The sequence below is a fragment of the Variovorax atrisoli 110B genome (genome assembly GCF_000382045.1).
Lineage (GTDB): Bacteria > Pseudomonadota > Gammaproteobacteria > Burkholderiales > Burkholderiaceae_C > Variovorax > Variovorax atrisoli.
Map to the genome: position 1 here is coordinate 170,046 of NZ_KB907459.1, position 55,920 is coordinate 225,965.

General features: G+C 68.5%; 54 protein-coding genes (2 of these 54 running past the window's edge). 45 read left to right on the forward strand and 9 right to left on the reverse strand.

What is annotated here, in order from left to right; genetic code table 11:
* A protein-coding gene (locus tag G369_RS0125375; RefSeq protein WP_051127640.1) for a glycosyltransferase family 2 protein crosses the window boundary here: on the forward strand, positions 1-1,206 show its 3' portion. Its footprint begins 657 nt before the window's first position; 1,206 of the gene's 1,863 nt are visible here — the last part of the coding sequence; its start codon lies off the left edge, out of view; the stop codon is at positions 1,204-1,206.
* 10 nt (positions 1,207-1,216) lie between these two features.
* The gene (locus G369_RS0125380; protein WP_019656861.1) at positions 1,217-2,200 is read left to right on the forward strand and encodes a glycosyltransferase family 2 protein; all 984 of its coding nucleotides are present in this window, start codon (positions 1,217-1,219) and stop codon (positions 2,198-2,200) included.
* Positions 2,201-2,220: 20 nt separating this feature from the next.
* Here the strand turns inward: G369_RS0125380 and G369_RS0125385 are convergent, their stop codons facing one another.
* The gene (locus G369_RS0125385) at positions 2,221-2,970 is read right to left on the reverse strand and encodes a glycosyltransferase family 2 protein (protein WP_019656862.1); all 750 of its coding nucleotides are present in this window, start codon (positions 2,968-2,970) and stop codon (positions 2,221-2,223) included.
* Between the two features lie 45 nt (positions 2,971-3,015).
* Here G369_RS0125385 and G369_RS0125390 point away from each other — a divergent pair, with 45 nt between their 5' ends.
* The 4 genes from G369_RS0125390 (at position 3,016) to G369_RS0125405 (ending at position 6,998) form a co-directional block, all read left to right on the forward strand.
* The gene (locus G369_RS0125390; RefSeq protein WP_019656863.1) at positions 3,016-4,113 is read left to right on the forward strand and encodes an MraY family glycosyltransferase; all 1,098 of its coding nucleotides are present in this window, start codon (positions 3,016-3,018) and stop codon (positions 4,111-4,113) included.
* Between the two features lie 184 nt (positions 4,114-4,297).
* Entirely contained in the window at positions 4,298-5,191 is an 894-nt protein-coding gene (gene argB, locus G369_RS0125395; protein ID WP_019656864.1) for an acetylglutamate kinase, read from the forward strand.
* A gap of 68 nt (positions 5,192-5,259) precedes the next feature.
* Positions 5,260-5,913 carry a nucleoid occlusion factor SlmA gene (gene slmA / locus G369_RS0125400; protein WP_019656865.1) on the forward strand — a complete coding sequence of 218 codons (654 nt, stop codon included), beginning with the start codon at positions 5,260-5,262 and terminating at the stop codon, positions 5,911-5,913.
* Between the two features lie 185 nt (positions 5,914-6,098).
* On the forward strand, positions 6,099-6,998 hold the full coding sequence (locus G369_RS0125405; RefSeq protein ID WP_019656866.1) for a DMT family transporter: 900 nt from the start codon (positions 6,099-6,101) through the stop codon (positions 6,996-6,998).
* Positions 6,999-7,007: 9 nt separating this feature from the next.
* On the opposite strand, the gene G369_RS0125410 is transcribed toward G369_RS0125405, so the two are convergent.
* From G369_RS0125410 to G369_RS0125425, 4 genes are read right to left on the reverse strand one after another with little or no spacing between them, the layout of a single operon-like run.
* Positions 7,008-8,066, reverse strand: a complete 1,059-nt coding sequence (locus G369_RS0125410) for a malate/lactate/ureidoglycolate dehydrogenase (protein ID WP_019656867.1) — start codon at positions 8,064-8,066, stop codon at positions 7,008-7,010.
* Positions 8,067-8,069: 3 nt separating this feature from the next.
* Positions 8,070-9,002, reverse strand: coding sequence for an SMP-30/gluconolactonase/LRE family protein (locus G369_RS0125415; protein ID WP_019656868.1), 933 nt, complete (start codon positions 9,000-9,002; stop codon positions 8,070-8,072).
* Between the two features lie 32 nt (positions 9,003-9,034).
* Positions 9,035-10,561 (reverse strand): UxaA family hydrolase, encoded by a 1,527-nt coding sequence (locus tag G369_RS0125420; RefSeq protein ID WP_019656869.1) that lies wholly within the window; start codon positions 10,559-10,561, stop codon positions 9,035-9,037.
* A gap of 19 nt (positions 10,562-10,580) precedes the next feature.
* On the reverse strand, positions 10,581-11,297 hold the full coding sequence (locus tag G369_RS0125425; RefSeq protein WP_019656870.1) for a FadR/GntR family transcriptional regulator: 717 nt from the start codon (positions 11,295-11,297) through the stop codon (positions 10,581-10,583).
* A gap of 119 nt (positions 11,298-11,416) precedes the next feature.
* Between G369_RS0125425 and G369_RS0125430 the strand changes: the two genes are divergently transcribed.
* The 17 genes from G369_RS0125430 (at position 11,417) to G369_RS0125510 (ending at position 28,883) form a co-directional block, all read left to right on the forward strand.
* Positions 11,417-12,151: an SDR family oxidoreductase gene (locus G369_RS0125430; RefSeq protein WP_019656871.1), complete on the forward strand. Its 735-nt coding sequence runs from the start codon at positions 11,417-11,419 to the stop codon at positions 12,149-12,151.
* Positions 12,148-12,912 (forward strand): SDR family NAD(P)-dependent oxidoreductase, encoded by a 765-nt coding sequence (locus G369_RS0125435; protein ID WP_019656872.1) that lies wholly within the window; start codon positions 12,148-12,150, stop codon positions 12,910-12,912. Before G369_RS0125430 ends, G369_RS0125435 begins: the two co-directional genes overlap by 4 nt.
* 57 nt (positions 12,913-12,969) lie before the next feature.
* A complete protein-coding gene (locus tag G369_RS0125440; RefSeq protein ID WP_019656873.1) occupies positions 12,970-13,818 on the forward strand; it encodes a fumarylacetoacetate hydrolase family protein in 849 nt (282 codons plus the stop codon).
* Between the two features lie 109 nt (positions 13,819-13,927).
* Entirely contained in the window at positions 13,928-14,707 is a 780-nt protein-coding gene (locus G369_RS0125445) for a GntR family transcriptional regulator (RefSeq protein WP_026346618.1), read from the forward strand.
* A gap of 19 nt (positions 14,708-14,726) precedes the next feature.
* Positions 14,727-15,929 carry an ABC transporter substrate-binding protein gene (locus G369_RS0125450; protein WP_019656875.1) on the forward strand — a complete coding sequence of 401 codons (1,203 nt, stop codon included), beginning with the start codon at positions 14,727-14,729 and terminating at the stop codon, positions 15,927-15,929.
* Between the two features lie 127 nt (positions 15,930-16,056).
* The gene (locus G369_RS0125455) at positions 16,057-16,929 is read left to right on the forward strand and encodes a branched-chain amino acid ABC transporter permease (protein WP_019656876.1); all 873 of its coding nucleotides are present in this window, start codon (positions 16,057-16,059) and stop codon (positions 16,927-16,929) included.
* A gap of 8 nt (positions 16,930-16,937) precedes the next feature.
* Positions 16,938-17,918, forward strand: a complete 981-nt coding sequence (locus G369_RS0125460; RefSeq protein WP_020723258.1) for a branched-chain amino acid ABC transporter permease — start codon at positions 16,938-16,940, stop codon at positions 17,916-17,918.
* Positions 17,911-18,672, forward strand: a complete 762-nt coding sequence (locus G369_RS0125465; RefSeq protein WP_019656878.1) for an ABC transporter ATP-binding protein — start codon at positions 17,911-17,913, stop codon at positions 18,670-18,672. Before G369_RS0125460 ends, G369_RS0125465 begins: the two co-directional genes overlap by 8 nt.
* On the forward strand, positions 18,669-19,379 hold the full coding sequence (locus G369_RS0125470) for an ABC transporter ATP-binding protein (protein ID WP_019656879.1): 711 nt from the start codon (positions 18,669-18,671) through the stop codon (positions 19,377-19,379). Before G369_RS0125465 ends, G369_RS0125470 begins: the two co-directional genes overlap by 4 nt.
* A 39-nt stretch (positions 19,380-19,418) precedes the next feature.
* Positions 19,419-20,375: a tripartite tricarboxylate transporter substrate binding protein gene (locus tag G369_RS0125475; protein ID WP_026346619.1), complete on the forward strand. Its 957-nt coding sequence runs from the start codon at positions 19,419-19,421 to the stop codon at positions 20,373-20,375.
* A complete protein-coding gene (locus G369_RS0125480; protein WP_019656881.1) occupies positions 20,372-21,688 on the forward strand; it encodes a 3-isopropylmalate dehydratase large subunit in 1,317 nt (438 codons plus the stop codon). Before G369_RS0125475 ends, G369_RS0125480 begins: the two co-directional genes overlap by 4 nt.
* A 55-nt stretch (positions 21,689-21,743) precedes the next feature.
* Positions 21,744-22,265, forward strand: a complete 522-nt coding sequence (locus tag G369_RS0125485; protein ID WP_019656882.1) for a LeuD/DmdB family oxidoreductase small subunit — start codon at positions 21,744-21,746, stop codon at positions 22,263-22,265.
* Positions 22,258-23,955, forward strand: a complete 1,698-nt coding sequence (locus G369_RS0125490) for a hydantoinase B/oxoprolinase family protein (protein ID WP_019656883.1) — start codon at positions 22,258-22,260, stop codon at positions 23,953-23,955. The genes G369_RS0125485 and G369_RS0125490 overlap by 8 nt, the downstream gene beginning before the upstream one ends.
* Complete coding sequence (locus tag G369_RS0125495; RefSeq protein ID WP_019656884.1) at positions 23,952-26,006, forward strand: hydantoinase/oxoprolinase family protein; 2,055 nt, start codon at positions 23,952-23,954, stop codon at positions 26,004-26,006. The genes G369_RS0125490 and G369_RS0125495 overlap by 4 nt, the downstream gene beginning before the upstream one ends.
* On the forward strand, positions 26,003-26,617 hold the full coding sequence (locus G369_RS0125500; protein ID WP_019656885.1) for a cysteine hydrolase family protein: 615 nt from the start codon (positions 26,003-26,005) through the stop codon (positions 26,615-26,617). Before G369_RS0125495 ends, G369_RS0125500 begins: the two co-directional genes overlap by 4 nt.
* Positions 26,614-28,023 (forward strand): FAD-dependent oxidoreductase, encoded by a 1,410-nt coding sequence (locus G369_RS0125505; RefSeq protein ID WP_019656886.1) that lies wholly within the window; start codon positions 26,614-26,616, stop codon positions 28,021-28,023. The genes G369_RS0125500 and G369_RS0125505 overlap by 4 nt, the downstream gene beginning before the upstream one ends.
* Positions 28,020-28,883, forward strand: a complete 864-nt coding sequence (locus G369_RS0125510; RefSeq protein ID WP_019656887.1) for an isocitrate lyase/PEP mutase family protein — start codon at positions 28,020-28,022, stop codon at positions 28,881-28,883. Before G369_RS0125505 ends, G369_RS0125510 begins: the two co-directional genes overlap by 4 nt.
* 12 nt (positions 28,884-28,895) lie before the next feature.
* Here G369_RS0125510 and G369_RS0125515 read toward each other — a convergent pair whose 3' ends face one another.
* Positions 28,896-29,783 (reverse strand): LysR family transcriptional regulator, encoded by an 888-nt coding sequence (locus tag G369_RS0125515; protein WP_019656888.1) that lies wholly within the window; start codon positions 29,781-29,783, stop codon positions 28,896-28,898.
* A gap of 111 nt (positions 29,784-29,894) precedes the next feature.
* Between G369_RS0125515 and G369_RS0125520 the strand changes: the two genes are divergently transcribed.
* The 13 genes from G369_RS0125520 to G369_RS0125580 all read left to right on the forward strand — a co-directional run bounded on the left by G369_RS0125520 (position 29,895) and on the right by G369_RS0125580 (position 43,687).
* A complete protein-coding gene (locus G369_RS0125520; RefSeq protein WP_019656889.1) occupies positions 29,895-30,653 on the forward strand; it encodes an SDR family oxidoreductase in 759 nt (252 codons plus the stop codon).
* A gap of 172 nt (positions 30,654-30,825) precedes the next feature.
* Entirely contained in the window at positions 30,826-31,515 is a 690-nt protein-coding gene (locus G369_RS0125525; RefSeq protein WP_019656890.1) for a TetR/AcrR family transcriptional regulator, read from the forward strand.
* Between the two features lie 70 nt (positions 31,516-31,585).
* Positions 31,586-33,382: an acyl-CoA dehydrogenase C-terminal domain-containing protein gene (locus tag G369_RS0125530; RefSeq protein ID WP_019656891.1), complete on the forward strand. Its 1,797-nt coding sequence runs from the start codon at positions 31,586-31,588 to the stop codon at positions 33,380-33,382.
* A gap of 51 nt (positions 33,383-33,433) precedes the next feature.
* Positions 33,434-33,877 carry a DUF2147 domain-containing protein gene (locus tag G369_RS0125535; protein ID WP_019656892.1) on the forward strand — a complete coding sequence of 148 codons (444 nt, stop codon included), beginning with the start codon at positions 33,434-33,436 and terminating at the stop codon, positions 33,875-33,877.
* Positions 33,878-34,000: 123 nt separating this feature from the next.
* Complete coding sequence (locus G369_RS0125540; RefSeq protein ID WP_019656893.1) at positions 34,001-36,400, forward strand: 3-hydroxyacyl-CoA dehydrogenase/enoyl-CoA hydratase family protein; 2,400 nt, start codon at positions 34,001-34,003, stop codon at positions 36,398-36,400.
* A gap of 65 nt (positions 36,401-36,465) precedes the next feature.
* Positions 36,466-36,882 (forward strand): endonuclease domain-containing protein, encoded by a 417-nt coding sequence (locus G369_RS36305; protein ID WP_038115792.1) that lies wholly within the window; start codon positions 36,466-36,468, stop codon positions 36,880-36,882.
* Entirely contained in the window at positions 36,879-38,075 is a 1,197-nt protein-coding gene (locus G369_RS0125550) for an acetyl-CoA C-acyltransferase (protein ID WP_019656894.1), read from the forward strand. Before G369_RS36305 ends, G369_RS0125550 begins: the two co-directional genes overlap by 4 nt.
* A gap of 54 nt (positions 38,076-38,129) precedes the next feature.
* Positions 38,130-39,029 carry an alpha/beta hydrolase family protein gene (locus G369_RS0125555; RefSeq protein ID WP_019656895.1) on the forward strand — a complete coding sequence of 300 codons (900 nt, stop codon included), beginning with the start codon at positions 38,130-38,132 and terminating at the stop codon, positions 39,027-39,029.
* A gap of 28 nt (positions 39,030-39,057) precedes the next feature.
* Positions 39,058-39,894, forward strand: a complete 837-nt coding sequence (locus tag G369_RS0125560; RefSeq protein WP_019656896.1) for an acyl-CoA thioesterase — start codon at positions 39,058-39,060, stop codon at positions 39,892-39,894.
* Between the two features lie 4 nt (positions 39,895-39,898).
* Complete coding sequence (locus G369_RS0125565; protein WP_019656897.1) at positions 39,899-40,648, forward strand: SDR family oxidoreductase; 750 nt, start codon at positions 39,899-39,901, stop codon at positions 40,646-40,648.
* A 161-nt stretch (positions 40,649-40,809) separates the two neighbouring features.
* On the forward strand, positions 40,810-41,406 hold the full coding sequence (locus G369_RS0125570; RefSeq protein ID WP_019656898.1) for a 2-hydroxychromene-2-carboxylate isomerase: 597 nt from the start codon (positions 40,810-40,812) through the stop codon (positions 41,404-41,406).
* Between the two features lie 35 nt (positions 41,407-41,441).
* Entirely contained in the window at positions 41,442-42,206 is a 765-nt protein-coding gene (locus G369_RS0125575; protein WP_019656899.1) for an enoyl-CoA hydratase, read from the forward strand.
* A 374-nt stretch (positions 42,207-42,580) separates the two neighbouring features.
* Positions 42,581-43,687 (forward strand): ABC transporter substrate-binding protein, encoded by a 1,107-nt coding sequence (locus G369_RS0125580; RefSeq protein WP_026346620.1) that lies wholly within the window; start codon positions 42,581-42,583, stop codon positions 43,685-43,687.
* Positions 43,688-43,800: 113 nt separating this feature from the next.
* Here G369_RS0125580 and G369_RS0125585 read toward each other — a convergent pair whose 3' ends face one another.
* Entirely contained in the window at positions 43,801-44,226 is a 426-nt protein-coding gene (locus G369_RS0125585; RefSeq protein ID WP_019656901.1) for an acyl-CoA thioesterase, read from the reverse strand.
* A 41-nt stretch (positions 44,227-44,267) separates the two neighbouring features.
* Here G369_RS0125585 and G369_RS0125590 point away from each other — a divergent pair, with 41 nt between their 5' ends.
* Both G369_RS0125590 and G369_RS0125595 read left to right on the forward strand, forming a co-directional pair.
* Entirely contained in the window at positions 44,268-46,103 is a 1,836-nt protein-coding gene (locus tag G369_RS0125590; RefSeq protein WP_019656902.1) for an ABCB family ABC transporter ATP-binding protein/permease, read from the forward strand.
* 144 nt (positions 46,104-46,247) lie between these two features.
* The gene (locus tag G369_RS0125595) at positions 46,248-47,186 is read left to right on the forward strand and encodes a 2-hydroxyacid dehydrogenase (protein ID WP_019656903.1); all 939 of its coding nucleotides are present in this window, start codon (positions 46,248-46,250) and stop codon (positions 47,184-47,186) included.
* Positions 47,187-47,418: 232 nt separating this feature from the next.
* Here the strand turns inward: G369_RS0125595 and G369_RS0125600 are convergent, their stop codons facing one another.
* A complete protein-coding gene (locus tag G369_RS0125600) occupies positions 47,419-48,861 on the reverse strand; it encodes an amidase (RefSeq protein ID WP_019656904.1) in 1,443 nt (480 codons plus the stop codon).
* A gap of 61 nt (positions 48,862-48,922) precedes the next feature.
* Between G369_RS0125600 and G369_RS0125605 the strand changes: the two genes are divergently transcribed.
* The 7 genes from G369_RS0125605 (at position 48,923) to G369_RS0125635 (ending at position 55,661) form a co-directional block, all read left to right on the forward strand.
* Positions 48,923-49,906 (forward strand): LysR substrate-binding domain-containing protein, encoded by a 984-nt coding sequence (locus G369_RS0125605; RefSeq protein WP_019656905.1) that lies wholly within the window; start codon positions 48,923-48,925, stop codon positions 49,904-49,906.
* Positions 49,907-50,092: 186 nt separating this feature from the next.
* Complete coding sequence (locus G369_RS0125610; RefSeq protein ID WP_019656906.1) at positions 50,093-51,565, forward strand: aspartate ammonia-lyase; 1,473 nt, start codon at positions 50,093-50,095, stop codon at positions 51,563-51,565.
* Positions 51,566-51,717: 152 nt separating this feature from the next.
* On the forward strand, positions 51,718-52,614 hold the full coding sequence (locus tag G369_RS0125615; protein ID WP_020723262.1) for a transporter substrate-binding domain-containing protein: 897 nt from the start codon (positions 51,718-51,720) through the stop codon (positions 52,612-52,614).
* A gap of 98 nt (positions 52,615-52,712) precedes the next feature.
* A complete protein-coding gene (locus G369_RS0125620) occupies positions 52,713-53,471 on the forward strand; it encodes an amino acid ABC transporter permease (protein ID WP_019656908.1) in 759 nt (252 codons plus the stop codon).
* Position 53,472: 1 nt separating this feature from the next.
* Positions 53,473-54,141: an amino acid ABC transporter permease gene (locus G369_RS0125625; RefSeq protein WP_026346622.1), complete on the forward strand. Its 669-nt coding sequence runs from the start codon at positions 53,473-53,475 to the stop codon at positions 54,139-54,141.
* A gap of 148 nt (positions 54,142-54,289) precedes the next feature.
* Positions 54,290-55,027, forward strand: a complete 738-nt coding sequence (locus G369_RS0125630; protein WP_019656910.1) for an amino acid ABC transporter ATP-binding protein — start codon at positions 54,290-54,292, stop codon at positions 55,025-55,027.
* Positions 55,028-55,214: 187 nt separating this feature from the next.
* On the forward strand, positions 55,215-55,661 hold the full coding sequence (locus G369_RS0125635; RefSeq protein ID WP_019656911.1) for an SRPBCC family protein: 447 nt from the start codon (positions 55,215-55,217) through the stop codon (positions 55,659-55,661).
* A 33-nt stretch (positions 55,662-55,694) separates the two neighbouring features.
* Here the strand turns inward: G369_RS0125635 and G369_RS0125640 are convergent, their stop codons facing one another.
* Positions 55,695-55,920: the 3' portion of a hypothetical protein gene (locus G369_RS0125640; protein WP_157773779.1), read on the reverse strand. It continues 125 nt past the right edge of the window; 226 of the gene's 351 nt are visible here — the last part of the coding sequence; the start codon falls outside the window, past its right edge; its stop codon occupies positions 55,695-55,697.

The window sequence follows — 55,920 nt, forward strand, 5'->3', positions numbered from 1 at the left end:
TGGAACGTCGATCTCTTCCGTTCGCAGAACATGTTCAGCCACCTGGGCGTGCTCTCGACCGAGCTCATGCGCTCGGTCGGTGGCTTCCGCGTGGGCATGGAAGGCTCGCAGGACTGGGACCTGGTGCTGCGCTGCATGGAGCGCGTCGAGCCCGGCCAGATCCGCCACATTCCGCGCGTGCTGTATCACTGGCGCGTGCACGTCGAAAGCACGGCCAAGTCGATGAATGCCAAGCCCTACGCTGCCATCGCGGGCGAGCGGGCGCTGAACGAGCACTTCGAGCGCACCGGCGTGCGGGCCACGGCCGAGCACCTCGATTTCGGCTATCGCGTGCATTACGCCTTGCCCGATGTCTTACCGTTGGTTTCGGTGATCATCCCCACGCGAAACGCGCTGCAGCTCACGCGGCAGTGCGTGCAGTCGATCCTCGAGAAGACCAGCTATTCGAACTACGAGATCATCATCGTCGACAACGGCTCCGATGATCCTGACACCTTGGCCTGGTTCAAGCGCATCGCCGCCGAGAATCCCAAGGTCCGCGTGCTTCGCGATGACCGCGACTTCAACTACGCGGCGCTGAACAACGGCGCCGTGGCGGTGGCCGAGGGCGAACTCGTGGCGCTGGTCAACAACGACATCGAAGTCATCACGCCTGATTGGCTCAGCGAGATGGTCAGTCTCGCGCTGCAGCCGGGCGTCGGGGCGGTGGGGGCGCGGTTGTGGTTCCCGAACAGGACGCTGCAGCACGCGGGCGTGATCCTCGGCTTAGGCGGCATTGCCGCCCATTCGCATCGCCGCATGCCGATGGGCCGCGAAGGCTATGCCGGGCGAGCGGCGCTGATCCAGTCGCTCTCTGCCGTCACCGCAGCCTGCCTCGTGATTCGCAAGAGCCACTACCTGGAGGTCGGCGGGCTCGACGAGGTCCACCTGAAGGAGTCCTTCAACGACATCGACTTCTGCCTGCGGTTGCGCGAGATTGGCCTGCGCAACGTGTGGACGCCCTATGCAGAGCTGTTCCACCACGAATCCGCGACCCGCGCCAAGGATGTCTCGCCGCAGAAGCAGGCCCAGTTCCAGGAAGAGGCGGCCTACATGCACAAGCGATGGGGCGACTTGATCCAGAACGACCCTGCCTACAGCCCCAACCTCATGCTGGCCCGGGAGGACTTCAGCTACGCCTGGCCCCCCCGCCTGGCGCCGGTCTGATCGAGGTCCGATGCCCTTCCAGGTCTCCGTCGCCCTCTGCACCCGCAACGGCGCGCGCTATCTCCCCGAGCAGCTGCGCAGCATCTGCGCGCAGGAGCCGCTGCCGCAAGAGATCGTCGTGTCCGACGATGGCTCCACCGACGACACGCTCGCCGTCGTGCGTGAGACCCTCGCTCAGTGCGGCGTGGCCGACCGGATCGCGCTGCGCGTGTTCGGCAACTCGCCGCCGCTGGGCGTCACCCGCAATTTCGAGCAGGCGGTGCGCGCCTGCAGCCACGACCTCATTGCGCTGTGCGATCAGGACGACGTCTGGCACCCCGGGAGGCTGGCGCGCATGGTGGCGCAGTTCGAGGCGCGGCCCGATCTGCTGCTGCTGCATACCGACGCGCGCCTGGTCGACGGCGATCTGAAGCCGCTGGGTTCCACGCTCTTCCACGCGCTCGAGGTGCAGCCGGCCGAGCTGGAGGCCATCGCGCGCGGCGAGGCCTTCGGCGTGCTGCTGCGGCGCAATCTCGTGACCGGCGCGACGACGATGTTCCGCAGGACTCTGCTCGATGCGGCCCTGCCGTTCTCCCCCGAGTGGGTGCATGACGAATGGCTGGCCGCGGTGGCCGCGGCCACGGGCCGCATGGACGTGCTGCCCGAGCCGACCATCGACTATCGCCAGCACGGCAACAACCAGATCGGCGCGCGTCGGCTGACGCTGTCCGAGAAGGTGGCGAAGGCTTTCGTGGAACGGGGCGACAAGCATGTAGCTCGGCTGCGCCGCGCCGAGGCGCTTCTGCAGCGGCTGCAGCAGCTCGGCGACCGCGTGCGGCCGGGCTGCCTGGATGCGCAGCGCGCCAAGGTCGCGCACCAGCGGTTCAGGGCCGGATTGCCGGCGGCGCGTCCGCTGCGCCTGCTGCCGATCCTTCTGGAGGCCGCGCGCGGCCGCTATGCGCGATTCGGCCGCGGCAAGCAGGCCATCGTGCAGGACGTTCTCGAGCGCGGCTGATCCGCTCCACCGGGGGCCGGCTAGCGGCCCTGCAGTCGCAGGTATCGCCAGAAGGAGGCCGAAAGCCACACCTTCAGCAGGCTGGTCACGTGCCAGTACAGGTACTTCCTGCTGCGGTGGCTCTCGCGCTGCGCGTCGTGACGGGCGAGCAGGTTCTCGCCCACCTGCAGCTTCCAGCCCGCGAGCCGGGTGCGGGCGCAGATGTCGAAGTCTTCCCCATACATGAAGAACTTCTCGTCGAAGCCGCCCACCTGCCGGTAGGCCTCGCTGCGAAACAGCATGAACAGGCCCGGAATCCACGCCGGCACCGTCGGGCGCACGTAGCCGGGCTTCTTTCTTCCGAGGATCTCGAGCGGCGTGAGCAGCGCCCGGTGCGGCTCGGGCTCGGTCTTGCCGGGCTCCAGGATGCGCGGCGTGAGCAGGCCGGCGTCGGGCGCGGCCTGTGCGAGCAGCGGCGACAGCACGTCGCTGTCGAAGCGGATATCCGGGTTCAGCACCAGGAACCACTCGGTGCCGCAGCGCTCGAAGGCCTGGTTGTGATTGGCGCCGAAGCCCTTGGCGCTCGCGTTCTCGATCCGCTCCACCTCGAAGCCCCAGCTGCGGCCGGCGAGCAAGTCGGCCTCGGGGATGTTCAGCGTGAGCAGGACCTTGTCGATGACGGCGCGGCTGTACCTGTCCAACTGCTCCAGCAGCGGCAGCACCAGCGCGAGCTGGCCGTGGCTCACGATCGAAATGGTGATGGGATGGCGGGAGGAGGGGGGCGTGGGCATGGTCTAATTTCGCCCGGGAATTCTAGGGTTCCCCAAACCCCACACATGATTGCTCTGATCGTCATCAGTTTCTTCGTCGCCGCCTTCTCGGTCCAGGTGTTCATGCGACGTGCACGGCGGCATGCCCGCCTCTACGGCGCCGACATGCCCCAGCGCTTCCACAAGGGCCACGTGCCTCGCCTGGGTGGTGCGGGCATCCTGCTGGGCATGGGGGCGGCCTGGCTGGCCGCAGGCATCACCGGCACCGATCCGTTCAATGTCTCCTGGCCGGTCACGACCTCGATGCTCACGCTGGTGTGCATCCTGCCGGCAGTGCTGGGCGGCATCGTTGAAGACGTCACTCAGCGCGTGAAGGTGCGTTACCGGCTGGGGCTGACCATCGGCTCGGCGCTGCTGGTCTGCTGGCTGCTGGGGCTGGGCGTGGCGCGCACCGGCTTCGAGATGGTCGACGGCTGGCTGGCGATGGTGCCTTACGCCACCGTGCTCTTCGCGGCCCTGGCCATCGGCGGGCTGCCTCATGCCTTCAACATCATCGACGGCTACAACGGGCTCGCGGGCACGGTCGCGGTGCTGGTCTGCCTGGCGATCTCGCACGTGGCGCTGCAGGTGGGCGACCGGCAGCTGGCCGCCATGGTGATCTGCCTGGTCGGCGCCACCTTCGGCTTCCTGGTGTGGAACTACCCGCGCGGCAAGATCTTCGCCGGCGACGGCGGCGCCTACGTCTGGGGCATGGTGATCGCCGTGGCCTGCGTGACGCTGGTGCAGCGCCACCGCGTGGTGTCGCCGTGGTTCCCGATGCTGCTGCTGATCTACCCGGTGTGGGAGACGCTGTTCTCCATCTACCGCAAGCTGGCGCGCGGGCAGTCGCCCGGCACGGCCGACGCGCTGCACTTCCACCAGCTGATCTTCCGCCGCATCGTGCGCGTGGCCTTCGCGGACGACGAGGCCCGGCAGCTGCTGGCGCGCAACAACCGCACCTCGCCCTACCTGTGGATGTTCGCAGCCCTGTCGGTGGTGCCGGCGGTGCTGTTCTGGAACAACACCATCGTGCTGATGTTCTTCTGCCTGCTGTTCGTGACCACCTACGTGGGGGCGTACCTGATGATCGTGCGCTTCAAGGTCCCGCGCTGGCTGCGGCCGTGAACAGGCACGCCCCCAGGCTTCGCGCACTTCGTGTCGCCGCGCCAACCCCTCGCCCGGGGGCAACACCGGTGGCCCGGCAAGGCCGGCTCCCCGGTGTTGCCCGCGCAGTCAGTCGGCTGTCACCGGGATTGCGCGAGAATTTGAGCCTCACCTGATCGTCCACCGCTTTGGAGCCTGACCGCCCATGACCGACCCCGTCCTCAACATCCCCCCGCGCGACAAGGCCGAGATCCTGGCCCAGGCGCTGCCGTACATCCGCAAGTTCCACGGCAAGACCATCGTCATCAAGTACGGCGGCAACGCCATGACCGACCCGGCGCTGCAGGCCGACTTCGCCGAAGACGTGGTGCTGCTGAAGCTGGTGGGCATGAACCCGGTGGTGGTGCACGGCGGCGGCCCGCAGATCGAGGCGGCGCTCAACCGCCTGGGCAAGAAGGGCAGCTTCATCCAGGGCATGCGCGTGACCGACGCCGAGACCATGGAAGTCGTCGAATGGGTGCTGGCCGGCGAGGTGCAGCAGGACATCGTGGGCTTGATCAACCAGGCCGGCGGCAAGGCCGTGGGCCTGACCGGTCGCGACGGCGGCCTGATCCGCGCGCAGAAGCTCAAGATGGCCGACCGCAACGATCCCAACGTGCACCACGACGTCGGCCAGGTCGGCGACATCGTCTCCATCGACCCCAGCGTGGTCAAGGCGCTGCAGGACGACGCCTTCATCCCGGTGGTCAGCCCCATCGGCTTCGGCGAGGAGAACGAGAGCTACAACATCAACGCCGACGTCGTCGCCGGCAAGCTGGCCACCGTGCTCAAGGCCGAGAAGCTCATGCTGCTGACCAACACGCCCGGCGTGCTCGACAAGGACGGCAAGCTGCTCACCAACCTCAGCGCCCGCGAGATCGACGACCTGTTCGCCGACGGCACCATCTCCGGCGGCATGCTGCCGAAGATCGAAGGTGCGCTCGACGCGGCCAAGAGCGGCGTGAACGCGGTGCACATCATCGACGGCCGCGTGCCGCACGCGATGCTGCTGGAGATCCTGACCGACCAGGCCTACGGCACGATGATCCGCGCCCGTTGAGGCCGGCGTGGGCGCGCGCTCACTGCGCTGTGCGAGAATCAATTGATTACATCTTTGCACGCGCTCCCATGCAGAACGAAGAGACGACCAGTGCTTCCGGCGTAGAGACTCCTGCGGAAACGACCACTCCCCCGGCGCGCAAGCGCCCCAAGCCGGGCGAGCGGCGCGTGCAGATCCTGCAGGCGCTCGCCTCCATGCTGGAGCAGCCGGGCGCCGAGCGGGTCACCACTGCCGCGCTGGCCGCGCGGCTCGAAGTGAGCGAGGCCGCGCTCTATCGCCATTTCGCGAGCAAGGCCCAGATGTTCGAGGGCCTGATCGACTTCATCGAGCAGAGCGTCTTCACGCTGGTCAACCAGATCCTCGAGCGCGAGGGCGCCACCGGCGCCCAGCAGGCCGCCCGCATCCTCACGCTGCTCGTGCAGTTCGCAGAGCGCAATCCCGGCATGACCCGCGTCATGGTGGGCGACGCGCTGGTCTACGAGAACGAGCGCCTCCAGCAGCGCATGAACCAGTTCTTCGACAAGATCGAATCCACGCTGCGCCAGGTGCTTCGCGGGGCCGCCGCGGCCGACGGCTCGGCCACGCCCAGCGTCGACGCGCAGGTGCGCGCAGCGGCGCTCACCGCCTTCGTGGTGGGGCAGCTGCAGCGCTTCGCGCGCTCGGGCTTCCGCCGCGCGCCTTCCGAGCACCTGGAAGCGACGATCGCGCTGATCGTCCGATAGGGGTACCCCGCAGGCCGCCGGCAGGCTCGCATCGAGCGCCTCCGGCGCAGTAGCATCGTTCAGCCCTTGCCGCCAGTCCTGGCGGCAGGCCGATGTTCGCGGTTGCCTCCACGGAGGTCGCATGAGCCATGGCGCGGTAGCTTGCCTGTGTCCGATGGAGCCTCGCTCTTCGCGGGTGCGTGCTCATGCCTGACGCGACGCGCGGCGACGGCCTGCGGACCATCCTCCTGACGGCGATCGCCATGCTGGCGTTTGCCGCAAATTCGCTGCTTTGCCGGCTCGCGCTGCAACGCAGGGGCATCGACCCGGCGAGCTTCGGCAGCGTCAGGCTCCTGGCGGGCGCGCTCATGCTGGGGCTTCTCGTGCGTCTCAGGGCGCAGCTGGCCGCTTCGTCGGCTCCGCCGGTCCGCGCGGACTGGCTGGCGGCCGTCATGCTGTTCGGCTATGTCGCCTTCTTTTCCTTTGCTTACCTCAGCCTGTCGGCGGGTACGGGAGCGCTGATCCTGTTCGGCGCGGTCCAGCTGACGATGTTCGGCGCGGGCCTGCGATCTGGCAGCGAGCGCTTCGGGGCGCCCGGATGGTTCGGCTTTTCCATGGCGGTCGGCGGGCTGGTCTACCTGGTGTCGCCGGGGATCGCCGCTCCGCCGCCGCTGGGCGCCCTGCTGATGGCCGCCGCAGGCGTGGCCTGGGGCGTGTATTCGCTGCGGGGCAGGGGCGTGGCCGATCCGCTGGCCGCGACCGCGCGCAACTTCACGCGGGCCCTGCCGCTGGCACTGGCGCTGAGTCTGGTGTTCGCAGTCGAGGCGCATGCCGATGTGCATGCCGATGCGATGGGGCTCGTGCTTGCCGTCGCCTCCGGCGCGCTGACCTCGGGGCTCGGCTATGCGGTCTGGTACGCGGTGCTGGGGCGCCTCGGCGCGATGCGCGCCGCCACCGTGCAACTGTCGGTTCCGCTGTTGGCCGCATTCGGTGGCGTGCTGTTCCTGTCGGAAGCGATCACGCCGCGGCTGGCCGTGGCTTCCATCGCGATCCTGGGCGGCATCGCGCTCGTGCTCGGCCAGAAGGCGCGAAGCGCCCGTCCGTAGGCTGGCTGGCTACGAGACCTGCACGCCCACCTTCGCCCCCGCCGCGACGATCTCTCCCCACGTCGCATCGTCCACCCAGATCCCCTCCTTGCGCCGTGCCACGCGCGCCTTGCGCTCCGGCTCGCCCGCGATCTGCACTTCGTCGAAGCCCTGTCCGGGCGGGCTCTGCCGCAGCCAGCCGACGAACTCCCGGGCCTCCTCGTCGAAGGACTTCTGCGTGCCCAGCTTCGCCGGATCGATCAGCACCGTGAGCATGCCGTTGAGCACCGTGCGTGCCGTGTCCGCCTGCCGATGCCAGGTGCCGCCGCCGGTGAGGGCGCCGCCGAGCAGCTCGCAGGCCACCGCCATGCCGTAGCCCTTGTGCTCGCCGAAGGTCATGAGCGCGCCGAAGAGGCCGTTGCCCTGCGGCACCACCACCACGCCCGGGTCGTTGGTCGGCGCGCCGTTCTCGTCGATGAGGTAGCCGTCGGGCACGCGCTCGCCCTTGTTGTGCGCCACGCGCATCTTTCCCTGCGCCACGCGGCTGGTCGCGTAGTCGAGCACGAAGGGCTCCGCGCCCGCGAGCGGAATGCCGATGCAGCACGGATTGGTGCCGAAGCGCCCGTCGCCGCCGCCCCAGGGCGCGACCACCGGCCGCGAGAGCACGTTGACGAAATGCATCGACACCAGCCCCTGCGCCGTCGCCATCTCCGCGAAGTGCCCGATGCGCCCCAGGTGGTGCGCATGAGACAGCGTGAAGATGCAGCTGCCGTGCTGCTTCGCCCGCGCGATGCCCAGCTCCATCGCCTGCACGCCGACGATCTGGCCGTAGCCGTGCTGGCCGTCCAGGCCCATCAGCGTGCCGATGTCGAGGTTCACGCGCACCGCGGCGTTCGGCTTCAGGCCGCCTTCGGCCACCGCGTCGACATAGCGCGGCAGCATGCCCACGCCGTGCGAGTCGTGCCCGCTCAGGTTTGCCAGCACCAGGTTGGCCGCCACCTGCTGTGCCTCGGCGGGCGAGCTGCCCGCGGCTTCGAGGATGCGGGCGACGGTGGCCTGCAGGTGGTCGGCCTTGAGCGTATGGGACATGGATCAGGCTCCTTTCGCGTTCAGCGTGATGGCGTAGAGCGACGTGGTCGCGCAGATGAAGAGGCGGTTGCGCTTGGGGCCGCCGAAGCAGACGTTGGCCACGCGCTCGGGCAGCAGGATCTTGCCCAGCAGCGTGCCGTCGGGGTGGTAGGCGTGCACGCCGTCGAGCGCGCTGGTCCAGATGCGGCCTTCGGTGTCGAGGCGGAAGCCGTCGAAGAGGCCGCTGGTGCATTCGGCGAACACCTTGCCGCCGCCCAGGCTGCGGCCGTCGGCGCCCACCTTGAACCTGCGGATGTGCCGCGGGCCGTCGGGCGCATGGCTCGCGCCCGTATCGGCGATGTACAGCAGCGACCCGTCGGGCGAGAAGGCCAGTCCGTTGGGCTTGACGAAGTCGTCGGCCATCAGCTCGACCTCACCGCTTTGCGGGTCGATGCGGTAGACATGGCACGCGCCGATCTCGCTCTCGGCCTTCAGGCCTTCGTAGTCGGAGAGGATGCCGTAGCTCGGGTCGGTGAACCACACGGCGCCGTCCGAGTGCACCACCACGTCGTTGGGCGAGTTCAGCCGCTTGCCCTTCCAGTGCGAGGCCAGCACGGTGATCGTGCCGTCGTGCTCGGTGCGCGTCACGCGCCGCGTGAGGTGCTCGCAGCTCACGAGCCGGCCCTGGCGGTCGACCGTGTTGCCGTTGGTGTTGTCCGACGGCTCGCGGAAGGTTCCCACCGTGCCGTTGACCTCGTCGAAGCGCAGCATGCGGTTGTTCGGAATGTCCGACCACACCAGCGTGCGGTGCGCCGCGAACCACGCGGGGCCTTCGCACCAGCGCGCGCCGGTCCACAGGCGCTGCACGCGCTCGGGGCCCGGGACGCAGCCCTTGAAGCGCGGGTCCAGTTGCTCGAAGCCTGTGCCTTCCAGGAAGCCGAAGGGGAGAGTCGCCATGGAGTTCCTCGTCGTCGATGGGTTCGCTCGGTTCACATCACCGCACCGACCTGCCACGGCACGAACTCGTTCTGGCCGTAGCCGTGCTGCTCGCTCTTCGACTGCGCGCCCGATGCGGTCGCGAGCACCAGCTCGAAGATGCGCCGGCCCATCTCCTGGATCGACGCCGTGCCGTCGACGATCTCGCCGCAGTTGATGTCCATGTCCTCCTCCTGCCGCTGCCACAGCGCCGAGTTGGTCGCCAGCTTGAGCGAAGGCGAGGGCGCGCAGCCGTAGGCCGAGCCGCGCCCGGTGGTGAAGCAGATCAGGTTGGCGCCGCCGGCCACCTGTCCGGTGGCGCTCACCGGGTCGTAGCCGGGCGTGTCCATGTAGACGAAGCCGTGCGCGGTGACGGGCTCCGCGTATTCGTACACCGCCTCGAGGTTGCTGGTGCCGCCCTTGGCGACCGCGCCCAGCGATTTCTCGAGGATGGTGGTGAGTCCGCCTGCCTTGTTGCCCGGCGAGGGGTTGTTGTTCATCTCGCCTTCGTTGACGGCGGTGTAGTGCTCCCACCACTTGATGCGGTCCACCAGCTTCTGGCCGACCTCGCGCTTCACCGCGCGGCGCGTGAGCAGGTGCTCGGCGCCGTACACCTCGGGCGTCTCGCTGAGGATGGCCGTTCCGCCGTGCGCCACCAGCAGGTCGACCGCCGCGCCCAGCGCCGGGTTGGCGCTGATGCCCGAGTAGCCGTCCGAGCCGCCGCACTGCAGCCCGATCGTGATGTGCGCCGCGCTGCAGGGCTCGCGCTTCACGGCGTTGGCGCGCGGCAGCATCTCGTTGATGAGCGCCACGCCCTTCTCGACCGTCTTGCGCGTGCCGCCCGTGTCCTGGATGTTGAAGGTGCGGAAGTTCTCGCCCTCGGCCAGGTGGCCGGTCGCGAGCCAGGCGTTGATCTGGTTGGCCTCGCAGCCCAGGCCCACCACCAGCACGCCCGCGAAGTTCGCATGCGTGGCATAGCCCGTGAGCGTGCGCTCCAGGATCTGCATGCCCAGGCCCTGCGTGTCCATGCCGCAGCCGGTGCCGTGCGTGAGCGCGATCACGCCGTCCACGTTGGGGAAGGCCGCCAGTGCCCGCGGGTTGGTCTTGCGCGAGAAGTGGTCGGCGATGGCGCGCGCGGCGGTGGCCGAGCAGTTCACGCTGGTCAGCACGCCGATGTAGTTGCGCGTGGCCACGCGGCCGTCGGCGCGCCGGATGCCCATGAAGGTGGCTTCGCGCTTCGCGGGCGCGGGCTTCACGTCGGCGCCGAAGGCGTAGTCGCGTTCGAAGTCACCCTTGTCGGGGCCCATGTCGAGGTTCTGCGTGTGCACGTGCTCGCCGGCGGCGATGGGGCGGCTTGCGAAGCCGATGATCTGGTTGTAGCGGCGCACCGGCTCGCCCTGCGCGATGTCGCGCATCGCGATCTTGTGGCCCGGCGGGATCAGCCCGCGCACGGCCACGCCTTCGACGGTGGCACCGCCGAGCAGCTGCGAGCGCGCGATGACGACGTCGTCGGCGGGGTGGAGTCGGATGTAGGGAGTCATCGTGGTGTTCTTCCTCGGTTCAGGAAGCCTTGGTGCGGCGCCAGCTCGCGCTGAAGCGCTGGTGGAACTTGTCCATGTGTTCGTGCATGGCGCTGCGAGCGGCGGCCGGGTCGCGCGCGGCGATGGCGTCGAGGATCAGCTCGTGCTCGCCGATGGCCACCTGCCACGACTCCATGGTCTCGAAGTAGTCGATCATGCGGGCGAAGATCGGCCCGTGCCGCGACTCCCAGAAACCCTGGACCGTCTCGGTCAGCACCACGTTGTCGCAGGCGTTGACGATGGCCAGGTGGAAGGCGCGGTCGCCCTCGTGCGGCACCTCGCCGTTCGCTGCCAGCTCGCGCATCATGCGGATCGCGCGGCGCATGGCGTCCACGTCCTTGCGCTTGCCGTGCTGGGCCGCGGTGGCGGCGGTCTCGCCTTCCACCATGCGGCGCGCGCGGATGATCTCCAGCGGCCCCCATTCGATGCCGGCCGCGCCGTTGGCCGGCGGCGGCGTGCGCTGCGAGCGGTCGAGCACGTACACGCCAGAGCCGGTGCGCACCTCGACCCAGCCTTCCACCTCCAGCGCGATCAGCGCCTCGCGCACCGATGGCCGGCTCACGCCCAGCTGCCGGGCCAGGTCGCGCTCGGCGGGAATGCGCGCGCCCACAGCGAATTCGCCCTTGCCGATGAGCTCGCGCAGCTGTTCGGCGATCTGGCGGTAGAGGCGCTGGGGTTCGAGGGTCTGGATCGGCACGGAAACGGAAAGGCAGGCGGGAGGGTTAGGGGTTGTCCTGAATTGGCCAAGTGGTAAGGCCAATTCAGAATACGCCACATTGCCCGGACCATCATCGGGCCAAACCCGAGGAGAGCTCCATGAGATTGAAGGGAAAGACCGCGCTGGTCACTGCCGCCGGCCAGGGCATCGGCCATGCCAGCGTGCTCGCCATGGCCGCCGAGGGCGCACAGGTCTGGGCCACCGACGTCAACGAGAAGCTGCTGGAGCGCTACGCGGGCGTGCCCAACGTCACCGCGCTGAAGCTCGACGTGCTCGACAAGGCCGCCATCGGCGCGCTGGCGGCCAAGCTGCCGCCGCTGGACGTCCTCTTCAACTGCGCCGGCGTGGTCCACAACGGCACCATCGAGCAGGCGACCGACGACGAACTGCTCTTCGCCTTCAACCTCAACGTACGCGCCCAGATGTGGACCATCCAGGCCGTGCTGCCCGGCATGCTGGCGGCGGGGCGCGGCAGCATCATCAACATGGCCAGCGTGTGCTCCAGCATGAAGGGGCTGCCCAACCGCTTCGTCTACGGCACGACCAAGGCTGCCGTGCTGGGCCTCACCAAGAGCGTGGCGGCCGACTACGTGGCGCGCGGCATCCGCTGCAATGCGGTGTGCCCCGGCACGGTCGACACGCCCTCGCTGGGCGAGCGCATCAACGCCAACGCCGACCCCGACGCCGCGCGCCGCGCTTTCATCGCGCGCCAGCCCATGGGCCGGCTCGCACAGGCCGAGGAGATCGCGCCGGTGGTCGTGTTCCTCGCGAGCGACGAATCGGTGTTCGCCACCGGCCAGTACTTCACGGTCGACGGCGGCATCACGATATGAACCAGCTCGACTTCCGCGGGCGCCACGCGGTCGTCACCGGCGGTGCCACGGGACTGGGCTTCGGCATTGCGCAGCGGCTCGTCGCCTCGGGCGGCAGCGTCACGCTGTGGGACCGCGACGAAGACGCAGCCACCAAGGCCGCCGAATCGCTCGGCGACAAGGCCTTCGCGCTGAAGGTCGACGTGTCGCAGCATGCCTCGGTCGCCCAGGCCGTGGCCGCCACGCTGTCGCATGCGCCGCGCATCGACGCGCTCGTCAACAGCGCCGGCATCACCGGGCCCAACACGAAGCTGTGGGACTACCCCGTCGACGACTGGCGCCAGGTGATGGAAGTCAACGTCAACGGCGTGTTCCTCTGCTGCCGCGAGGTGGTCGCGCAGATGCGCAGGCAGGGCAGCGACGGCAGCGGCGGCCACGGCCGCATCGTCAACATCGCCTCGGTGGCCGGCAAGGACGGCAACCCCAACGCCAGTGCCTACAGCGCGAGCAAGGCGGCCGTCATCGGCCTGACCAAGTCGCTCGGCAAGGAGCTGGCCGACACCGGCATCCGCGTGAACTGCGTGACGCCCGCGGCGGTGAAGACCGCCATCTTCGACCAGATGACGCCGCAGCACATCGCCTTCATGCTCTCGAAGATTCCCATGGGCCGCTTCGGCACTGTGGAGGAGGTGGCCGCGATGGTCGGCTGGCTCTGCACCGAGGACTGCTCGTTCTCCACCGGCGCCGTGTTCGACCTGTCCGGCGGCCGCTCGACATACTGACCGGCCGGGCCCGCTCATCCCACACACTTCCGAATTCCAACGCACTGAAAGGAAAACATGAAACTCGTCCGCTACGGCAACCCCGGCAAGGAAAAGCCCGGCCTCATCGATGACAACGGCCAGCTGCGCGACCTGAGCGCCCTCGTCAAGGACATCGGCCCCGAGCAGCTCGGCGACGCCGCGCTCGCCAAGCTGCGCAAGCAGAAGATCGACAAGCTGCCGCTGGTCAAGGGCAAGCCGCGCTTCGGCTGCCCGGTGGCGAACGTGGGCAAGTTCATCGCCATCGGCCTCAACTACGCGGATCACGCGGCCGAGTCGGGCCTGCCGGTGCCCAAGGAGCCGGTGGTGTTCACCAAGGCCAACAGCTGCATCCAGGGCCCGAACGATCCGGTGATGCTGCCCAAGGGCTCGGTCAAGACCGACTGGGAGGTCGAGCTCGGCGTGGTCATCGGCACGCGTGCGCGCTACGTGCCGCAGAAGAGCGCGCTCGACTACGTGGCCGGCTACTGCACCATCAACGACATCAGCGAGCGCGAATACCAGATCGAGCGCGGCGGCACCTGGGACAAGGGCAAGGGCTGCGACACCTTCGGCCCCATCGGACCGTGGCTGGTGACGCGCGACGACGTGCCCAACCCGCAGAAGCTCTCGATGTGGCTCGACCTGAACGGCAAGCGCGTGCAGACCGGCAACACCAAGACCATGATCTTCAGCGTGGCCAAGATCGTGAGCTACGTCAGCCAGTTCATGACGCTGATGCCGGGCGACGTCATCACCACCGGCACGCCCCCGGGCGTGGGCATGGGCATGAAGCCGCCGCTCTTCCTGAAGAAGGGCGATGTGATGACGCTGGGAATCGAGGGCCTGGGCGACCAGCGCCAGGAAGTGGTTCCGTTCAAGCTCTGAGCTCCTGCCACCCGTTTCAAGGAAGGCGCCTCCGGCGCCTTTTTTTGCGGCTTCAAATGTCCCATTGACAGAACATTGAAACTGCAAAACCATCAACGGCATGTCGCAGATGCCTTTGCCGAAATACCACCAGATCTATCTGGTGCTGCGTGAGCAGCTGCACGAAGGCCGCTTTGCGGAAGGCCTGCCTGGTGAGCTGGCGCTGATGGGGCAGTTCAACGTGGCGCGCGTCACCGTGCGCCGCGCACTGGAGCAGCTGGCTTCCGAAGGACTCATCGAACGCAATCCCGGGCGCCGCACGCGCGCGGTGCCGCCGGCCGGCGGCGAAGGCCCCGGCACCAGAAGCATGGAGCGCGCCAACCTGCGCGGCCTGCTCGAGAACCTCGTCACCATGGGCCTGCACACCTCGGTCAAGGTGATCGAGGTGGCCACCATCACGGCATCCACGCAGGTGGCCGAGGCGCTGCAGCTCCAGCTCGGCGATGCGGTGCAGAAGGCCGTGCGCGTGCGCTCCACCAAGGAGGGGCCGCTCTCGCACATCACGACCTACGTGCCCGACACCATCGCGCGCCGCTTCGGCCGGCGCGAGCTGTCGAAGAAGCCCATCCTGGTGCTGCTGGAGGAATCGGGCGTGAAGGTGGGGCGCGCCCACCAGACCATTTCCGCCCGGCTGGCCGACAACGTGCTCGCGCAGCACCTCGATGTCTCCGTCGGCTCGGCCCTGCTCGCGGTGCGCCGCCTGATCTACGACGAGGACGAGCGGCCCGTGCAGTGGCTGCACGGCTTCTACCGCCCCGACCGCTACACCTACGAGATGCAGCTCTCCCGCGTGGGCAGCATCGACGCGAAGGTGTGGGTCAGCAAGGACGTGTCAGCCCAGTTCAACTGAAGAGAAAAAGGAAAGCCCCATGCAGAACCGCCGCAGTTTCGTGTCCCGCTCGGCCGCGCTGGCCACCGCCGTCGCCTTCCCCCTCGTGGCCGGCGCGCAGCCCAAGACCATCAAGGTGGGCGTGCTGCACCCGGTCACCGGCGCGCTGGCCTATTCGGGCCAGCAGTGCCGCCTGGGCGCGCTCATGGCCATCGAGGACATCAACGCGGCGGGCGGCATCAGGTCGCTCGGCGGCGCGAAGCTCGAGGCCCTGCTGGGCGACGCGCAGTCGCAGCCGCAGGCCGGCGCGGCCGAGGTCGAGAAGATGAACGAGGCCGGCGTGTCGGCCATCGTGGGCGCCTTCGCTTCCGCCATCTGCCTGGCCACCACGCAGGCCGCGGCCAAGTACAACCTGCCGCATGTGGTCGACGTGGGCGTGGCCGACCAGATCGTCGAGCGCGGGCTGAAGAACACCTTCCGCTTCGGACCCGGCTACAAGAAGTCGACCGAGGTAGCCATGGCCAACCTGCTGGTGCTCAACAAGGCCGCGGGCAGCCCCGCCAAGACGGTGATGATCATCCACGAGGAGTCGCTGTTCGGCGCGGGCACCGCGCAGCTGCTCTCGCGCGAGCTGCCGGGCTACGGCTTCGAGGTGAAGGAGGTGGTGAAGCACGCCAACCCCACGCGCGACTTCAACAACATCGTGCTGCGCATGAAGTCGGTCAACCCCGACATCGTGATTCCCGCCAATTACTACAACGAATACGCGCTGCTGGTGCGCACCATGCAGCAGCAGAAGGTGGTGCCCAAGGCGATCTTCTCGGTGCTGGGCGGCGCGGCGTCGAGCTACAAGTTCGTGAAGGAATTTCCGGACGCAGCCAACGGCATCATCGACTGCAACCACTGGTTCAACCCGAAGGACAAGCGCTCGCAGGAGCTGCGCAAGCGCGTGGAGGCCAAGGGCCAGTTCTTCAGCTACGAGGTGTTCATGACCTACACCTCGATGTGGCTGCTGGCCGATGCCATCGAGCGCGCGAAGTCCGCCGAGCGCGCGGCCATCATCGACGCGCTGGAGAAGAGCACCTTCTCCAACCACATCATGCCGTACGGCCCCACGCGGTTCGTCAACGGCCAGAACGAAGGCGCGCAGCCGCTCATGACGCAGGTGGTGAAGAACGACATCAAGGTCATCATCCCGCGCGACTACCGCGAGACCGACCCGGTCTTCCCGCTGAAGGCCTGAAGCCGGGCCGACACGAGGCACCACCCATGAAGCGCTTCGACGGATTCCGGGCACGCACGGAGTCCGGTGGAGCGGCACGCCCACGCAAGACGCACAGCCAGGAAAGCGGCCAAGCCCCCGACAGCCAATGCCAGACATCACCATCCTCTTCCCGTCGGTCCTGAACGGACTCACGACCGGCGCCGTGTACGCGCTGATCGCGGTCGGGCTCACGCTGATCTACGGCGTGCTGCACATCATCAACTTCGCGCATGGCGCGAGCCTGATGCTGGCGCTCTACGCGGTGTACTTCCTGAAGGAGCGCTGGGGCATCGATCCCTATCTGGCGCTGCCCATCGCCGTCGCGGGGATGTTCGCGCTCGGCTATGCGCTGCAGCGCGTGGTCATCAACCGTGCGGGCCATGGCAAGGACGAGAACATCCTGCTGGCCACGCTCGGCATCGCCATCGTCATGGAGAACCTGGCGCTGCTGTTCTTCAAGTCGGACACGCGCAGCATCGACACCGCCTATTCGCTGAGCACCGTGGCCATCGGCCCCGCGATGATCGCCGTGCCCAAGCTGGTCGCCTTCGCCGGCGCGCTGGCGGTGTCGGGCATCCTGTTCTGGATCATGGGCCGCACCGACCTGGGCCGCGCCATCCGCGCGGTGGCCAAGGAGAAGGAGGGCGCCAAGCTCATGGGCATCGACGTCGACCACGTGTACGCCATGAGCTTCGGCATCGGCCTCGCATGCCTCGGGGCCGCGGCCTGCTTCCTGCTGCCCGCGTACTACGTCAACCCGCAGGTCGGCAGCGGCTTCGTGCTGGTGGCCTTCACCATCGTGGTGCTGGGCGGCATGGGCAGCTTCGTGGGGGCGCTCGTCGGCGGCTTCCTGATCGGCGTGGTCGAGTCGCTCGGCGGGCTCTACCTGGGCGAGTCGCTCGGGCAGATCGGGATCTTCGCGATCTTCATCGGCGTCGTGCTGTTCCGCCCGCAGGGCATGTTCGGAGCCAAGGCATGAGCGCGGGCATGAACCCGGGACGCCGGCAGCTCGCGGGCATCGCGCTCTTCGCGGTGGCGGTCGGCTGCGTGCCGCTGGTCACGCAGTCGGGCGTGATGCTCAACTTCGTGATGATGGCGCTCTATGCCACGCTCATCGCGCAGGCCTGGAACATCCTCGGCGGCTTCGGCGGGCAGTTCTCGTTCGGGCATGCGCTGTTCTTCGGCACGGGCGCCTACATCCAGGCCATCGCGCAGCTGCAGGGCGGCATCAACGCGTGGGTCGCGCTGCCGCTGGCCATTGCCGGCAGCGCGCTGGTGGGCCTGTTCGTCGGCGCGCTGACCTTTCGCTACGGGCTGAAGGGCTCGTACTTCGCACTTGTCACGCTGGCCTTCGCGGAGGTGTTCCGCATCCTCGCGACCTCGGTGCCGTTCACCGGCGGCGGCGTGGGCCTGATGGTGCCGCTGCGCGAGTCGGTCGCGAACATGCAGTTCGCCTCGCGCGCGGGCTACCTGTGGGTGGTGCTGGCGATGGTGGTCGTGGCGCTGCTGGTGACCTGGTGGCTGCGCAACGGCCGCTTCGGCGCTTACCTGCAGGCCGTGCGCGACAACGAGGATGCCGCGCGCGCCGTGGGCGTGAACCCATTCCGCGTCAAGCTCGCGGCCATCGGCCTGTCGGCGGCCTTCATGGGCGCGGCAGGCGCCTTCTATGTGCAGGTGTTCCAGTACATCGATGCGGGCATCGCCTACGGCCCGGTCACCTCGGTGGAGGCGCTGGTCGCGGCCATCGTGGGCGGCATGGGCACGCTGTGGGGGCCGGTGCTGGGCGCGGCGGTGCTGCACCTGCTGTCGGACCTCACGCGCAACCTGTTCGGCGAGCTGCCGGGCATCAACATGGTCATCTACGGGACGGTGCTCGTGCTCATCGTGATCTTCCTGCCACGCGGCGTGGCGGGCCTGGGGCTGTCGGTGCGGCAGCTGTGGAAGAAGAAGGGAGGCCGCGATGACTGAGCCCCTGCTGCAGCTCGACGGCATCTCGCGCTCCTTCGGCGGCCTGAAGGCCGTGCAGGGCGTGAGCCTGTCGGTGAGGGAGGGCAGCCTCACCGCGCTGATCGGCCCCAACGGCGCGGGCAAGACGACGCTGTTCGCGCTGATGTCGGGCTTCCTGCGGCCCGACGCCGGCACCGTGCGCTTCGCCGGCCAGGACATCACCGGCCGCGAGCCGCACCGCAACGCCGTGCTCGGCATGACCCGCACCTTCCAGATCGTGAAGCCCTTCGCCGCGCAGACCGTGCGCGAGAACATCGCCGTGGGCGCGCACCTGCACCTGCGCGACCGCGCCCAGGCGCTGGCCAGCGCCGAGGCCGTGGCGCTGCGCGTGGGCCTGGCGCCGCAGCTCGACAAGCCGGCCTCCGATCTCACCGTCGCCGGCCGCAAGCGGCTCGAACTCGCCCGCGCGCTCGCCACGCGGCCCCGCCTGCTGCTGCTCGACGAAGTGCTCGCAGGCCTCAACCCCCAGGAGATCGCCGACATGTTGCCGGTGGTGCGCGGCATCGCCGACAGCGGCGTGACCGTGCTGATGATCGAACACGTCATGCAGGCCGTCATGAACCTGGCCGAGCACGTGTGGGTGCTGGCGCAGGGCCGGCTGATCGCCGAGGGCAACCCGGCGCAGGTGACCTCCGACGAGCGCGTCGTCGAGGCCTACCTGGGCCACGGCACGGCGGCGCGCCTGCGCAAGGCTGCCGCGGGAGCGGGCGCATGAACCCGTTGCTCGAAATCCGGGGCCTGCGCGGCGGCTACGGCCGCGTGGAAGTGCTGCGCGGCGTCGACCTGCAGGTCGATGCCGGCGAGATGGTCGCGCTGCTCGGCAGCAACGGCGCAGGCAAGTCGACGCTCAACAGGATGGTCTGCGGCCTCGTGCCCACCTGGGCCGGCAGCGTGCGCTTCGACGGGCGGGACCTCACGGGGGCCCACTACCGCGACGTGGTGAAGGCCGGCCTCATCCAGGTGCCCGAGGGCCGCAAGGTGTTCCCCAACCTCAGCGTGCTCGAGAACCTTGAGCTCGGCTCCTTCACCCGCGCCCGCGAGCGGCGCGCGGCCAACGTCGAGAAGATGTTCCACATCTTCCCGCGGCTGCGCGAGCGCATGACGCAGCACGCCGGCACCATGAGCGGCGGCGAGCAGCAGATGCTTGCCATCGCGCGCGGGCTCATGGCCGAGCCGGTGCTGCTGATCCTCGACGAGCCTTCGCTCGGCCTCTCGCCGCTGCTGGTGGAGGAGATGTTCACCCTGATCCGCGAGCTGCGCGACGGCGGCCTCGCAGTGCTGCTGGTGGAACAGAACGTGGGCCAGTCGCTGGAGATCGCCGACCGCGCCTACGTGCTGGAGAACGGCAGCGTGCGCTTCTCGGGCAAGCCCGATGAGCTGCTGGACAGCGACGAACTGCGGCGCGCGTACCTGGGCCTCTGAAGCCCCCGAAGAACAAAGAGACAACAAGGACCCCCCATGATCCATCGCCGCGACATCCTCATCGCACCTGCCGCCCTGGCCTTCGCCGCCGCTGCCCGGGCGCAGCTCGGCAATGCGCCGGTGCGCATCCTCGTCGGCGCGCCGGCGGGCGGCTCGACCGACACGCTGGCCCGCTCGCTCGCCGTCAGCATGGGCCCTGCGCTGGGCCGCACCGTGATCGTCGAGAACAAGCCCGGCGCAGGCGGCAACATCGCCGCCGATGCCGTCGCCAAGGCCGCACCTGACGGCAACACGCTGCTGATGAGCTTCACCAGCCATGCCATCAACGCCACGCTGTACCCCTCGCTGCCCTTCGACCCGGTGAAGGACTTCACCGCGCTCACCTGCGTGGCGACCTCGCCGTCGATCCTGGTGGCGAGCCCGTCGGTGCCGGCGAAGGACGTGAAGGAACTCATCGCGCTCGCCAAGGCCCGGCCGGGCCAGCTCAATTTCGCGATCGGCGCGGTGGGCTCGTCGCTGCACATGGCGGGCGAGGCCTTCAAGATGCAGTCGGGCGTGGACATCGTGAACATCCCGTACAAGGGCACGGCACCTGCGGTGCAGGATCTGCTGGCCGGCCAGGTGCAGCTGATGTTCGCGGCGGTGGGCAACGTCAAGGCGCACATCCAGGCCGGCAAGCTCAAGGCGCTGGGCGTCACCACCGCCACGCGCCTGCCTGCGTTCCCAGAGGTGCCGGCCATCGCCGAGGCCCTGCCGGGCTATGAATCGAGCGCATGGTTCGGCCTGTTCGGTCCGGCGCGCCTGCCGGCGGACGTGTCGCGCAAGCTCAGCGATGCGGCTCGCCGTGCGCTGCAGCAGCCCGACATGCTCAGGCGGCTGGACACCGAGGGCGCCATCCCGGTCGGCAACTCGCCCGAGCAGTTCGCAGCCTTCGTGCAGAGCGAGATTCCGCGCTGGGCCAAGGTCGTGAAGTTCTCCGGAGCCAAGCCCGAATGAACACCCCCGCAGCAACCCGCGCAACCGTGGCCGCACCCGTAGCCGCTCCAGCCCGGCCCCAGACGCTCGCGCAGAAGCTCATCGCGCGTGCCAGCGGCCGCGAGCACGTGGCGGTGGGCGAGATCGTGACCTGCGGCGTCGACCTGGCCATGTTCCACGACTCGTCGGGTCCGCGCCGGCTCAAGCCCATGCTCGAGGAACTGGGCGCGCGCCTCTGGGACCCCTCGCGCATCGTCCTGGTGATGGACCACTACGTGCCCGAGCGCGACGACGACTCGCGCCGCATCGTGCGCATCGCGCGCGAGTGGGCGCGCGAGCAGGCACTGCCGCATGTCTACGACAGCCAGGGCATCTGCCACGTGGTCGTGCCGCAGCACGGGCACATCCGCCCCGGCATGCTGTGCGTGGGCGGCGACTCGCACTCGCCCACTGGCGGTGCCTTCGGCGCCTACATGTTCGGCGTGGGCAGCACCGAGATGCTCGGCGTGGTGGTCACCGGCGAGATCTGGCTGCGCGTGCCCGAGACCATCCAGATGTGGTGGGACGGCGCGCTGCCCGCAGGCGTCACCGCCAAGGACATGATGCTGCACATGATCGGCCGCTTCGGCATGAACGGCGGGCGCTACCAGGCGGTGGAGTTCGCCGGGCCCGCGGTGGCAGCGCTGTCGATGCAGGAGCGCATGACGCTGTCGAACATGAGCGCGGAGCTTGGCGCGCAGGCCGGCCTGATCGCGCCGGACGCCACCACAGCGTCCTTCCTCGCCGAGGCCGGCGCACCGTCGGCCGACACGGGGGCTTGGTTCACCGACGACGGTGCCGAACTCACGCGCCACGGCTTCGATGCGGCCGCGCTCGAGCCGCACGTGGCCGCGCCGCACAGCCCCGCCAACTCGCGCGGGGTGAGCCACTACGCCGGCACGCCGGTGGACGTGGCCTACATCGGCGCGTGCACCGGCGCCAAGCTCGACGACCTGCGCGCCGCGGCACGGGTACTGCGCGGGCACAGGGTGGCTGCGGGCGTCCGGCTCATCGTCGCGCCCGCCAGCATCCGCGACCAGGAGCGCGCCCGCGCCGAGGGCGTGCTGCAGGCGCTGACGGACGCGGGCGCGGAGCTCTTCCCGACCGCGTGCGGGGCCTGCTCGGGCTACGGCGACCCGATGGGCGACGACATCACCGTCATCTCGACCACGGCGCGCAACTTCAAGGGCCGCATGGGTTCGCCCAGCGCGCAGGTCTACCTGGGGTCCCCCTACACCGTGGCGGCCGCGGCGCTGCGCGGCCGCGTGACCGACCCGCGCGAGGTGCTGGCATGAGCCGCCGGGCTGTTCCTGGGTCGAGTACCGCGGTGCGAAGCGCGGAGGTCGCAGCATGAGCGTCACGCACGCCACGCACCGCGTCTGGCGGCTCGGTGCCGACATCGACACCGACCTGCTCGCGCCGGGCCATGCCATGAAGCACGGCATCGACATCATCGCCAGGCACTGCCTCGAGGCGGTCCGCCCCGATTTCGCCGCCGGCGTGCAGCGCGGCGACGTGATCGTGGCCGGCCCCAACTTCGGCATCGGCTCGTCGCGGGAGCAGGCCGCCGCGGTGCTCGTCCACCTGGGCGTGAGGGCGGTGATCGCGCCGTCGTACAGCGGCCTGTATTTCCGCAACGCCTTCAACGTGGGCCTGCTGCTGCTGACCTGCGCGCAGGCCGAGACCCTGGGCGAGGGCGACCGGATCGCCCTCGACGCCACGGTGCCCGGGGTCGTCGGACCGGACGGCAGGCCCCTGGCCTGCGAGCCGGTGCCCGGATTCCTCATGGACATGGTCCGCGCCGGCGGACTGCTGAACCAGCTGCGCCTGCGCGCTGGCCGCCCCGCCTCGAAGAAAGCTCCCGATGCCTGATACCTCCTCCACCACAACCATCGATCCCGTCACGCTCGCCGTGCTGCGCGGCCGCCTCGAGCAGGTGGCCGACGAGATGGACGCCACGCTCTACCGCAGTGCGTTCAATCCCATCATTGCCGAGGCGCACGACGCCTGCCACGGCCTGTACGACGCCGCCACCGGCGACACGCTGGTGCAGGGCAAGTCGGGCCTGCCCGTCTTCGTGGGAGCCATGGCCTTCGCCGTGCGCGCCACGGTGAAGGCGGCCGAGCCGCGCGGCGGCATGAGGGACGGCGACATCTGGATCAGCAACGACGCCTACGACGGCGGCACGCACGCCAACGACTTCAAGCTGGTGAAGCCCTTCTTCCGCAACGGCAGGCTCTACTGCCACATGGCCTCCGCCGCACACTGGCATGACGTGGGCGGCGCGGTGCCGGGCAACTACAACCCGGCGGCCACCGAGTGCTGGCAGGAGGCGGTGCAGATTCCGCCGGTGCGCATCGTGCGCGACGGCGTGCTCGACGCCGACGTGCTGGCCATCCTGCAGGCCAACACGCGCCTGCCCGACAGCCTGTGGGGCGACCTGAACGGCCAGCTCGCGGCACTGGAGCTGGGCGCGAAGCGCCTGGATGGCCTGCTCGACGAATACGGCGACGAGCTGGTGCTGAGTGCGCTGGGCGAATTGCGCGGCCGCGCACTGCGCCTGATGCGCTCGCACATCGCCTCGTTGCCAGACGGCCGCTACAGCGTCGAGGACGTGCTGGACAACGACGGCATCGTCAACGAGCCGCTGACCATCGCGCTCGACATGACGGTGGCGGGCGACCGGCTCACGCTGGACTTCTCCCGCACCTCGGCGCAGTGCGCGGGCCCGGTGAACATCTCGCGCGCCACCGCGGTGGCCGCCTGCTACGTGGCGCTCAAGCATCTGTTCCCCGACGTGCCGGCCAATGCCGGCGTGCTCGACGCGGTGGACTTCGTCATTCCCGGGCGGCTGGTGATCAGCGCCGAGCGACCGCGCCCGGTGGGCGGCTACACCGAGACCATCCTGCGCATGATCGACGTGATCTTCAGCGCCGCCGCGCAGGCCGACCCCACGCGCGCCGTGGCGCAGGCCTACGGCACCATCAACGCGCTGTCGATCGCGGGCCACCGCAGCGACAAGGGCCGCGAAGGCCAGCGCTGGGTGATGTTCAGCTTCTTCGGCGGCGGGCACGGCGGCCATTCCGACGGCGACGGGCTCGCGCACGGCAACGCGCCCATCTCGACCGCGACGATCCCGCCGCTGGAGATCCTCGAGGCCGCCTACCCGGTGCGCTTCACCGAATGGTCGCTTCGCCCCGACTCCGGCGGCGACGGCCGGCATCGCGGCGGACTGGGCGCCGTGTACGAGATCGAGCTGCTCGAGAAGGACGCCGAGGTGTTCGTCTTCGGCGAGCGCGGCACCTCGCCGCCCAAGGGCATCGCCGGCGGAGGCGCGGGCGCGCTCAACGTGTTCCGCTACGAGAACGCCGGCCAATGGCACACGCCCCCCATGGTGTCGAAGATGCGCGGCATCGCGCTGGCGCGCGGCGAGCGCGTGCGCCTCGAAACCCCCGGCGGCGGCGGCTGGGGCCCTGCGGCCGAGCGCACCCCCGCGCAGCGCGAGGCCGACGCGGCCATGGGCTATGTGAGCAGCGACAAGACGAAGAAAGCACCCGAATGACCTCTCCTGGCAATTCCCTCGTCGTCGGCGTCGACGTCGGCGGCACCTTCACCGACCTTTTCGTGCTCGACGAAGCCAACGGCAGCGCGCGCATCGTCAAGGTGCCTTCCACGCGCGGCGAGGAGGCGCGCGGCTTCATGAACGGCGTCGCGCGCGTGGCGGATTCGGCCGCCGCCATCGCCACCATCGTGCACGGCACCACGGTGGGCACCAACGCGCTGCTCGAGCGCAAGGTGGCGCGCACCGGCATCATCACCACGCGGGGCTTCCGCGACGTGCTCGAGATGCGCCGCCGCGACCGGCCCCGGACCTGGGGCCTGCGCGGAAGCTTCCTGCCCGTCGTGCCGCGCGACCTGCGCCGCGAGGTGGACGAGCGCACGCTGGCCGACGGCACGCTGCACACCCCCGTCGACCTGCAGCAGGTGCGTGCCGAGGCACGCGCGCTGCTGGAGGCCGGCTGCGAGGCCGTGTGCGTGTTCTTCATCAACACCTACGCCAATGCCGAGAACGAGCGCCTCGCCGTGGCGGCCGTGCGCGAGCTGTGGCCCAACCCGCACGTCACCTCGGCCAGCGAGGTGCTGCCCGAGATCCGCGAGTTCGAGCGCTGCTCGACCGCCACGCTCAATGCCGCGCTGCAGCCGGTGGTGGGCAGCTACCTCGGCCGCCTCGAGGGCGACCTGCGCGCGCAGGGCTTCGGCGGCGAACTGCTGGTGGTGCAGAGCAACGGCGGCGTGATGTCGCGCCAGACCGCGAGCGACCTGCCGGTGCGCACCGCGCTGTCGGGGCCGGCGGCCGGCGTCATCGCCTGCGCGGCCATCGCGCGCGCTGCCGGTTTCCCGAATGCGATCACCGGGGACATGGGGGGCACGTCCTTCGACGTGTCTCTGGTGGCCAACGGCGAGGCCGCGCTGGCCGCGCAGACCGCCATCGAGTTCGGCATGGTGATCCGCTCGCCGATGATCCAGATCGAGACCATCGGTGCCGGCGGCGGCTCCATCGCGTCGGTGGACGCGAGCGGCATGCTGCAGGTCGGCCCCGAGTCGGCGGGCAGCGTGCCGGGGCCGGCCTGCTACGGTCGCGGCAACACGCGCCCGACGGTGACCGATGCGAACGTGCTGCTCGGGCGCATCGCGGCGGACCGCCCGCTGGGCGGCGGCCTGCTGGCGGCGCTGGACGCGCAGAAGTCGCGCCAGGCCATCGAGGAACACGTCGCGCGTCCGCTGGGCCTCGACGTGCATGCGGCCGCCGAAGCCATCCTCACCGTGGCCAATGCGCGCATGGCCGGCGCGATCCGCCTGGTGTCGATCGAGCGCGGGCACGATCCGCGCCGCTTCGCGTACATGCCCTTCGGCGGCGGCGGCGCGCTGCACGTGTGCGCGATGATGCGCGAGGTGGGCGTGGCCACCGGCATCGTGCCGCGCTACCCGGGCGTGACTTCGGCGCTGGGCTGCGTGATCGCCGACATGCGCCACGACGCGGTGCAGACCATCAACAAGGCGCTGGCCGATCTCGACGTGGTCGACCTTCGGCACCGCATCGACGAGCTGGCCGCCAGCTGCCAGCAGCGGCTCGATTCGTCGGGCGTGCGCTTCGACGAGGTGCGCGAGGTGGTCGCGCTCGACATGCTCTACGCCGGCCAGACCCACACGCTGCCGGTGGTGCTGGCCGATGCGGGCCAGGCGCCGCTCACGGCGGAGTCGATTCGCTCGGCCTTCGAGGCCGCCTACACCGCAGCCTTCGGCCGCGTGCTCGACGGCATCGCGATCCGCGTGATGAACCTGCGCTATGCGCGCATCGGCGTGCGACCCAAGTTCGACCTGAAGGTGCTGGCGCCCGAAGGGGAGGGCAGCACCGTGCCGCTGGGCACGCAGCGCGTGTTCCACCAGGGCCGGTGGCACGACGCGCTGCGCTACGCGCGGCTCGAACTGCCGGTGGCCGCACGCATCGACGGGCCGGCCATCCTCGAGCAGGCCGACACCACCGTGTGGCTGGAGCCCGGCTTCCATGCCGAGGTCGATGCACACGGCAACCTGCTGGTGAGGCCGTCATGAGCGCCGGCGCGAAGATCCTTCAGGCGAAGACGGCGCTGGTCGTCGTCGACCTGCAGAACGACTTTCTCCACCCGAATGGCGCCTACGCGCGCGGGGGCGACGCCAATCCGCCCGCGCTGCTGCTGCCGGAGCGCGTGGCCGCCGTTGCGCGCGCGCTGAAGGCGGGCGGCGGACTGGTCGTGGCGAGCCAGTTCACCCTGTGGCCCGACGCGAAGGGCGAGCCGATGATCTCGCCGCACCTGAAGGCGCTGCGCCCGTACCTGGCCAGGGGCGACTTCGCGCCCGGCAGCTGGGGCCAGGCCAACGTCGATGCGCTGGCCGGCCTGGTCGACGTCACCGTGAGCAAGGTGGCGTACTCTGCCTTCTTCAACACCCAGCTTGACTGGGTGCTGCGCCGCGCGGGCATCGACACCGTGGCCGTGTGCGGCATCGTCACCAACGGCGGCGTGGCCAGCACGGTGCGCGATGCGCACATGCGCGACTACCGCACCCTGGTGCTCGGCGACGGTTGCGCGGCATTCGGCGAGGAGCGCCACAACACCTCGCTGGCCGACATGCGCAACGTGGCCGAAGTGACGGACTGCGCGCCCTTCATCGCGTCGCTGGCATGAGCGGTCCCGAAAGAACGCTCCGGCGTGCCGCGCAGGTGGAGGCCGAGGTGCATGTGCCGGTCGCCATCGTCGGCGGCGGGGCCTGCGGGCTCACTGCGGCGCTGATGCTGGCCGACGCGGGCGTGGACTGCGTGGTGCTGGAGCGCGACGCGCTGCCGAGCGGGTCGACCGCGCTCTCGTCGGGCTTCATTCCAGCTCCCGGCACGCGCACGCAGCGCGAACATGGCGTGGCCGGCGACAGCGCCGGGCGCTTCGCGGCCGACATCCAGGCCAAGGCGCACGGCCGCGCGGCGCCTGCGCTGGTCGAGGCGTACGCCGGTGCCATCGGCCCCGCACTCGACGCGCTTCAGGCGCGGCACGGCCTCGAATGGATCCTGCTCGACGGCTTTCTCTACCCGGGCCACGGCGTGCATCGCATGCATGCGCTGCCGCAGAAGACCGGCGCCGCGCTCATGGCGGCGCTGCTCGCCGCGGTCGAGGCGGCGGGCATCCCCGTGCTGACGCAGGCCGTGGTCGACACGCTGGTGCTCGATGCGCAGGACCGGGTGGTCGGCGTGGACTACCTGCGCCCCGACGGCCGGCGCGAGACGCTGGGCTGCGACGCGCTGCTGCTGGCATGCAACGGCTTCGGCGGCAACGCGCAGATGGTTCGCACGCTGCTGCCCGAGATGGGCGAGGCCGCCTTCGGCGGGCACGTGGGCAACGACGGCAGTGCGATCCTCTGGGGAACGGCGCTGGGCGCACGGCTGCGCGACCTGGGCGGCTACCAGGGCCACGGCTCGTGGGTCACGCCCCAGGGAGCGCTGATGTCGTGGGCCGTGATGATGGAAGGCGGCGTGCAGCTCAACTGCGAAGGCCGCCGCTTCCACGACGAGACCCAGGGCTATTCCGAAGCCGCGGTGCACGTGCTCGCGCAGCCGGGCGGCATCGCCTGGAACGTGTTCGACACGCCGTTGCTCGCCCTGGCGCGCGGCTTCCCCGATTTCTGCGAGGCCGAGGCCGCCGGAGCGCTGCGCCGCTGCGACTCGGTGGCCGCGCTGGCCGGGTGCATCGGCTGCGAAGCCCCCGTGCTGCAGGCCACGCTCGACGCAATGCGCGCCGGTGCCGCACCCGACGGCCGCGTGTTCGCGCGCGGTCTCGAAGCGCCGTACTTCGCCGTGAAGGTGACCGGCGCGCTCTTCCACACCCAGGGCGGCCTCGACACCGCGCCCGACATGCGCGTGCTGCGCCAGGACGGCACGCCGCTTCCCAACCTGCTGGCCGCGGGCGGCGCTGCCGGCGGCGTGTCGGGCGACGCGGTGTGGGGCTATCTCTCCGGCAACGGCCTGCTGAGCGCCGTCGCCGGCGGCTACATCGCGGCGCGCACAGCCGCCTCACTCGTTGGACACAAGGAGCCGTCCGCATGACGACACACGACTTCAAGACCCGCCTCGCCAGCCGCGACATCGTGCTGGCGCCCGGCGTGTACGACGCGCTGAGCGCGCTGGTGGCCGAGCAGGCCGGCTTCGAGGCGCTCTACCTGTCGGGCGCGTCCATCGCCTACACCCGGCTGGGCCGCTCCGACATCGGCCTGACCACCTTCACCGAAGTGGCCGACACGCTGGCACGCATCACCGAGCGGGTGGACCTGCCGGTGATCGTCGATGCGGACACCGGCTTCGGCAACGCGCTGAACACGCAGCGCACCGTGCGCGGCTTCGAGCGCGCGGGCGCGGCGATGGTGCAGATCGAGGACCAGACCTTTCCCAAGCGCTGCGGGCACCTCGACGGCAAGGCTGTGGTGCCCGAGCGCGAGATGGTCGGCAAGCTCAAGGCAGCGCTGGACGCGCGCGCTTCCAGCGACACCCTGATCCTCGCGCGCACCGACGCGGTGGCGGTCGAGGGCCTGGAGGCCGCGCTCGACCGCGCCGAGGCATACCTCGAGTGCGGCGTGGACGCCCTGTTCATCGAGGCGCTGCGCTCGCCCGAGCAGATGGATGCCGCCTGCAGCCGCTTCGCGCATCGCGTGCCGCTGCTGGCCAACATGGTCGAGGGCGGCAAGACGCCGATCCAGGACGCCGATGCGCTGCAGCGGCACGGCTTTCGCATCGCCATCTTCCCCGGCGGCACGGCGCGCGCGGTGGTGCACACGCTGCAGGGCTACTACGCCAGCCTGCACCGGCACCGCACCACGCAGCCCTGGCGGGCGCAGATGCTGGACTTCGACGCGCTCAACGAAGTGATCGGCACGCCGCAGCTGATGCGCGAGGGCCGCAAGTACGAGTAGCCGGCAGCCGCCTCAGCGCAGCACGCGGATCAGCTCGTCGTACACCAGCCGCACGCGCGCCGGAACCGGTGCGCGCTGCGAGCGGTAGACATGGATCGGCCAGGGCTCCGGCGCCTCGGCCTCCAGCACCTCCACGAGCTCGCCCGACTGCAGCAGGGGCTCGGCCAGCGGGGCCACGAGCTGGCCGAAGCCCAGGCCCGCGCGCACTGCCGCGCATTCGGCATCGACGTCGTCGGTGACGAAGGCGGGCGCGGCGATCGGCACCTGCCGCCCCTTGCTGAAGAACCACGACCATGGGCGGCCCGAGCTGCGGTCCATCAGCGCAGTGAGCGGAAAGCCCGGCAGCGCATCGAGGCTCTCCGGAATGCCCGTGCGCTCGATCAGAGCGGGCGTCGCCACCACGTAGAGGCGCATCCTGCCGACCGTGCGGGCGACGAAGCGCGCATCTCGGATGGGGCCTGCGCGCACGCCGATGTCGATCTGCTCGTCGACCACGTCGGCATGGCTCTCCGACAGCCGCAGGTCCAGCACCAGGCCGGGGTGCCCGGCCAGCATGGGGGCAAGCGCCTGCGGGATCAGCCGGCGGCCGAACACGTTGGGTGCGGTCACGCGCACCGTGCCCGCATGCTGCGACAGCGCGCGCCGGTCGGTGCGGTGGAACAGTGCGTCGACGCCGCCCACCGCCGCACGCGCGCGCTGCGCGAGCTGCCGCCCGAAATCGGTGAGCTGCACGCCGCGCGTGCTGCGGTGGAAGAGCGGCTCGCCCAGTTCTTCCTCGAGCTCGCGCACCGCGCGCGTCACCACCTGCGGCGACACCGAAAGTCGCACGGCCGCCTCGCGGAAATTGGAGGCATCGGCGGCGGTGAAGAAGACGCGCAGCGCTTCGAGGCGGTTGGACATGGAGTGTTCCTCAATTGGGAATTCTGAAGTCGCCAGAGTTTCATTTACTGGAACGCGTGGATTTTCCACACTGCATGCACTTCTTCAACACACCGCGAAAGGAATCTCTCCATGACATCCGTTCAAGACAACATCAAGGGCAAGGTCGCCATCGTCACCGGCGCGAGTAGCGGGCTGGGCGAATCGACCGCGCGCCACCTGGCGGCGCGCGGCGCGAAGGTGGTGCTGGCGGCGCGCCGTACCGAGCGGCTCGACAAGCTCGTCGCCGAGATCCGCGAAGCCGGCGGCGAGGCCATCGCCGTGGCCACCGACGTGGCGAAGCGCGCCGACCTCGAGAAGCTCGCCCAGGCCACCGTCGAGGCCTTCGGCCGCATCGACGTGCTGGTCAACAACGCAGGCGTGATGCCGCTGTCGCCCATCCACAAGCTGAAGGTCGACGAATGGGACCGCACCATCGACGTCAACATCAAGGGCGTGCTCTACGGCATCGCCGCGGTGCTGCCGCGCATGCAGGCGCAGGGCAGCGGGCACATCGTCAACGTGGCGTCCATCGCGGGGCTGAAGGTGTTCACGCCGATCGGCACCGTCTACAGCGCGACCAAGTACGCGGTGCGCGCCATCTCCGAGGGCCTGCGCGTGGAGGTGGGCAACAGCGGCGTGCGCGTGACCATCGTTTCGCCCGGCGCGGTGGAGTCGGAGCTCAAGTTCGGCACCACCGATGCCGAGAGCGCGGCCGGCGTGAAGGCGTTCTACGAGTCCAACCAGATCCCTGCCGATTCGGTGGCGCGCGCCGTGGTCTACGCGGTGGAGCAGCCGGCCGACGTGGACATCAACGAGGTCGTGCTGCGGCCGGTGTCGCAGGAGTTCTGAGCCCCGGGGCCGTACGGCCCTGGGAGCGAGTGACAGTGAGTGATGCGGGACGGACCCGATTGCGGTCTGTCCCGCCTTCATTAACCTTCAATAACTGAAGGTTAATTTGCGGCCGGAAGTCCAAAGCCCTGCAAAATAGAACGACCGTTCGTTTTTGCATGGAAATTCCACGATGACCGCAACAGCCGTTCCCGCCAAGCCCGCGCGCGCCGCCCAGAAAGGGCAGCAGACCAAGGCCGTCATCGTCGATGCGGCGCTGGCACTGGCCGCGCAGATCGGCCTCGAAGGGCTGTCGATCGGTGCCGTGGCCGAGATCACCAAGATGAGCAAGTCGGGCGTCTTCGCCCACTTCGGATCGCGCGAAGAGCTCCAGATCTCGGTGGTGCGCGAATACCACGCGCGCTTCGAGCAGGAGGTGTTCTTCCCCGCACTTAAGGCGCCGCGCGGCCTGCCGCGCCTGCGCGCCATGTTCGCCAACTGGATGAAGCGCACCTCGACCGAGATCGACTCGGGCTGCATCTACATCAGCGGCGCTTCCGAATTCGACGACCGTCCGGGTCCGGTGCGCGACGCGCTGGTCGAGTCGGTCAGCATCTGGCAGGCGGCCGTGCTGCGCGCCATCGTGCAGTCGCAGAGCGAAGGCCACCTGCGCGCCGACGCCGACGAACGCCAGCTGGCGTTCGAGATCCACGGCCTGATCCTCGCGCTGCACTACGAAGCCCGCTTCCTGCAGGTGCCCGGCTCCATCGGCCGCGCCAACGTCGGCTTCGACAACATCCTCGCGCGCGCCGCCACGCCCGACGCGCCCAAGCCCGAAGCGGCCGCCGCACCCGCGGCACGCCGCCTCAAGACCGTGCGCTGACCGAAGCGCGCGGCCGGTTCCGTTTTCCTTTTTCTTTTTTTCTATCTAGCTTCGACCAGGAGAGTCCCGGATGCCTACCTACACCCCCCCCGTACGCGACATGCAGTTCGTGCTGCACGAAGTGCTCAACGTCGCCGAGGAGCTCAAGGCGCTTCCGGCCCATGCCGAGACCGACGCCGACACCATCAACGCGGTGATCGAGGAGGCGGGCAAGTTCGCCGCCGAGGTGACCTTCCCGCTGAACATCAGCGGCGACGAGGAAGGCTGCACGCTCGACAAGAACACGCATGAAGTGAAGACCCCCAAGGGCTTCAAGGACGCCTACGCCAAGTACGTCGAGGGCGGCTGGCCCGCGCTGTCGTGCGACCCGGCCTTCGGAGGCCAGGGCCTGCCCTTCGTGGTGAACCAGTGCCTGTTCGAGATGCTCAACAGCGCCAACCAGGCCTGGACCATGTACCCGGGCCTCTCGCACGGCGCTTACGAAGCGCTCGCCGCGCACGGCACCGACGAGCAGAAGAAGACCTACCTGCCCAAGCTCACCAGCGGCGAATGGACCGGCACCATGTGCCTGACCGAGCCGCACTGCGGCACCGACCTGGGCCTGCTGCGCACCAAGGCCGAGCCGCAGCCCGACGGCACCTACCGCATCACCGGCAACAAGATCTTCATCTCGGCCGGCGAGCACGACATGACCAGCAACATCATCCACCTGGTGCTGGCACGCCTTCCCGACGCGCCCAAGGGCAGCAAGGGCATCAGCCTGTTCGTGGTGCCGAAGTTCAAGGTCAAGGCCGACGGCTCGCTGGGCGAGCGCAACCCGATCTTCTGCGCCGGCCTGGAGCACAAGATGGGCATCCACGGCAACGCCACCGCGCAGATCGTGATCGAAGGCGCCACCGGCACCCTGGTGGGCGAGCCCAACAAGGGCCTGGCCGCGATGTTCGTGATGATGAACGCCGCCCGCCTGGGCGTGGGCAACCAGTCGCTGGGCCTCACGGAAGTGGCCTACCAGAACGCGCTGGCCTACGCCAAGGACCGCATCCAGATGCGCTCCCTCTCGGGCGTGAAGGCCAAGGACAAGGAAGCCGACCCCATCATCGTGCACCCCGACGTGCGCAAGATGCTGCTCACCGCCAAGGCGTACGCCGAAGGCGGCCGCGCGCTGCAGATCTTCTGCACGCTGCTGCTCGACAAGGAACACAACCACCCCGACGAGAAGGTGCGCAAGGACTCGGGCGAGCTGGTCGCGCTGCTGACCCCCATCGTCAAGGCCTTCATCACCGACAACGGCCACATCTCCACCAACGCCTGCATGCAGGTGTTCGGCGGCCACGGCTTCATCAAGGAATGGGGCATGGAGCAGTTCGTGCGCGACAACCGCATCAACATGATCTACGAAGGCACCAACACGATCCAGTCGCTGGACCTGCTGGGCCGCAAGGTGCTGGGCAACAACGGCGCCTCGCTCAAGAAGTTCGGCAAGCTCGTCGCGAAGCTGGTGGAAGAAGAGGGCGTGAACGAGAAGATGGCCGAGTTCATCAACCCGATCGCCGGCCTGGGCGACCAGCTCACCAAGTTCACGACCGAGATCGGATTCAAGGGCTTCCAGAACCCCGACGAAGTGGGCGCCGCCGCCGTCGACTACCTGCGCGTGGCCGGCCACTTCGTGTTCGGCTACCTGTTCGCCCGCATGGCGCAGGTCGCGCTGCGCGAGATCGCCGCCGGCAACACCGACCCGTTCTACGTCGGCAAGCTGCAGACCGCGCGCTTCTACTTCGCCAAGCTGTTCCCCGAGACCGCGACGCTGATGCGCACCGCGCGCGCCGGCAGCAAGGTGCTGATGGACACCGAAGCCGCCCTGGCGTAAGCCTGCAGCTCCTTCTTCGACGACCGACCCACACTCAACCGGAAGCCGCTCATGAAAGCAATGCTTGCAGCCGTCCTGTTCACCGTCACCGCCGCCTCCGCCATGGCGCAAGGCGCGGGCATCACGCCGGTGGGCCTGTGGCGCAACGTCGACGACAAGACCGGCGAGGTCAAGGCCGAGATCCGCATCGCCGAGACCAACGGCGCGCTCAGCGGCCGCATCGAGAAGTCGTTGAAGAAGGACACCAAGGCCGACGCGGTCTGCGAGGAATGCAGCGACGACCGCAAGGGCAAGCCCATCGCGGGCCTGGAGATCATCCGCGGCGGCAAGAAGGCCGAGGGCAAGGACGTCTGGGAAGGCGGAAAGATCCTCGACCCCGAGAACGGCAAGGAATACCGCGCGAGCTTCACACCCGTCGATGGCGGCAGGAAGCTCGAAGTGCGCGGCTACCTGGGCCCCTTCTGGCGCACCCAAACCTGGAACCGCGTTCCCTGACCCACCCCCGTTGCTTGCTCACTTCGTGTAGCCGCCTACCCCCTCAAGGGGGCAACACCAGCGGCCTGGCAAAGCCGGTTCCGCGGTGTTCCCCGAACTGATTCGAAACTTCAAAGCCCAGTTATGTCCCGATTTCAAGTGAAGAAGGTCGCCGTGCTCGGCGCCGGCGTGATGGGCGCGCAGATCGCGGCCCACCTCGTCAACGTGCGCGTGCCTGTCGTGCTGTTCGACCTGGCGGCCAAGGAAGGCCCCAAGAACGGCATCGTCACGCGCGCCATCGACAACCTCAAGAAGCTCAAGCCCGCGCCGCTGGGCGACGTGGCCGACGCCGTGCTGATCGAGCAGGCCAACTACGACGACAACCTCGACAAGCTCGGCGAGTGCGACCTTGTCATCGAGGCCATCGCCGAGCGCATGGACTGGAAGCTCGATCTCTACAAGAAGATCGCGCCGCACGTCGCCAAGCACGCGATCCTGGCCTCCAACACCTCGGGCCTGTCGATCACCAAGCTCAGCGAGGCGCTGCCCGAGGCGCTGAAGCCGCGCTTCTGCGGCATCCACTTCTTCAATCCGCCGCGCTACATGTTCCTGGTGGAGCTGATCAACACGCCCACCACGCAGCCGCAGGTGCTCGACGACCTCGAAGCCTTCGTCACCAGCACGCTGGGCAAGGGCGTGGTGCGCGCGCACGATACGCCCAACTTCATCGCCAACCGCGTCGGCATCGCCGGCATGCTGGCCACGCTGAAGGAAGTCGAGAAGTTCGGCCTCACGCCCGACGTGGTGGACGACCTCACCGGCAAGAAGCTGGGCCGCGCGAGCTCGGGCACCTTCCGCACCGCCGACGTGGTGGGCCTGGACACCATGGCCCACGTCGTGAAGACCCTGCAGGACAACCTCAACGCCGAGACCGACCCGTTCTACGCCAACTTCGCGACGCCTCCCGTGCTCGCCAGGCTGCTGGAGCTGGGCAACCTGGGCCAGAAGACCAAGGCCGGCTTCTTCAAGAAGGCCGGCCGCGACATCCTGCGCTTCGACCTGAAGAGCGGCGAGTACGTGCCCGCCGGCGCCAAGGCCGACGAGGTGTACGGCCGCATGCTCAAGAAGCCCGCGGGCGAACGCCTGAAGCTGCTGCGCGAGAGCGAAGGACCGCAGGGCCAGTTCCTCTGGGCCATCCTGCGCGACGGCTTCCACTACGCAGCCGTGCACCTGGGAGACATCGCCGAGAGCGCGCGCGACATCGACTTCGCCATGCGCTGGGGCTTCGGCATGAAGCAGGGCCCCTTCGAACTCTGGCAGGAAGCCGGCTGGGCGCAGGTCGCCAAGTGGGTGCAGGAAGACATCGACGCCGGCAAGGCGCTGAGCAGCGCGCCGCTGCCCAGGTGGGTGTTCGAAGGCCCGGTGGCCGAGGCCGGCGGCGTGCACACGCCCGAGGGCTCGTGGAGCGCCTCGCAGAACAGGTTCGTGCCGCAGCGCAGGCTGCCGGTGCATGAGCGCCAGCTGTTCCCCGAGAGCGTGCTCGGCGCCAACGCAGCCGACGCCAACACCGCCGGCACCACCATCAGCGACGAAGGCGACGTGCGCGTGTGGACGCTCGATGGCGAAGTGCTCATCGCCAGCATCCATTCGAAGATGCACGCCATCAGCCCCGACGTGGCCGAGGCGCTCGGCGCCGCGGTCGACCTGGCCGAGGCCGAATACAAGGGCCTGGTGATCTGGTCGCCCGACGAGGTGTTCTCCGTCGGCGCCGACCTGCAGGCCATGCTGCCGGCCTTCGTGGTCGCCGGCATCGGCGCGGTCGAGGGCGCGGAGGAAGAGCTGCAGAACGTGATGCTCAAGATCCGCTACGCCAACGTGCCGGTGATCTCCGCCGTGCGCGGCATGGCGCTGGGCGGCGGCTGCGAGCTGGCCATCCATTCGGCCAAGCGCGTTGCCGCGATGGAAAGCTACATCGGCCTGGTCGAAGTGGGCGTGGGCCTGATCCCCGGCGCGGGCGGCCTGACCTACATCGCCCGCCGCGCGGCCGAGAACGCATCGGCCTCGACGGGCACCGACCTGCTGCCCTTCCTCACCGAAGGCTTCACCGCCGCCGCGATGGCGAAGGTGGGCACCGGCGCGCTCGACTCGAAGAAGCTGGGCTACCTGCTCGAGGGCGACGTGATCGTGCCGAACAAGGACGAGCTGCTGTACGTGGCGCTGCAGCAGGCCAAGGCCATGGCCGACGCCGGCTACCGCCCCCCGCTGCGCCGCGCCTTCCGCGTCGCGGGCCGCAGCGGCGCCGCCACCATCAAGGGTCAGCTCGTGAACATGCGCGACGGCGGCTTCATCAGCGCCCACGACTTCCACATCGCCAGCCTGATCGCCAACGTGGTGACCGGCGGCGACGTGGACGCGGGCTCGCTCGTGACCGAGGAATACCTGATGACGCTGGAACGCAAGGCGTTCTGCTCGCTCATCGTGCACCCCAAGACGCAGGAGCGGATCATGGGGATGCTCAGCACGGGGAAGCCTGTGCGCAACTGATACGAGCGATGCCCGTCTTTCTCCTTCCCCCTTTGGGGGAAGGTCGGGATGGGGGCAAGCGGCCCATGCAAAACCAATCTACTCCCAACGCGCAACATAACGCCCGCACGCTGCGGCGCGGGATGACCGACTCCGAGCGCAAGCTCTGGAGCGGGCTGCGCGGCGAGCAACTGGGAGTGAAGTTCCGCAGGCAGCATCCGCTTGGCAACTACATCGCCGATTTCGCCTGCCTCGGTCCCAAGCTGATCGTCGAACTCGACGGATCGCAACATCAGGCGCAGGCGGGCTACGACGCCCGACGCGACGCTTTCCTGCGCGCGCACGGATTCGACGTACTGCGTTTCGGATCGAACGATCCGTTTGTCAACTTTGAAGGGGTGCTGCAGGCGATTGCCAATCGACTCGGCGAATTGACGGCCGTCTGCCCCCATCCCGACCTTCCCCCAGAGGGGGAAGGAGCCAAATCCAGGAGCCTTCCATGAAGCAAGTCCAAGACGCCTACATCGTCTCCGCCACCCGCACCCCCATCGGCAAGTCGCACCGGGGCTACTTCCGCAACTACCGGCCCGACGACCTGCTGGCCACCACGCTGCGCGCTGCGCTGGCCGCGGTGCCCAGCCTTGATCCGAAAGCCATCGAGGACATCATCTGCGGCTGCGCGATTCCCGAGTCGCAGCAGGGCCTGAACGTCGCGCGCATCGGCGCGGTGCTGGCCGGCCTGCCGACCAGCGTGGGCGGCATCACCGTCAACCGCTTCTGCGCATCGGGCCTGTCGGCCGTGCAGATGGCGGCCGACCGCATCCGCGTGGGCGAGGCCGACGTGATGATCGCGGCGGGTGTCGAGAGCATGAGCATGGTGCCGATGATGGGCAACTCGCCCTCGCTGTCGCCCTCGATCTTCGAGCGCGAGGGCGACGTGGGCATCGCCTACGGCATGGGCCTCACGGCGGAGAAGGTGGCGCAGCAGTGGAAGGTGAGCCGCCAGGCTCAGGACGAGTTCGCGCTCGCCTCGCACCAGAAGGCGCTGGCCGCGCAGCAGGCCGGCAAGTTCGAAGACGAGATCACGCCCATCGAGGTGACCGACCGCGCGCCGAACCTGGAGACGGGCGAATCCATCGCCAAGACCCGCACCGTCAACCTCGACGAGGGCGCGCGCCCCGACACCAGCCTCGAAGGCCTGGCCAAGCTGCGCACCGTGTTCGCCGCGCGCGGCACCGTGACGGCGGGCAACAGCTCGCAGACCTCGGACGGCGCCGGCGCGCTGATCCTGGCGAGCGAGAAGGCGGTCAAGCAGTTCGGCCTCACGCCGCTCGCGCGCTTCGTGAGCTTCGCCAGCAAGGGCGTGCCGCCGCACATCATGGGCATCGGCCCGATCGAGGCCATTCCCGCAGCGCTGCGCTATGCCGGCCTGAAGCAGGAAGACATCGACTGGTACGAGCTCAACGAAGCCTTCGCGGCGCAGTCGCTGGCCGTCATCAACACGCTGGGCCTCGACGCGTCGAAGGTCAACCCGATGGGCGGCGCGATCGCGCTGGGCCATCCGCTGGGCGCCACCGGTGCCATCCGCTCGGCCACCGTGGTGCACGCGCTGCGCCGCGAGAACCTGAAGTACGGCATGGTCACGATGTGCGTGGGCATGGGCCAGGGCGCAGCCGGCATCTTCGAGCGGGTCTGACCCGTAGCGCCAAGGCACCGACACGAGTGCCGGTTCAACGAAGGAGACAGCTTCATGCAGACGCAGCAGCTTCCGGTCGACGGCGGCGCCCAGCAACTGGCGGTGCGCCGCTACGAAACCGCCGGCACGTCGCGCGCGAGCGTGGTGATCGGCGGCGCGATGGGCGTGCGCCAGTCCTTCTACGCGCCCTTCGCGCAATGGCTCTCGCAGCAGGGCCTGTGCGTCTGGACCTTCGACTACCGGGGCTCGGGCGACTCGCGCGGCGACGTGCCGCTGCGCGAGGTCGATGCCGACCTGTTCGACTGGGCACGCGACTATGAGGCGGTCATCGATGCCGCCAAGGCCGCAGCGCCCGATGCGCCGCTCTACCTGCTGGGCCACAGCCTCGGCGCGCAGCTGCCGGGCTTCCTGCAGCGGCCCGAGCAGGTCGACGGGCTCGTGAGCATCGCGGCCGGCAGCGGCTACTGGCGCGAGAACGCGCCGAGGCTCAAGCGCTCCATCCTCTACTTCTGGTTCGTGCTGGTGCCGCTGGTCACGCGGCTGTTCGGCTACTTTCCGGGCCGCAAGCTCAGGAAGGTGGGCGACCTGCCGCGCGGCGTGATCCTGCAGTGGCGGCGCTGGTGCCTCAACCCGCGCTACAGCGTCGGCGCCGAGGGCGAGCTCGCCGCGCGCAGCTACAGCCGCGTGCGTTTCCCGGTGCTCGCGCTGTCGATGACCGACGACGAGCTCATGACGCTCGCAGGCACGAACAGCCTGGTGAGCTTCTATACCGGCGCGCCGAGCGCCATCGAACGCATCGCGCCGGCCGACGTGCAGGCGCGCCGCATCGGCCACTTCGGCTTCTTCCGCGAGCAGTTCAGCCAGAGCCTCTGGCCGAGCACGGTGGACAAGCTGAACAGGCTCGCATCGCTTACTGCGGTGCAGCACGACAACGTCCCGCACACGACTGCGTGACGCGGGCCACCGCAGGCACACTGCCGCCATGACGACGAGCACGCACCCCTTCGACAAGGCCCTGAAGATCCACCACAGCGACATCCGCGTGGGGCACTTCACCGGCATGACCAGCCCCGACTACTGGAACATGGTCGGGCCCTTCGGCGGCACCACCGCGGCGCTCGCGCTGCAGTCGGTGATGCAGCACCCCGACGTGCTGGGCACGCCGATCGCGATCACGGTCAACTACGCGGCGGCGCTCGAAGCCGGCGCGTTCGACATCCAGGCCACGGCCGTGCGCACCAACCGTTCCACGCAGCACTGGACCGTGCAGATCACGCAGGCCGGCGCCAGCGGCGCGCCCAACATGACGACCACCGCCACGGTGGTGACCGCCGCGCGCCGCGAGACCTGGGGCGAGAGCGACATGCCCATGCCCGAGTCGCCCAGGCCCGAGACGGTCGAGCGCATGAGCATCGGCCCCTCGGGCGTGGCGTGGGTCAAGCAGTACGAGATGCGCCCCTTCAGCGGCGGCATTCCCGCCAGGTGGGACGAGAGCCTTAGCCACAGCGAAACCCGCATCTGGCTGCGCGACGCCGAGCCCAGGCCGCTGGACTTCGCATCGCTGGCCGCGATGAGCGACATGTTCTATCCGCGCGTGTGGCTGCGCCGCGCGAAGCACGTGCCGGCGGGCACGGTGTCGATCACCACCTACTTCCACGCCGGGCCGCAGCAGCTCGCCGAGGTCGGCACCGGCTACCTGCTGGGCCGCGCCGCGGGCCAGCAGTTCTTCAACGGTTTCTTTGACCAGACCGCGCATCTGTGGAGCGAGAAGGGCGTGCTGCTCGCCACCTCCAACCAGATCGTCTACTACAAGGAATAGCGACATGGCCACTCCGCAGAAAGCCGTTCTCGTCGTCGGCGCCGGCGACGCCACCGGCGGCGCCATCGCCCGCCGCTTCGCGCGCGAAGGCTATGTCGCCTGCGTCACGCGGCGCAGCCTCGACAAGCTGCAGCCGCTGGTCGCGCAGATCGAGGCCGACGGCGGCCGCGCCCATGCCTTCGCATGCGATGCACGCAAGGAAGAGGAGGTGGTCGCGCTCGTCGAGCAGATCGAATCGACCATCGGGCCCATCGAGGTGATGGTGTTCAACATCGGCGCCAACGTGCCCGAGAGCATCCTCACCGAGACCGCGCGCAAGTACTTCAAGGTGTGGGAGATGGCCTGCTTCTCGGGCTTTCTCAACGGCCGCGAGGTGGCGAAGCGCATGGTGGCGCGCGAGCTTCCGAAAGGTGGCCATCGCGGCACGATCATCTTCACCGGCGCCACCGCCTCGCTGCGCGGCGGCGCGAACTTCGGCGCCTTCTCGGGCGCGAAGATGGCGCTGCGCGCGCTGGCCCAGTCCATGGCGCGCGAGCTTGGGCCGCAGGGCATCCACGTGGCGCACGTGGTGGTCGACGGTGCCATCGACACCGAGTTCATCCGAAGCAACTTCCCCGAGCGCTATGCGCTGAAGGAAAGCGACGGCATCCTGAACCCCGACCACATCGCCGACACCTACTGGATGCTGCACGCGCAGCCGCGCGACGCCTGGACGCACGAGATCGACCTGCGGCCCTGGTCCGAGAAGTTCTGATCACGGGCGCAAGGGACGCAGAGGACGCGAAGGTTTCGCGAAGGACGCGAGAAATGCATTCGAAGATGTGTCCTGGACCTCTTGCGCTCTTTGCGAAACGTTCGCGTCCCTTGCGTTCGGAAGTCCGATCCCGACCCTCGCAGCATTGAATGGAGACACCCATGACTCGATCCGTCGACTTCTATTTCGACTTCGGCAGCCCCGCCGCCTACCTGGCCGCGACGCAGCTGCCGCACGTGTGTGCCGACACCGGCGCGCAGCTGGTATGGAAGCCCATGCTCCTCGGCGGCGTGTTCCAGGCCACCGGCAACCACTCGCCGGCCGAGATCAAGCCCAAGGGCCCGTACATGACGACCGACCTCCAGCGCTTCGCGAAGCGCTACGGCGTGCCCTTCGCGCACAACCCGCACTTTCCCATCAACACGCTGCTGCTGATGCGCGGCGCCACCGGCGTCCAGATGAAGGAGCCCGACCGCTTCGGCGCGTATGTCGACGCGGTCTTCCACGCGATGTGGGTGGAACCGAAGAACCTGAACGACCCGGCGACCGTCGGCGCAGTCCTGCAGAATGCCGGCTTCGATGCAGGCGCGCTGCTCGCGCTGGCCGGCGCGCAGGAAACCAAGGACCGGCTCAAGGCCGTCACCCAGGAAGCCGTGGAGCGCGGCGTGTTCGGCGCGCCCACCATGTTCGTCGGCGACGAAATGTTCTGGGGCCAGGACCGGCTCGATTTCGTACGCGAAGCACTCGACGCCGCCTGAGGGCGGCACCACACGTTTCATTCAAGGATCTTTCTATGAGCGACATCCTCGTCCACACCGAAGCCGGTGTGATGACCATCACCTTCAACCGCGTCGACAAGAAGAACTCGATCACCAGCGGCATGTACGCCGAGCTGGCCGACGCCCTGGCCAATGCGGAGACCGACGCGGCCGTGCGCTGCGTGCTGATCCAGGGCGACCCGACGATCTTCAGCGCTGGCAACGACATCGGCGACTTCCTCAACGCGCCGCCCGCCACCCAGGAATCGCCGGTGTTCCGCTTCCTGCGCGGCATCGCCACTTTTCCCAAGCCGCTCGTCGCTTCGGTGTGCGGCCCGGCCGTGGGCATCGGCACCACGATGCTGTTCCACTGCGACCTGGTCTATGCCGGCGACAACGCGGCCTTCTCGATGCCCTTCGTGAACCTGGGCCTGTGCCCCGAGGCGGCTTCGAGCCTGCTGGTGCCGCAGATGCTGGGCTACCACCGCGCCGCCGAGGCGCTGCTGCTGGGCGAACCCTTCATGGCCGAGGCCGCGCTCGAAGTGGGCCTGGTCAACCGCGTGGTGCCGCCGACCGAGGCGAACGCCATCGCGCAGACCCAGGCCCGCAAGCTGGCGGCCAAGCCGCTGAGCGCGCTGGTGGAAACCAAGCGCCTGCTGAAGAAGGGCCAGATGCCCGCCGTGCTGGAGCGCATGGGCGAGGAGGGCGCGAGCTTCGGGCGCATGCTGCGCGAACCGGCTGCGCGGGAGGCGTTCAGCGCTTTTATGGAAAAGCGCAAGCCGGATTTCAGCAAGTGCTGAAATCCGACGCCTCGCCAGAGGCGTAGCCACGCAAGTGGCGTGAGCAAGCTTTCGTCAAAAGCGCAAGCCGGATTTCAGCAAGTGCTGAAATCCGACGCCTCGCCAGAGGCGTAGCCACGCAAGTGGCGCGGGCAAGCTTTCGTCAAAAACGCAAGCCGGATTTCTCCAAGGTCTGATGAGGGTCGGAAGCGCCTTCCGGGTCCTGCACGCTTACACTGTCCTGCGTGCAAGCCTCGGAGAGAAGAACGCTCACGGCGCCCGTCCACCGGGTGAATGATGCTACTGAAAAAGTAGCATCCGGCATTTCGCGCAGGCGTACTTTAGGTTTGCTGGCAGCCGGCGCCCTCGCGGCGCCTTCGCTGGCCCTGGCGCGCATCAGGCCGCTGCGCATCGGCGTCATCGGTTCTTGGTCCGGCCCCTATGCGGGCGGCGGCCGGCAGTTCGATGCCGGCATGTCCGTGTGGCTGGCGGCGCACAACCAGCACATCGCCGGAAGGCCCGTCGAACTGCTGCGGCGCGACGTGCCGGGCAGCGCCCCCGACCAGGCCCGCCGCCAGGCGCTCGACCTGGTGGAAAGCGAGCGCGTCGAGCTGCTCGCGGGCCTGGACTTCAGCTCCAATGCCTATGCCGTGGGCAACGTCGCCACGCAGGCCAGGCTGCCGCTGATCGTGATGAACGCGGCGTCCTCGGGCATCACGGCGCGCTGCCCGTATGCGGTGCGCGTGTCCTTCACCATCGGACAGGTCACGATGCCATTGGCCCGATGGGCGCTGCAGCAGGGGCTGCGCGACGTCTGCACGGTGGTGGCCGACTACGCTTCGGGCGTCGATGCCGAAAGCGCCTTCGTCTCGGGCTTCACCGCGGGCGGCGGCCGCATCGGCGCGATGCTGCGGGTGCCGCTGGCCACGCTGGACTACTCGGCCTACATGCTGCGGCTGCGCGAACTGAAGCCGCAGGCGGTGTTCTTCTTCCTGCCCTCGGGGCAGATGCCGGCGACTTTCCTCAAGTTCTGGCGCGACCGGGGCATGGCCGACACCGGCATCCGCCTGCTGGCCACCGGCGACGCCACCGACGACCACTACCTGGAAGGCATCGGCGAACTGGCCGACGGCCTCGTCACCAGCCACCACTATTCCTTCGTGCACGACTCGCCGGCCAACCGGCGCTTCACCGGCGTCTTCGAGACCGAATACGGCAGCCATCTGCGGCCCGGCTACTTCGCGGTCGCGGCGCATGATGCGCTGGAGGCCATCGACGCCGCGATGAGCTCGCCCGCCGTACGCGGCAACGCGAGCGGAGAGCGGCTGGTGGATGCGTTCCGCGGGCTGAAGCTCGACAGCCCGCGCGGGCCGATCGAGATCGACGCCCACACCCGCGACATCGTGCAGACGGTGTACATCCGCCGCGTGGAGCGGCGTGACGGGCGGTGGGTCAACCGCGAGTTCGAACGCTTCGAGCGGGTGCGCGACCCGGGCGTCTGAGAGGGTGCCGCCTTAGCCAGGAACACCGCGGAACCGGCCTTGCCGGGCCGCAGGCGTCGCCCCCGGCAAGGGGGAAGGCGTACGCGACGCGAAGTGCGCGAAGCCTGGGGGGATTACTTTTCAATCGGCCGCGGACGGCCGTTGTCGTCGATGGCCACGTAGGTGAAGGTGGCCTGCGTCACCTTGATGTACTCGCCCTGTGCGCGGAAGCGTTCGGCGAAGACTTCGACCGTGACCGTGACCGAGGTGCGCCCGATGCGCACCAGCTTGGAGTAGAACGACAGGATGTCGCCCAGGCGCACCGGCTGCTTGAAGATGAACTCGTTGACCGCCACCGTGGCCTGCCGTCCCTTGGCGTAGCGCGCGGGGATGACGGAGCCGGCCAGGTCGCACTGGGCCATGACCCAGCCGCCGAAGATGTCGCCGTTGGCGTTGCAGTCCGCCGGCATCGGGATGACCTTGAGCACCAGCTCCATGTCGGTGGGCAGGCTCTTGAGGGTGGCAGCGGCCGTGGAGGCGGCACTGGAAGTATCTGACATGGGCACAATCTGGAACAAACAAGCAACCACGATTGTCCTCCATGCGCCGCAGCGGCGAAGCCCTTCCTTCCTCCCACGCAGCCGCCGGCCAGGCGCCGGCACCCGCAGGCGAACGCTCCGACTGGGCGACCCTGCGCCGGCTTTTCCCCTATCTCTGGCAGTACAAGTGGCGCGTGCTCGCCGCGCTGGCCTTCATGGTCGGCGCCAAGGTGGCCAACGTCGGCGTGCCGGTGCTGCTGAAGAACCTGGTCGACACCATGACGCCCAAGCCCGACATGGCCCAGGCGCTGCTCATCGTGCCCATCGGGCTGCTGCTGGCCTACGGGCTGCTGCGCTTCTCGACCTCGCTCTTCAGCGAGCTGCGCGAGCTGATCTTCGCCAAGGCCACCGAGGGCACGGCCCGGCAGATCGCGCTGGAGGTGTTCCGCCACCTGCATTCGCTGAGCCTGCGCTTCCACCTGGAGCGCCAGACCGGCGGCATGACGCGCGACATCGAGCGCGGTACGCGCGGCGTGCATTCGCTGATCTCGATGTCGCTCTACAGCATCGTGCCGACCATCATCGAGCTGGTGCTGGTGCTCACCATCCTGGGCGTGAAGTTCGACGCCTTCTTCGTGTGGATCACGGTGGCGGCGCTGGTGCTGTACATCGTCTTCACCGTCACCGTGACCGAGTGGCGCACGCAGTTCCGCAAGACCATGAACGAGCTCGACTCGGTGGCGCAGAGCCGCGCGGTCGATTCGCTCCTGAACTACGAGACCGTCAAGTACTTCAACAACGAGGACTTCGAGGCCGGCCGCTACGACGCCAGCCTCGACCGCTACCGCAAGGCCGCCATCAAGAGCCAGCGCACGCTGAGCATGCTCAACACCGGCCAGCAGGCGCTGATCGCCATCAGCCTGGTGCTGATGCTGTGGCGCGCCACCTCGGGCGTGGTCGACGGGCGCATGACGCTGGGCGACCTTGTGATGGTCAACGCCTTCATGATCCAGCTGTACATCCCGCTCAACTTCCTGGGCGTGATCTACCGCGAGATCAAGCAGAGCCTGACCGACCTCGACAAGATGTTCGTGCTGCTCGAGAAGGAGCGCGAGGTGCGCGACGCGCCCGGCGCACAGCCGCTGGCCGGTGCCGACGCCACCGTGCGCTTCGAGGACGTGAGCTTCGCCTACGAGTCCGCCCGGCCCATCCTGAAGCATGTGAGCTTCGAGATCCCGGCGGGCAAGACGGTGGCCGTGGTCGGCCCCTCGGGCTCGGGCAAGTCGACGCTGGCGCGGCTGCTGTACCGCTTCTACGACGTGCAGCAGGGGCGCATCACCATCGGCGGGCAGGACATCCGCGAAGTGACGCAGTCGAGCGTGCGCCACGCCATCGGCATCGTTCCGCAGGACACGGTGCTCTTCAACGACACGGTCGAATACAACATCGCCTACGGCCGCCCCGGCGCCACGCGCGAAGAGGTGGAAGCCGCCGCGCGCGCCGCGCGCATCCACGACTTCATCGCCGCGACGCCCAAGGGCTACGAAACCACCGTGGGCGAGCGCGGCCTGAAGCTCTCGGGCGGCGAGAAGCAGCGCGTGGCCATCGCGCGCACGCTGCTGAAGAACCCGCCGATCGTGATCTTCGACGAGGCCACCTCGGCGCTCGACTCGGCCAACGAGCGTGCCATCCAGTCGGAGCTCAAGAGCGCCGCGCAGGACAAGACCACGCTGGTCATCGCGCACCGGCTGTCGACGGTGGTCGATGCGCACGAGATCCTGGTGCTCGAAAGCGGGGTGATCGTCGAGCGCGGCACGCATGCGCAGCTGCTCGCCAAGCAGGGCCGCTACGCGCAGATGTGGGCTCTGCAGAAGAGCGAAGCGGTGCCGCTGCTCTAGGTTCGCCCCCCGGGGGCTTCGCGCACGTCGTGTCGCTTCTCCCACCGCGGGCCGGGGGCAACACCGACGGTCCGGCAAAGCCGGTTGCGTGGTGTTCCACTCAGGGATTCACGCGATTTTTTGACATCGAATAGGAGTTCAGACGTGTCGAACAAGATCCCCCTGCTGGTGCTCAACAGCCTCTCGAGCGCCCACCAGGCCCAGATCGCCGAGGTCTACGACGTGACCTACGCCTTCGGCCCCGAGCAGCGCGCGGCCGCCATCGCCGAGCACGGCAAGAAGTTCCGCGCGGTGCTGACCATCGGCGTGATCGGCATCACGCCCGAGGAGATCGACGCGATGCCCGCGCTGGAGCTGATCTGCTGCCTGGGTGCGGGCTACGAAGGCGTGCCGCTCGAGGTGACGCGCGCACGCGGCATCGCCACCGCCAACGGCGCCGGCACCAATGACGATTGCGTGGCCGACCACGCCTTCGGCCTCCTGATCGGCATCGTGCGCGAGTTCCGCAAGCTCGACCGGCTGTGCCGCGAAGGTGTGTGGCGCGAGGCCATTCCGCAGCCGCCGAACGTGTCGGGCAAGAAGCTGGGCATCCTGGGGATGGGCACCATCGGCCAGAAGATCGCGAAGCGCGCGGCCGCCTTCGACATGGAAGTGGGCTATCACAACCGCAAGCCGAAGGAGGGCGCCGCGCAGCGCTACTTCGACGATCTGAAGTCGCTGGCCGCGTGGGCCGACTTCCTCGTGCTGGCGGCTCCGGGCGGACCGGCGACGAAGCACCTGGTCAATGCCGAAGTGCTCGATGCACTGGGGCCGCAGGGCTACCTGGTGAGCATCGGCCGCGGCAGCGTGGTCGACACCGAGGCGCTGGCCGCGGCGCTGCGCGAGAACCGCATCGCCGGCGCAGGCCTCGACGTGTACGAGAGCGAGCCGAAGCGGCCCGAGCAACTGATCGGCCTTGACAACGTGCTGCTCACGCCACACATGGCGGGCTGGTCGCCCGAGGCGACGCAGAAGTCGGTGGACCACTTCCTTGCGAATGCCGAAGGGCACTTCGCGGGGCGCGGCGTCGTCACGCCGATCTGATGTTCCTGCTCCTTCCCCCGCTGGGGGAAGGTCGGGATGGGGCAGGCAGGGCGCCCGCAATGAGCGCCGCTTGCCCCCGTCCCAGCCCTCCCCCAGAGGGGGAGGGAGAAAAGATATCGAACCGGATGCGTTTCTCCTTCCCCGTTGGGGGAAGGTTGGATGGGGGCAGGCAGAGCGTCCGCTGGATGTGCAGCTTTCCTTCACCCCCGCCCTCCTTCAGCGGCGGAGGTAGTCAGGCCAATACCGGCGGGCGGCGCGCCGCCCAGCCGCATGCCTGGTCGTACGCATGTCCCAGCCGCAGCACGTCGAGATCCGAGTGGATCGGCCCCGCCAGTTGCAGCCCCATCGGCAGCCCGCCTTCGCCGAAGCCTGCGCGCACGTTCAGGGTCGGCAGGCCCGCCAGCGTGAAGGGCGTGACGATCTCCATCCAGCGGTGGTAGGTGTCGCTCTTCACATCGCCCACCCCGGCAGGCCAGTGCAGCTCGGCGTCGAAGGGAAAGACCTGTGCCGTCGGCGCCAGCACGAAGTCGAAGCGCTCGAAGAGCTTGAGGAAGGCGCGGTACACGTTCGATCGATAGACGGAGGCCTGGTAGAGCGAGGCCGCGTCGAGATGGCGGCTCTGCTCGATCTCCCATTGCGCCTCGGGCTTGAGCTGCGCGAACAGCTTCGGGTCGCTCAGGTAGGCGCCCAGCTTGCCGCCCACCAGCAGCTGCCGCAGGCGCAGCCAGGCGCTCCAGTTGTGCTCGCGCGGCACGTCGAGGGTGCAGGGCTCGACCTCGCAGCCGATGTCGCGGAAGGTTCCGAGCGCCTTCTCGCCCAGCTCGCGGATGCCGGGCTCCAGCGGCAGGTCGGGCCAGATGCTGCCGAGCCAGCCGATGCGCAGGCCCTTGCCGTCGCCCTCCAGCCGAAGTTCGTCGGGCGAGGGCAGGGCGTGCGGCGACGACAGCGGCACGCGTGCGTCGAAGCCCGCCTGCACGGCCAGTAGCCGCGCCGCGTCTTCCACCGTGCGCGCCATCGGGCCTTCGCAGCCCAGTTGCTGGAAGAACAGTTCCTCGTCGGGGTTGCCCGGCACGCGTCCGCGCGAGGGCCGCATGCCGATCACGTTGTTGAAGGCCGCCGGGTTGCGCAGCGATCCCATCATGTCGCTGCCGTCCGCGACCGGCAGCATGCCCAGGGCCAGCGCCACCGCCGCGCCGCCGCTGCTGCCGCCCGCGCTGCGGTCGGGCGCGTAGGCGTTGCGGGTGATGCCGAACACGGTGTTGTAGGTGTGGGAGCCGAGGCCGAATTCGGGCGTGTTGGTCTTGCCGATGACGACGGCGCCCGACGCCCTGGCGCGCGCCACGTGCAGGCTGTCGCTGCGGGCCGGCGAGCGCGGCGACAGCGGCGAACCCATGGAAGTCGGCAGGCCGGCGGCATGGCTCAGGTCCTTCACTGCCAGCGGAAAGCCATGCATCCAGCCGCGCCGTTCGCCACGGGCCAGCTCGGCGTCGCGCTCGTCGGCCTCTGCCAGCGACTGCGCCGGATCGCGCAGCGACACGACGGCGTTGAAGCGCGGGTTCAGCGCCTCGATGCGGGCCAGCGACGCCTGCATCAGCTCCCGGCAGGACAGCTCGCGCGCGGCGATGCGGCGGGAGAGTTCGGTGGCGCTGAGGTCGAGCAGGTCGGTCGAGGACATGGCTGATGAGGGAAAAGGAGGGGGCGCCCAGTATGGCGCGGCGCTCGCATAATCGCCGCGTATGGAAACAAAGTGGCTCGAAGACTTCATCAGCCTTGCGGAAACGCGCAGCTTCAGCCGCTCGGCCCAGTTGAGGCACGTGACGCAGCCGGCGTTCTCCCGCCGCATCCAGGCGCTCGAAGGCTGGGCCGGCACCGACCTGGTGGACCGCAGCTCGTACCCGACCCGGCTCACGCCCGCGGGCCAGACGCTCTACAGCCAGGCCATCGAGATGCTGCAGTCGCTGCAGAGCACCCGCGCCATGCTGCGCGGCCACTCGGCCGCGGGGCAGGACGTGATCGAGATCGCGGTGCCGCACACGCTGGCCTTCACCTTCTTTCCCTCGTGGGTGACCAGCCTCAGGGAGCACTTCGGGCCCATCAAGAGCCGCCTGATCGCGCTCAACGTGCATGACGCCGTGCTGCGGCTCGTCGAAGGCAGCTGCGACCTGCTGATCGCCTACCACCACCCCTCGCAGCCGCTGCAGCTCGACGCCAACAAGTACGAGATGGTCAGCCTCGGCCAGGAAACCGTCGCCCCCTGGGTCAAGGCCGACTCCGAGGGCGCGCCCCGCTACCGCCTGCCGGGCCGGCCCGGCCAGCCGCTGCCCTACCTGGGCTATGCACCGGGCGCCTACCTGGGCCGTGTGGTCGACCAGCTGCTGAAGGAATCGGGCACCGCCATCCATCTCGACCGCGTGTACGAGACCGACATGGCCGAGGGCCTGAAGGTCATGGCGCTCGAAGGGCACGGCATCGCCTTCCTGCCGCAGAGTGCGGTGCGCAAGGAGATCAAGGCCCGCAAGCTCGTGAGCGCGCTGCCGCCCGAGATCGACAGCCTCGAGGCGACCATGGAGATCCGCGCGTACCGCGAGCGCCCGGGCACGCCGGCCCCGGTCAAGGCCGGCGCCGGCCGGGCGGCGCTGAAGGCGGCCGACACCCTTCAGCCCAAGCGCACCGCCGATGCGCTCTGGTCGTACCTCGTCGGCACCCAGCCGCAGCGCTGACGGCATGGCGGCTCGATCGGAATTTGTGCATCGCACAATCTATAAATGCCGCGCATAGGCCCTCCCGCAAAAGGCATTGGCGCACCGAATCCGGCGCCACTACAGTCGCGGCTGCTTTTCGCTGTCACGATCCCAACCCACGGCACGCGCCCTACGCGTGCTTTTTTTTAAGCCGAGGAACCGCAGATGAGCTCCAACTTCAGGACGGAACACGACTTCCTCGGCGAGAAGCAGATCCCCGCCATCGCCTACTGGGGCGTGCACACGGCGCGCGCGGTCGAGAACTTCCCCATCTCCGGCACCCGCATCTCGGCCATGCCCGACCTGGTGCGCGCGCTGGCCTACGTGAAGAAGGCCGCCACCCGCGCCAACGCCGACCTCGGCGCCATCGACCGCGACCGCGCCGCGGCCATCATCCTGGCCTGCGACGACATCGTCGAGGGCAAGCTGCTCGACGAGTTCGTGGTCGACGTGATCCAGGGCGGCGCCGGCACCTCGACCAACATGAACGCCAACGAGGTCATCTGCAACCTCGCGCTGGAAAAGCTGGGCCACGAGAAGGCGCGCTACGACGTGCTCCATCCCAATGACCACGTCAACGCCTCGCAGAGCACCAACGACGTGTACCCCACTGCGGTGCGCCTGGCACTGTGGTTCGCCATCGGCCGGCTGCTCGAATCGATGGCTTCGCTGCGCCGCGCGTTCGAGGCCAAGGCGCTGGAGTTCAAGGACATCCTCAAGATCGGCCGCACCCAGTTGCAGGACGCGGTGCCCATGACGCTGGGCCAGGAGTTCCTGACCTACGCGATCATGATCGAGGAGGACGAGGCCCGCCTGCGCGAGGCCCGCGCGCTCATCGAGGAAATCAACCTCGGCGCCACCGCCATCGGCACCGGCATCAACGCGCCGCACGGCTATGCCAACCTGGCGTGCCAATACCTGGCCGAACAGACCGGCGTGCCGCTGAAGCAGGCCGCCAACCTGGTCGAGGCCACGCAGGACACGGGCGCCTTCGTACAGCTGTCGGGCGTGCTCAAGCGCGTGGCGACCAAGCTCAGCAAGACCTGCAACGACCTGCGCCTGCTGTCCAGCGGCCCGCAGGCCGGCTTCGGCGAGATCCGGCTGCCGGCGCGGCAGGCGGGCTCGTCGATCATGCCGGGCAAGGTCAACCCGGTGATCCCGGAAGTCATGAACCAGGTGGCCTTCGAGGTCATCGGCAACGACATCACCGTGACCCTGGCCTCCGAAGCGGGCCAGCTGCAGCTCAACGCCTTCGAGCCGATCATGGGCTGGAGCCTGTTCAAGAGCATCCAGCACCTCAGCCGCGCCTGCACCACGCTGCAGCACAACTGCGTCGAGGGCATCGAGGCGAACCGCGAATTCCTGGCGAAGCGGGTGCGCGAGTCGGTTACGCTGGTCACGGCGCTGAATCCGCTCATCGGCTACGAGAAGGCCGCGCTCATCGCCAAGACCGCGCTCGCCACCGGCGGGCCGATCGACCTCGTGGCCGAATCGCTGGGCATCATGACGCGCGCCGAGATGGATGCGCTGCTGGTGCCGGAGAACCTGACACAGCCTGTAAGATTGGCCGCACCCGTTTCCCCCGCGGCCGTGCCGACAGGCACGGAGGCTGCTAATCCTCCTCCATCGGCGTCATGACGGGACCCATGCACCAGACGAGCGCCCACCCCTGCACGGAACTGCACAGTTCAGTATGCCGTGCACCGGGGTGGTTACCAATGCGCACAACAACAGTGTGTGTCTAGAATTTCGCTGTGTTTCTTTCTGTCTAATTCCCAAGGAGTCTTCTGATGAAAAAGCAATTGCTCGCGCTGGCAGTGACGGCGTTCGTGGCAACCGGCGCGTTCGCGCAGGCCACCGATACCCTCGCCAAGATCAAGGAGCGCGGCGCAGTCAACCTGGGCGTGCGTGACTCTTCTGGCTTGGCCTACACCCTGGGCGGCGGCAAATACGTCGGCTTCCACACCGAAATGGCCGAGAACATCATCAAGGACCTGAGCAAGGACCTCGGCAAGCCCCTGACCATCAACTACCAGGTGATCACCTCGCAGAACCGCGTGCCGCTGGTCCAGAACGGCACCATCGACTTCGAGTGCGGCTCCACCACCAACAATACGGCCCGCCAGAAGGACGTCGACTTCGCCTACACCACCTACGTGGAAGAAGTGCGCATCCTCACCAAGGCCAATTCGGGCATCAACGGCATCGCCGATCTGAAGGGCAAGGTCGTGGCCACCACCACCGGCACCACCTCGGTCCAGACGCTGCGCAAGAACAAGCGCGCCGAAGGCGTCGAGTTCAAGGAAGTCATGGGCAAGGACCACGCCGACAGCTTCCTGCTGCTCGAGTCGGGCCGCGCCGATGCCTTCGTGATGGACGGTTCCATCCTGGCCGCCAACGCCGCCAAGTCGAAGAACCCCAAGGACTTCAAGATCGTCGGCGAAGTGCTGTCGGTCGAGCCCATCGCCTGCATGCTGCCCAAGGGCGACGCCAAGCTGAAGAAGGCCGTCGACGACAGCATCGTGCGCCAGATCAAGGACGGCTCGCTGGCCAAGCTGTACGACAAGTGGTTCACCCAGCCGATCCCGCCGAACAACGTCAACCTGAACATGCCTGTGTCGGAAGGTACCAAGGCCGCCTGGGCCAACCCGAACGACAAGCCCATGGAAGCCTACGCCCCCAAGTAAAGCGGCGTCAGACCTGAAAAGCCAAGCCCGCGCGGCACCCTGCCGACGCGGGCTTTTCGATGCAATGGGCGCGGGCCCTTACCCGCGAAGGAGGATGGATGCTGAACCTGGACATGTCGGTCTTTTGCCAGGACACGCTCACCAATGAAGTGGTCGCAAGCTGCTTCGCGCGCGGATCGGATCAGACCTATCTGCAATGGATGTTGACTGCTTGGGGCTGGACCGTGAGCGTGGCGCTGACGGCCCTGTTCCTGGCGCTGGTCGTGGGCTCGATCATCGGCACGTTGCGCACGCTGCCCGACAGCCCCTGGCTTGTCCGGCTCGGCAACGCGTGGGTGGAACTCTTCCGCAACGTCCCCTTGTTGGTCCAGGTGTTCATCTGGTACTTCGTGCTGCCCAAGATGATCCCGCCGATGCGCGATCTGCCGCCTTTCGTGCTGGTGGTCTGCGCGCTGGGCTTCTTCACGTCGGCACGTATCGCCGAGCAATTGCGCTCGGGCATTCAGGCTCTGCCGCGCGGCCAGCGCTACGCAGGCATGGCCGTGGGCTTCACGACGCCGCAGTACTACCGCTTCGTGCTGCTGCCCATGGCGTATCGGATCATCATGCCGCCGCTGACCAGCGAGTCGATGAACATCTTCAAGAACTCGTCGGTGGCCTTCGCGGTGTCGATTCCCGAACTCACTCAGTTCTACCTGCAGGCCGGTGAAGAAACCTCGGCCCAGATCCCGATCTACATCGGCGTGATCGCTCTCTACGTCATCAGCGCCATGCTGATCAACCGCATCATGACTTTCATCGAGCGCAAGGTGCGCGTGCCGGGCTTCGTTGCTGCCGGTGGCACGGGAGGCCACTGACATGATGAATCTCGACTTTTCCTTCTACAACTGGAGCCTGATCAGCAACTATGTGCTGAAGGGCTTCTACTTCAGCGTCATCCTGACGGTCGTGGCCACGCTGGGCGGCATCTTCTTCGGCACCCTGCTGGCGCTCATGCGCCTGTCGGGCAAGAAGTGGCTGGACTTTCCCGCTGCGGCCTATGTGAACGGCATGCGTTCCGTGCCGCTCGTGATGGTGATCCTGGGCTTCTTCCTGCTGGTGCCCTTCGTGATCGGCCGTCCGATCGGGGCGGAAACCTCGGCCGTCATCACCTTCATCTGCTTCGAGGCGGCCTACTTCTCCGAGATCATGCGCGCCGGCATCCAGTCGATCCCGCGCGGGCAGGTGTTCGCCGGCATGGCCGTCGGCATGACCTACAGCCAGAACATGAAGTTGGTCATCCTGCCCCAGGCCTTCCGAAACATGCTGCCGGTGCTGCTCACGCAGACCATCATCCTGTTCCAGGACACCTCGCTGGTCTACGCCATCGGCGCCTACGACCTGCTCAAGGGCTTCGAGACCGCGGGCAAGAACTTCGGCCGGCCGGAAGAGGCCTACCTGCTGGCCGCCGTCGTGTACTTCGTCATGTGCTACGCCCTTTCCTGGCTGGTGAAGCGCCTGCACAAGAAAATCGCGATCATCAGATGACCCCCGGTCTTCGCGCGCTTCGTGTCGCTTCGCCAACCCCCTTCCAGGGGGCAACGCCGGTGGCCCGGCAAAGCCGGTTCCACGGCGTTTCCCCGACTGCACTCGGTGCGATGAACCTGCTCACAGGAGTTTGAAAATGTCCGAAAAAATGATCGAAATCAAGAACGTATCGAAGTGGTACGGCCCGGTGCAGGTGCTCAACGACTGCTCCGTCAGCATCGCCAAGGGCGACGTGGTGGTGGTGTGCGGCCCGTCGGGCTCCGGCAAGTCCACGCTCATCAAGACCGTGAACGCGCTCGAGCCCTTCCAGAAGGGCGAGATCACCGTCAACGGCATCCCGCTGCACGACCCCAAGACCAACCTGCCCAAGCTGCGCTCCAAGGTCGGCATGGTGTTCCAGCACTTCGAGCTGTTCCCGCACCTGTCCGTCACCGAGAACCTCACCATCGCCCAGATCAAGGTGCTCGGCCGCTCGCCCGACGAAGCCAAGACCCGCGGCCTGAAGATGCTCGACCGCGTGGGCCTGATGGCGCACAAGGACAAGTTCCCCGGCCAGCTCTCCGGCGGCCAGCAGCAGCGCGTGGCCATCGCCCGCGCACTGTCGATGGACCCCATCGTCATGCTGTTCGACGAACCCACCTCGGCGCTCGACCCCGAGATGGTCGGCGAAGTGCTCGACGTGATGGTGAACCTGGCCAAGGAAGGCATGACCATGATGGTGGTCACGCACGAAATGGGCTTCGCCCGCAAGGTCGCCAGCCGCGTGATCTTCATCGACGTGGGCGGCCGCATCCTGGAAGACTGCTCGAAGGACGAGTTCTTCGGCCACCCCGAAAACCGCCAGCCGCGCACCAAGGACTTCCTCAACAAGATCCTGCAGCACTGATCGGCTGCTGCAAGGCCAGGAAGCCAAAGGCCGCGCTGTCCTCCGGGCAGCGCGGCCTTTTTGCTTGGAACCAGGCCATGTCGCGTGGCCGCGGGTTTTCCCTGATCTTGGCGCCTGTCGATTTTCATCAGGCTCATCCGACGTGCTATCGAGGGTCGTCCTCGATTTTCTTCAGGAGCAATCAATCATGGCTACCAACACCGTCCACCTGCACCGTGTCCTTCGCACCTCGCCCGACAAGGTCTACCGCGCGTTCGTCCAGCCCGGCGCCTTCGAGCGCTGGCTGCCGCCCTTCGGGTTCGTCGGCAAGGTCCACGCGATGGAGCCGGTGGTCGGCGGCGCATGGCGCATGTCCTTCACCAACTTCGGCACCGGCAACGGCCATTCGTTCGGCGGCAAGTACCTCGAGCTCGTTCCCGGCAAGCGCATCGCCTACGACGCGGCCTTCGACGACCCGAACCTTCCGGGCACGATGAAGACGACCGTGGTCCTGACCGAGGTGTCCTGCGGCACCGACGTCTCGATCGTGCAGGAGGGCATTCCCGAGATGATCCCGACGGAGATGTGCTACCTGGGTTGGCAGGAGTCGCTGGTCTCGCTGGCTCAACTGGTGGAGCCGAACATTCCGGGCTGACAGCGCTTTTCGCTGGATCGAGCGAGTGCCGGCTTATTGCGGCACCTGGCTCCCCACCAAGCCGGTATACGCGGCCAGCGTCGGCAGAACGCTCACAACAAGCAGGAGCGTTTCATAGGTTGCCAGCCCCAGCCAAAACCTGAAGGGCTCCTGCTGTCTGTAAACCCTGTTCCGGGCGCCCAGGATCCCTGTTTTCACCACTGAGTAGGGATACCAAAAAGGCAGTACGAGCCAGCAGAGCAACGAGAGAGAGTAGAGA

Bases quoted from the DNA above. Each gene is read 5' to 3' on its own strand.
- G369_RS0125380 (WP_019656861.1), top strand. From the start codon at position 1,217: ATGCCCTTCCAGGTCTCCGTCGCCCTCTGCACCCGCAACGGCGCGCGC.
- G369_RS0125385 (WP_019656862.1), bottom strand. From the start codon at position 2,970: ATGCCCACGCCCCCCTCCTCCCGCCATCCCATCACCATTTCGATCGTG.
- G369_RS0125390 (WP_019656863.1), top strand. From the start codon at position 3,016: ATGATTGCTCTGATCGTCATCAGTTTCTTCGTCGCCGCCTTCTCGGTC.
- argB (WP_019656864.1), top strand. From the start codon at position 4,298: ATGACCGACCCCGTCCTCAACATCCCCCCGCGCGACAAGGCCGAGATC.
- slmA (WP_019656865.1), top strand. From the start codon at position 5,260: ATGCAGAACGAAGAGACGACCAGTGCTTCCGGCGTAGAGACTCCTGCG.
- G369_RS0125405 (WP_019656866.1), top strand. From the start codon at position 6,099: ATGCCTGACGCGACGCGCGGCGACGGCCTGCGGACCATCCTCCTGACG.
- G369_RS0125410 (WP_019656867.1), bottom strand. From the start codon at position 8,066: ATGTCCCATACGCTCAAGGCCGACCACCTGCAGGCCACCGTCGCCCGC.
- G369_RS0125415 (WP_019656868.1), bottom strand. From the start codon at position 9,002: ATGGCGACTCTCCCCTTCGGCTTCCTGGAAGGCACAGGCTTCGAGCAA.
- G369_RS0125420 (WP_019656869.1), bottom strand. From the start codon at position 10,561: ATGACTCCCTACATCCGACTCCACCCCGCCGACGACGTCGTCATCGCG.
- G369_RS0125430 (WP_019656871.1), top strand. From the start codon at position 11,417: ATGAGATTGAAGGGAAAGACCGCGCTGGTCACTGCCGCCGGCCAGGGC.
- G369_RS0125435 (WP_019656872.1), top strand. From the start codon at position 12,148: ATGAACCAGCTCGACTTCCGCGGGCGCCACGCGGTCGTCACCGGCGGT.
- G369_RS0125440 (WP_019656873.1), top strand. From the start codon at position 12,970: ATGAAACTCGTCCGCTACGGCAACCCCGGCAAGGAAAAGCCCGGCCTC.
- G369_RS0125445 (WP_026346618.1), top strand. From the start codon at position 13,928: ATGCCTTTGCCGAAATACCACCAGATCTATCTGGTGCTGCGTGAGCAG.
- G369_RS0125450 (WP_019656875.1), top strand. From the start codon at position 14,727: ATGCAGAACCGCCGCAGTTTCGTGTCCCGCTCGGCCGCGCTGGCCACC.
- G369_RS0125455 (WP_019656876.1), top strand. From the start codon at position 16,057: ATGCCAGACATCACCATCCTCTTCCCGTCGGTCCTGAACGGACTCACG.
- G369_RS0125460 (WP_020723258.1), top strand. From the start codon at position 16,938: ATGAACCCGGGACGCCGGCAGCTCGCGGGCATCGCGCTCTTCGCGGTG.
- G369_RS0125465 (WP_019656878.1), top strand. From the start codon at position 17,911: ATGACTGAGCCCCTGCTGCAGCTCGACGGCATCTCGCGCTCCTTCGGC.
- G369_RS0125470 (WP_019656879.1), top strand. From the start codon at position 18,669: ATGAACCCGTTGCTCGAAATCCGGGGCCTGCGCGGCGGCTACGGCCGC.
- G369_RS0125480 (WP_019656881.1), top strand. From the start codon at position 20,372: ATGAACACCCCCGCAGCAACCCGCGCAACCGTGGCCGCACCCGTAGCC.
- G369_RS0125485 (WP_019656882.1), top strand. From the start codon at position 21,744: ATGAGCGTCACGCACGCCACGCACCGCGTCTGGCGGCTCGGTGCCGAC.
- G369_RS0125490 (WP_019656883.1), top strand. From the start codon at position 22,258: ATGCCTGATACCTCCTCCACCACAACCATCGATCCCGTCACGCTCGCC.
- G369_RS0125495 (WP_019656884.1), top strand. From the start codon at position 23,952: ATGACCTCTCCTGGCAATTCCCTCGTCGTCGGCGTCGACGTCGGCGGC.
- G369_RS0125500 (WP_019656885.1), top strand. From the start codon at position 26,003: ATGAGCGCCGGCGCGAAGATCCTTCAGGCGAAGACGGCGCTGGTCGTC.
- G369_RS0125505 (WP_019656886.1), top strand. From the start codon at position 26,614: ATGAGCGGTCCCGAAAGAACGCTCCGGCGTGCCGCGCAGGTGGAGGCC.
- G369_RS0125510 (WP_019656887.1), top strand. From the start codon at position 28,020: ATGACGACACACGACTTCAAGACCCGCCTCGCCAGCCGCGACATCGTG.
- G369_RS0125515 (WP_019656888.1), bottom strand. From the start codon at position 29,783: ATGTCCAACCGCCTCGAAGCGCTGCGCGTCTTCTTCACCGCCGCCGAT.
- G369_RS0125520 (WP_019656889.1), top strand. From the start codon at position 29,895: ATGACATCCGTTCAAGACAACATCAAGGGCAAGGTCGCCATCGTCACC.
- G369_RS0125525 (WP_019656890.1), top strand. From the start codon at position 30,826: ATGACCGCAACAGCCGTTCCCGCCAAGCCCGCGCGCGCCGCCCAGAAA.
- G369_RS0125530 (WP_019656891.1), top strand. From the start codon at position 31,586: ATGCCTACCTACACCCCCCCCGTACGCGACATGCAGTTCGTGCTGCAC.
- G369_RS0125535 (WP_019656892.1), top strand. From the start codon at position 33,434: ATGAAAGCAATGCTTGCAGCCGTCCTGTTCACCGTCACCGCCGCCTCC.
- G369_RS0125540 (WP_019656893.1), top strand. From the start codon at position 34,001: ATGTCCCGATTTCAAGTGAAGAAGGTCGCCGTGCTCGGCGCCGGCGTG.
- G369_RS36305 (WP_038115792.1), top strand. From the start codon at position 36,466: ATGCAAAACCAATCTACTCCCAACGCGCAACATAACGCCCGCACGCTG.
- G369_RS0125550 (WP_019656894.1), top strand. From the start codon at position 36,879: ATGAAGCAAGTCCAAGACGCCTACATCGTCTCCGCCACCCGCACCCCC.
- G369_RS0125555 (WP_019656895.1), top strand. From the start codon at position 38,130: ATGCAGACGCAGCAGCTTCCGGTCGACGGCGGCGCCCAGCAACTGGCG.
- G369_RS0125560 (WP_019656896.1), top strand. From the start codon at position 39,058: ATGACGACGAGCACGCACCCCTTCGACAAGGCCCTGAAGATCCACCAC.
- G369_RS0125565 (WP_019656897.1), top strand. From the start codon at position 39,899: ATGGCCACTCCGCAGAAAGCCGTTCTCGTCGTCGGCGCCGGCGACGCC.
- G369_RS0125570 (WP_019656898.1), top strand. From the start codon at position 40,810: ATGACTCGATCCGTCGACTTCTATTTCGACTTCGGCAGCCCCGCCGCC.
- G369_RS0125575 (WP_019656899.1), top strand. From the start codon at position 41,442: ATGAGCGACATCCTCGTCCACACCGAAGCCGGTGTGATGACCATCACC.
- G369_RS0125585 (WP_019656901.1), bottom strand. From the start codon at position 44,226: ATGTCAGATACTTCCAGTGCCGCCTCCACGGCCGCTGCCACCCTCAAG.
- G369_RS0125590 (WP_019656902.1), top strand. From the start codon at position 44,268: ATGCGCCGCAGCGGCGAAGCCCTTCCTTCCTCCCACGCAGCCGCCGGC.
- G369_RS0125600 (WP_019656904.1), bottom strand. From the start codon at position 48,861: ATGTCCTCGACCGACCTGCTCGACCTCAGCGCCACCGAACTCTCCCGC.
- G369_RS0125605 (WP_019656905.1), top strand. From the start codon at position 48,923: ATGGAAACAAAGTGGCTCGAAGACTTCATCAGCCTTGCGGAAACGCGC.
- G369_RS0125610 (WP_019656906.1), top strand. From the start codon at position 50,093: ATGAGCTCCAACTTCAGGACGGAACACGACTTCCTCGGCGAGAAGCAG.
- G369_RS0125615 (WP_020723262.1), top strand. From the start codon at position 51,718: ATGAAAAAGCAATTGCTCGCGCTGGCAGTGACGGCGTTCGTGGCAACC.
- G369_RS0125620 (WP_019656908.1), top strand. From the start codon at position 52,713: ATGCTGAACCTGGACATGTCGGTCTTTTGCCAGGACACGCTCACCAAT.
- G369_RS0125625 (WP_026346622.1), top strand. From the start codon at position 53,473: ATGATGAATCTCGACTTTTCCTTCTACAACTGGAGCCTGATCAGCAAC.
- G369_RS0125630 (WP_019656910.1), top strand. From the start codon at position 54,290: ATGATCGAAATCAAGAACGTATCGAAGTGGTACGGCCCGGTGCAGGTG.
- G369_RS0125635 (WP_019656911.1), top strand. From the start codon at position 55,215: ATGGCTACCAACACCGTCCACCTGCACCGTGTCCTTCGCACCTCGCCC.